The sequence below is a fragment of the Psychrobacter sp. UBA2769 genome (genome assembly GCF_002352555.1).
In the GTDB taxonomy this organism is placed as follows: domain Bacteria; phylum Pseudomonadota; class Gammaproteobacteria; order Pseudomonadales; family Moraxellaceae; genus Psychrobacter; species Psychrobacter maritimus.
The window spans coordinates 84582-142252 of record NZ_DEIR01000020.1; the positions used below are offsets into that span (position 1 = coordinate 84582).

A 57671-nucleotide genomic window follows, 5' to 3' on the forward strand; every position below is an offset into this window, starting at 1 on the left:
ACCGTCTTTATTCCAGATGGCGAACCCCATGTAATCATCTTCAGCCTCGCCAAGATCACCGGATAGCTGCTTACTTTTTAAGTGATATATTTTGGCAGCGCGTGACTGTTTCTTATGGTCATCATTACCATCGTCATCGTCGTCATCATGTTCCTCGTCAGCAGATACCCCGATTAAGTAACGGGCGACTTGCGTGATTTGGGTGTCATTCATCTCATTGATTTCATGCCACAGTCGCCAAGCGATAAAGCTGGAGGTGAGTAACCAAAGCAAAGGCAGTCCAATCAATAAGGACGTCAGTAGTCGTTGTTGGATACTTTTCATAGGCTCACAGGGCAAAAGGTGATGAAGGATTTTATGATTTTAAGTTTAAGCTTTTAAATCACTATAGATGATTGTAGGTGGGATTTAAATAATAACCCACCCCACGTTTGGTTAAAATAAAATCATTGCCAAGCTTTTTGCGTAAATGATGAATATGTACTTCAATGGCATTGCTTTCGATATCTTGTCGCCATCCATAAAGCTTGTCCTCTAAGCTTGCCCGACTGTGAATCTGCTTAGGATGCGTCAGCATTTGCTCTAGTATCGCCACCTCTTTAATCGTAAGCTCAATAAGATTGCCTTGATGGTAGAGTTGTTGGCTATGAGGCTGATAAGTCACGTTACCGTAGCGAATTTCAGGTTGGCTACGTCCTTGGCTGCGCCGCATCAGTGCTTGCAGACGAGCGATAACTTCATCCAAGGCAAAGGGTTTAATCAAATAGTCATCAGCCCCTGCATTGAGTCCAGCCACGCGATTGGCGATGGCATCGCGAGCAGTGATGATTAATACAGGGGTGTCTATCTGTTTGCCGCGCCAGTTTTTTAATACCGTCGCCTTGCGGCAAGCTTAAATCTAACAGAACCGCATCAAACATATTATCTTGTAATGCCAGCTCACCTTGCTTTGCATTATCGAACCAATCGACCATCATGCCATGACTTTTTAAACCCAGAATAATACCGTCGGCGATAGTACTATCGTCTTCTATGAGTAATATACGTGCCATATGCCATGCTCCATCATTTTGCTTATTCTGATTTAGAGGGTTCATCTACTATGGTTTTATTACCAGTAATCATGGCTTTAATCAGATTCTGTCGTTGCCAGTAACTCATGACAAGCGCCGCGATAACGTGTAGAGGAACCAATAGATACAAGCTATTTGCTAATAATTCATGCACCTCTTCAAGAAAATCTTCGTTACCCATCATTCCTGATTCCATCAGATAGCCTGTGATTCCAAGCCCTATAATCGCCGCCCATAATGATAGCATCATAATAGCGGCTAATGGATTATGACCAAGATGCTGCTTATCGGTACGACGGACGCTTAATGCTGATAAATGGCGCTTGATACGTAAAGGAGTAGGAAAGAAACTGCTAAATCGAGCATAGCGTGTGCCTACAAAGCCCCATAATAGACGTATGACAACTAACCCAACGACAGTATATCCAACGTATGCGTGCAGATCGCTACCGTCCTCTGTAAACAATAGGTTTGCAATAACACCAATAGCGACTGCCCAATGGGTGATTCTGACAAGGATATCCCAAACTCTTACTTGCTTCGTTTTAGACGGTTGTGAAAAGGGTTTACTTGCGTCGTTGGTTATACCGCTATGATTGTTTTGGCCCATCATTATACCCCGCTTAGTAGTCAGTTTATTTGCTGGCGATAACACGCTATTAAAATAAACGTGTCTATCGCGATGAGGCTAGATTTATTGTAAATAGCCTTTGTTAGCACTATTAAAACAAACCAACCTTAAGCTGAGCTTAGAGGGCAATAGAAACTTGAGTGATAAGAGATAGTAATAAAAGGGAGTATTTGATGGCGGGTATAAGGAGTAATAGTTTGCGTCGCCAGAATTTATTGACTTTAATTGAATGCGTTTTAAGAAACTATCTTAGTCTGGGAATTAATGAGTATTAGACCTTTTAAAAAATATGCTGGCAAGCGCGCAGGCTATCGTCAATGACAATAGCATCGACACTAAGGTATGACTGAAAAAATGGTCGCCAAAGAGCATTTTGTAAAGTCCCATTGTCCAGCCTAAAACTGTGACCGCTGCAAATATTCTATAGCGATACTTATGCAGAGTAGGTAAAAATGCTAATCCATATAAAGAAAACCCTGCACTTGCATGCGCGGCTGGGAAGCACTTGGCTGGCGTATTCGCAACCATATTTTGCCAAAGGTTAAGATAGGGCAGCTCACCACCAAACAGCGTCAAATGATTGGGGCAGCTAACATGGGTGACACCTTTTAATAAGGCAATGCTAGTGGGTACTAAGATAATAATAGTTAGTAGATAACAGATTTCCCGAGCTGATAGGGGAATCATCAATCTATGAGGTTTTACGATATTTAGTGACAGGTTTGCATCGACAGGTTGTCTGTATTTAATGATTAACACAATCAGCAAATAAATCGCCAATATAATTAACAAAGCTTTGGGTCCATCATAAAAAATAAAGGCATAAGGCTGAGCGCCTTTTTCTAAAAGCCAATGTCCATTTACGTAAAAGAGCTCATTAATACGCACATCTAACGCGCTATGCTCAAATGTTAGCGCTGCAATAATGGTTAAACACAGTAGCTTTAACCAGACCCAATTAGCTGAATAGGCTTTCAAAGTACCACACTCATTAACGCCATTGACCATAAGACAAATAACAGCAGTAACGCCAAAAATTGCGCCGCCGAACCGACATCTTTGGCTATTTTAGCCAATGGATGCTTTGCAGTTGACGTATGGTCAACACTGGCTTCAATACCGGTATTAATAAGCTCGACAATCAAAGATAAAAACGAGGCGATGACTAGCATCATCTTGATACTGGTGCCAAAAGGCATAAATATAATGACAGTGAATAAGATTAGATTGAGCCATAGCACTTGTCTAAACGCTGCTTCAAATTTATAAGCCGCTTTAAATCCATCTAAGGAATACCCTGCGGCGTTAACGATACGAGAAAGCCCTTTTTTACCTTTTGCATGACTGGCAAAGCTATCCGCTACAATGAAAGTATCAGGCATTTCTGAGTTTTTAGAATGGGAGTTTGTTTGATTGTTACTGATATGAATGGGGTTGACTTGGTTCATATTGGATTCTTAATAGTCTATTAAAATCAGTGCATACGGTAGATTTCGAACCATTTAAAAAGAGTAAATGGAACCAGTGAGCACTGAGTATAAAATAGGGCGTATTAAGAAAGCGTTAAGCTTTATAGACAACTATTGATAATAAATACTAAAGGTACTGCCGCCTGTAGTATTGGCTTGGTGGGTTAGCTTCCAGCCCATATGCGTCATAATGCGTTGCACAATACTTAGCCCTAAACCTGTGCCTTCAATCTTATCCGACTGCTTATCATTATGCGGTAACTCTAAACGCTCAAATCTCTCATATAGCAATGGCATCATGGCTTCAGGAATGCCAAGACCTGTATCGGTGACGGTGATTTTTTCAGCATCGATACTGATAATAACTTCCCCTTCGTCGGTGTATTGAAAGGCATTTTTTATCAAGTTTCCTAGTGCCATTTTTAGCAGTTCAGGTCGTACGTAGGCGAAATATTCTTGTTCAGCGACGACGGTGCACGTGACTGACTTGTAGCGTAATAAATACTTTAAACGCTCAGCTTCATTAACCGCAATATTGTTGATAGACGTTTGCGGTGTGTCCAGCTTTTCAGGTGCTCGAGAGAGTAATAGCAAAGCGGTGATAATCTCAGAGGTTTCTTTGGCGGTATTGCTAATGCGATTGGTGAATTCGCTCAAGTGACTGTCGTCGGCCAATTGCGATGCCAGTACTTCTGATGCGCCCATAATAATGGTCAAGGGCGTGCGCAATTCGTGGCTGACATCACCGGTAAATAATTGCTCACGCTTTAAGTACTGCTCAAGCTTTTGGTTTTTCTCATCAATGGCGCGTGCCAAAACGCCAACCTCGGATGGCAAATGAGTCAATTCGGTTAAATTTTGATGGTCGGTTTCTACGGCTTTTTTTAAGTCTAATAAAGGCTTGGTGATTTGCCTTGAGGACAGCTGAGAGAATATCGCAGCAATCAGTAAACTTAAAATAACAGCAACTTTTAATGCGTTGGCAAATATGTCTTCTAATTGCTCGAATATCGCCAAAACGGGATAGCTTTCCATCACCAACTCACTGTCTTCTAAATAGGTTAAAAGATAGCTGTGATTGTTTTTATGATAGAGGAAAAAATGCAAGTTGGTGTTGATACTGCCTGCTTCGGTATCTACGGTGACCGGCGTTTCTTGCACCGTATCAGTTGCCATGGCTTTTAGATTAGCAGGTGCATTATCATAGTCATAGATTTTGATACCGGGGTTGGCAATATAAACCGGCTGCTCACCTTCTTTTTCCTGACTGAGTGCCAATTGTTGAATCAAGCGTGCTTTGACCAGCTCTTGCTCGAGCTTCATTTCAGCATACATAAAAATACTGACGAAAGTGGCGCAAAGCAATAAGGCAAACAGAAAGTAGGAGATGCGAAATTTATTGGCGATGGAATCGATGCTAAACATTGTCTTTACTAACATGGTATGTACTTCTTAATGACAAGCAGTAGGTAAAACGAGATGAAAGAGTAGCAAGAGCACTCAGAATAGCGTTGAGTCGCTTAATCTTATCAATCTTACGATCGTCTTTTATTCTTTGTCCGGATCGATAATTTGATAACCAATCCCAGGCACAGTCACTATCATCGTTTTATCAAACGGCTTATCGACTTGTGCGCGTACGCTATGCACATGGGTTCGCAGCGCATCGCTACTTGGAATATCCTCACCCCATACTTTTTCTTCTAACTCGTTTTTGCTGACCACTCGCGGCGCCGCGCTCATCAGTATTTGTAATATCTTAAACCCAGTTGGTGTCAGTTTTATAGGTTTGCCCTCACGAACAATCGTGTGTACTTCCGTATTTAAAGACAGTTTGCCGACTGTGATACTGTGCTCAAAATGCCTGTCTTGATGGCGGCGTATCAGGGCTTTTATGCGTGATTCCAATTCAACCAATGAGAAGGGTTTGACCAAATAATCATCCGCGCCACTATCGAAGCCTGCTACTTTATCCGAAATAGTATCGCGAGCAGTCAGCATCAATACGGGCGTTTTATCATGCAGCTCCTCTCTGAGCTTTTTACACAGTTTGGTACCATCCATACCCGGTAGCATGACGTCCAATAAGATAACGTCATAACGGTTATTCGAGGCGAGCGTCAAACCACTAATCCCGTTATGAGCATTGTCCAGCTCAAAGCCCTTGGGCTCAAAAAAAGCGTAAATATTGGCGACAATATCAGGATTGTCTTCAATAACGAGTATCTTGTACATACATGTCTCGTGCATAAATGCCAACAGGGCGCTAATAAAATAGGTTTAAAAGTCTTAAAAAATCCTAAAAAGGTTTAATTGGCAGCCTTAAAAAAAGTCGGTGCGGCAGCTACCTCATCGGTCGTGATACCAAAAAAGCCAAGTAGGGTTGGGGTAATAAAATCATGAGATACGGGCTGCTCAATCATGTTAGCAAGGCTGCTTTTATTGCTGCTAGTGCTGTCGATGCCATTACTCGCAGGTGACCAGACAATCACTGGCACTTGCTTTTGAGCATTTGGCGCCATACTGTACGGCAAGCCATGCAAGTAGATATTGTTTTCACCCAAACTTTCTCCATGATCGCTGATGTATACCATCACCACATCATAATCCTGCTCATAAGCTTTTAGCGTATTGATAACGTTATTCAAAAAATAATCAGTATAACGAATCGCATTATCATAGCCATTGATAATCGACTGACCATCACATTTAGACAGCTCATTGGTCATACAGACGGGTTTAAAAACTTCAAAGGTTTTAGGATAGCGTTTGTAATACTCAGGACCGTGATTGCCCATTTGATGCAATACAATAAGCGTATCTTTTGGCACTGTATTCGAATTTACTGTATCGGGCTTTACTGGTGATGCCTCTGATTTTACCAGTTTATCAAAGCCATTGAGCATACCAATATCACGGCATTCGCCATCGCAATTAGGGTTAAGTTTAGGCGTTTTATAATCCTCAAAAGTCACCCTATCAGCGACGCCTTTAGAGCTAGAGTTGTTGTCGCGCCAAATAACGTTGACGCCTTGTTTATGCAAGGTATCAAGCACGTTTTCATTATAGTCCGCACTACTGGCATCGTAATCCTTTCTATTAGCATAGCTGAACATGCAAGGAACCGAATAAGCGGTAGAGGTGCCGCAAGAGGTCGCATGTTTAAAGCTATAAATATCTGGCTGGCTAGCCAGTAGCGGCATAGTCTCGCGCTCATAACCGTTTAAGCTAACATGGTCAGCGCGAACCGTTTCACCAACGACAAAGACCATCAATTTAGGTTTTGCCGTAGCTGTGCTATTGCTAACGACGGGCATGGTGCGTTTGGCATCTGTTGCATGCAGGATTAAGGTGTCAGGACGACGCAATTCATCGACGTAATCAATGCCAAGTTTGACCACAGAATAAATAGGGGTAATAGGGTTGGTATAACTACGCACCACTTTATGTTGGCGGAAAAAGGTGGCGTATTGGTCGCCAAAGGGTAGTAGGCAGATGGCTATTAATACGATAGAGAGTATCAAAGTAAGCGCTCGTTGCCATAATGCGCGGCGTAAAGGCGTACGCTTGATACGAATGTTAGCAATGATAATAGCTGGCAATACTCCTAATAAAAGAACGCGTACAAAAAAACTCGGTGCCATCAAGCCCATCGCTTCTGCTTGGTCGGTCTGCATGCTATTGACCAGCATACTATGATCAAATATCGTTCCATAGCCATCGGTAAAATAACCACATATTGCAGCTATTAATACCATCGCAATCAGCACTAACTTTGCGATTGGCCGATAACACAATAGTTGCAGCACTAGCCATATCAATCCAAACAGTAAGCCTGTGATAGAAATCATAAAGCCAATATTACTGCTAAAAGGATAAATGCTTAACACTTGCTGAAAAAAGCTCATATTGGCAGTAGCCACCAAATATAGCGCAACGATAATAATCAGATAATTAAGATGAATCTCACGATTAAAGTATCTGCTTATGATGCTTTTTTTGGCATCAGCTTTAGTGGCATTGGTGCTAAGTGCTTGAAGTGTCAACATACACAGACTTCTCAACAGAGTTATAGGGAATATATTCCTTACATTAACAACTAGCCTGTTAAGAAGACGTTAAGGTGACGGGTCAAATAATGGGTTGTTGATATTAAGAAAACAAAAAATGCCAAAACCTTTTACGCGATTTTTTATCATTTTTTTCATCTAAGTGTCATATCTGCTAGATACACTGCTGACCTATCCAAGATAAATAATTAAATTTTAATCATAAGCGATTAGGTGAGTGGATATGTTAGAGCTAAGACACGTTACAAAGAGATATGATGATAAGGTGATATTCGAGGATCTTTCACTCAAAATTAACACGGGTGAGATAGTTTCAATCTTAGGGCCATCCGGCTGTGGCAAGACTACTTTACTGCATATGATTTTGGGCTTAACTGACATTAGCGGCGGCCGCATTGCCTATAACGGCGAAGATATTACCCGCGTCTCTATGAGACAAAGAGGCTTTAATATCGTCTTTCAGGACTATGCCTTATTTCCCAATCTTAATGTCAAACAAAATATCGAATACGGTCTGCGTAACAATCCTAGTATCAGCACACAGCAAGAAGTCGATGAACTGATTGATTTACTCGATATTAAGGCGCACCTAAATAAGCGCATTCATCAACTATCAGGTGGTCAAAAACAACGTGTCGCGCTGGCTCGTACGCTGGTCATGAAACCCAAAATACTACTGTTAGATGAGCCTTTGTCGGCATTAGATGGGGTGATTAAGGAAACCGTCAAAGAGCGCATTCGTGAGATTGCCGTACGCTATCAGCTGACTACTTTAATTGTCACCCATGACCCAGAAGAGGCGATGACGTTATCTGATCGCATCCTACTGCTATCAGATGGCAAAGTGGCGCAATTCGCTGAACCCGCTGAAATCATACACAATCCTGCCAATGATTTCGTCACCAACTTCATTCTAAATCAGCTCAATATCAAACGTCGCAATATCTTAAGCTTATTTGCCGATGGTATATCTGAAGCTGATCCGCTAAGTAAATACACTCAAACCCAAAACTATGGACAGTATGAGGCTGATATTAGCCCCCGTCTTACTGATTCTAAAGCTATCGCTGTCCATGATAAGCAAAAGTCAAAAGATACGGTAAAAGGCTGATTTTGTAGAAGCTGATAGTGACTGAATCGGCAACTGAGAGACTGACTATAGCTGTCATTCAGTAAAAACCTGACCATTTGATTGTTTTGGACGTTTATGAAGCTTAGTAATCCACCCCAAGCAAAAGCCATTTGGCTATTTGTGACGATTTTATTCATCGCTTTTCTGTTTGTACCCTTAGGTAAGATGCTGGCGTTATCATTCAATGTCGGCGATGGCATTGGCTTAGATAACTATAAAAGTATCGCAAGTAGTGATAGCTTTAAACAGGTGATATTTAATAGTTTTTTTGTGGCAACGGTAAGTGCTCTGAGCGCCACCATGCTGGCTTTCATCTTAGCTTATACCGTGCATTGGACTAATTTACCGAAGGGCTTTAAAAAGGTTATTAAAGTTGCCGCCTTATTGCCCATGTTATTGCCAACAGTGACCTATGGCTTTGCCATTATTTATACCTTTGGCAAGCAAGGTTTATTGACGCAAATACTCGGCTTTCAGCTGTTTGAAAATATATACGGCTTTCAAGGAATGTGGCTTGGCTATACCATTTATACCTTACCCATCGCCTTTTTATTACTCAATAACACCTTTCAGTATTTAGACAAAAAATTCGTGATCGTCTCAGAATTAATGGGCGACTCGTCTCTGCGCCAGTTCGATATGACGGTCATTCGCCCGTTGATTGGTACTTTTGCGGCGGCAATGATTCAGTGTTTCTTTTTAGCCTTTACGGATTTTGGTATCCCAGCGTCCATTGGTGGGCAATATAAAGTCATCGCCATTGAGCTTTATACACAAATATTAGGCGCGTCTCCTTCGTTTGAAAAAGGGGCGGTGGTCGCACTGTTTATGCTCATTCCATCGATATTGAGTATTGCCATACTCTGGTATGTCGCGCGCTTTAATATCCGCTACGATTCGGTTGAAAATATCGATCTGCCTTCTTCGAAAATCAAAGATCGAGTATTAGCCGTATTATCGAGCGCTATCTTGTTCTGCTTACTGATGGTTTTTGCGGTGATATTTATCATTCCATGGATAAAGACATGGCCTTATCAAATGCAATTCAGCACGGAAACCGTCAGCAAGGTTTTAGAATCTGCCAATCTCATGCGCGTCTATAAAAACTCACTCATCGTAGCGGTATTGACGGCTATCTTCGGTACCTTAATCACTTACTTTTCAGCACTGTTGTGCGAGCGCTCAGGTTTATTCAAAATCGGTAAATTCAGTATCCAGAGTTCAGCTTTGGTCACCAACACCGTACCAGGGATGGTCGTGGGTATTGCCTATCTCATGATGTTTTCAGGCTCAGCAATTGCCAATACTATTTTTATTATCGTGATAAGCAACATCATTCACTACTTCGCCACCCCTTATCTGATGAGTAAAAACGCACTGGCTAAAATGAACTTAGGCTGGGAGACGACGGCGAGTTTATTGGGTGATTCATGGTTTACGACACTGCGGCGCATTGTGATTCCCAATTCATTTTTTACCTTAATTGAAGTCGCTTCGTTCTACTTTATCAGTGCCATGGTAACGATTAGCGCGGTTATCTTTATTTCTGGTGCCAAAACCATGGTGCTCACCACTAAAATCGTAGAGTTACAGCACTTTGCGCGCTTTGATGAGATTTTTATCTTATCGCTGATGATATTGCTGACTAATATCTGCGCCTTGATACTGTTTGCCATCATTCGTCACCTACATAGCAGACGACTCTACGGGACAACGAAAGCAACGGACGAAACGCTTATTGCGCCAACGACGGCTTAAGCATAGTTATAGGCAGTTCAAAATAAAAGGGATACGTTAAAAATTGCGTTCTGCTGGTATAAATTTTTCTTGCTTGCTGTGCGCTTTACACCCCAGAGGCTTCAAAAAATTCATCCCAGCAGTACTGTGTTCTTTTTAAATTGAAACGACTATAGCAATTAATAGCTAATCGCTATCGAACATATAAACAAACTTTAATCATTAAAACTCAATAAAATCTATAGGATAAAAAATGTTTTCATTTAAAACGTTAATGATAGGTCTCACGTGCGGAATTATTTTGACCGGTTGTAGCTCAGCTTCTTCAGAGGGAAATAGCGCAGAGGAGGTCATCATCTATAGCAATGCCGACGAAGAAGCGGTAGAAGTCATCCAAGCGGTATTAGATAAAGCTGGGTATGAAGGGCAATATATATTTCAGTCTTTTGGTACGGGTGAGCTTGGCGGGCGTTTATTGGCCGAAGGTAAGAATATAGAAGCAGATTTGGTCACCATGAGCTCATTTTATTTAGAGAGCGCGCAGACAAAACATTCGATGTTTAAGGATGTCAGCTTTGAGGTCAACCCGCAAATCGCAGTACCTAGTTACTATGCACCCATTCTAAGTTTTACTGGGGCGATTATTTTAAACACCAAAGAGATGGCTGCGCAAAATTTGCCTAGACCAACCAGTGCCAAAGATTTGGCAAAACCCATCTATAAAAATAAACTTGCCATGGTTGATCCCAATGGCTCATCGACCGGTTGGTTATTTGTGCAGAATATCACTGCTACGTATGGCATGGATGCCGAGGGGCAAACCATCATGAATCGTATTCGTGAAAACGCCGGACCAAATTTAGAATTATCAGGTTCAGGTCCATTGAAGAAAGTAATGGCAGGTGAAGTGCCTATTGGCTTTGGCATGCGTCATCAAGCAGTTGTTAATAAAGCAGAAGGATTGCCTATTGATTACATCGATCCTAGCGAAGGTAACTATACGCTGAGTGAGTCGGTGGCTGTCATCGATAAAGGCGATAAAACCAATCAAAATGCGATGAAAATGGCCGAAATCATCGTCAAAAATGCGCGACCGCAACTGTTAGAAATATATCCAAATATCATCTATGACGGTGAAACTGTTGCATCTGAGAATCAAATCAAAAATGTAAAAACCTATGCTGAGCCACTCACCTCTGAATTATTAGATAAGCATAGGGCATTTTTTCACGGTCAAAAGCTATAAGCGTTGCAACCAGCGCCAGCTAAATTGAGATATAGATATTAATGTTTCATTCTAAAAAATAAGGAACATCAAGGTGCCGTTAACAAGTAAATTGTCTGAGAAAAAATACGATGTGGTGATAGTCGGTGGTGGTATTGTCGGCCTTGCCAGCGCTTATGCCGCGGTTAAAAAAGGTCTGAGTGTGGCACTGGTCGAGCGTGAGTCACAAAATAAAGATGCCTCAGTGCGTAACTTCGGTTTTGTCACCGTGAGTGGGCAGCAAAGTGACGAGCATTGGCAGCGAGCCATGCATACGCGTAATGTTTGGGCAGATATTGCGCCAAAAGCAGGCATCGAGGTCGAGCATAGCGGCCTAGATATGCTTATTCAACGCCCAGAAGCGATGGATGTCGCTGAAGCTTTTTTACAAACAGAGATGGGCGCGTCTTGTCGATTGCTGACGCAAGCTGAAATAGCAGAAAATACCCCTTATCTTAAAAACGGTTTGGGGGTGTTATATAGTCCTCATGAGCTCAGAGTCGAATCAAAAACTGCCATTGGCAAACTGGCAAATTGGCTAAGTCGAGCGCATGGCGTAGATTTTTATAATAAAACCACTGTGCATTCCATCGAGCTACCTATGGTGAATACTAGTCGCGGTACGCTGCAAGCAGAGCATTGTGTGGTCTGTCCCGGTACAGATTTGCATAGCTTATATCCAGAGACTTTAGCGCAGTCTAAGGCCAAACTTTGCACGCTCAATATGATGCGTGTCATGCCAAAAAAAGCATTTAAGCTAAATGCAGCGGTGATGTCAGATTTAAGCTTTGCTCGTTATGATGGATTTGCCCAATTACCTGAAGCCCAAAGGTTAATCTCATTGCTGGATAATATTCAGTCAGCTGAGCGCAAAGCAGGTGTTCATCTGATTGTAGTGCAATCTGCTGATGGTTCTCTCATCATTGGTGATAGCCATGATTATAGCGATAAGGAGCTGCCGTTTAGAGATGTACGAATTGATGATTTAATCATTAACGAGTTTCATCAAGTGATGGATATTGGCGAGATTGATATCGTGCAGCATTGGTTAGGGGTTTATCCCAGCGGTGATAACGTAGTTTTTAAAGCCTCACCAGAAAAAGGCGTGGTTGTCGGCTCTGTCACTAGCGGCACTGGAGCATCGACAGGCTTTGCATTTGGTGAAGAGTTAATTAATTTAGTATTGGAGTCAAAATAATGAGTACAGATATTAATAGTATTAAAGAACCATTCAATCATATTAAATTATGCGTTTTTGATATGGCAGGCACGACTGTCAATGAAGACAATCTCGTTTATAAAACAGTACGTGATGCGATCAATCAAGCGCTTAACGATGACGATAAAGCGGATAAAGAAGTTGATTTAGATATCTGCTTAGAATTTGGTGCTGGAAAGGAAAAACGCCAAGCGATCAATGACATACTGAATGAATTGGACATCGCTGAGGCTGATATTAAGTCACTTACCGATACAGCCTTTACAATTTTTAAAACCAGTTTGGCAGAGGCTTATACAGCAGATACTTTGACTACCTTTGATGGCATGTTGGCTTTCTTTGATAAGCTAAAAGCCAGTGGTAGAACAGTGGTGTTAAATACGGGCTATGACGCAAAGACTGCCAATAAGATATTAACTATTTTAGGGTGGTCAGTAGGTCGCGAGATTGATGCACTAATTACAGCTGATGATGTGGTGAATGGTCGCCCTGCGCCAGATATGATTACGCTCGCGATGGATAAGTTTGGTATTGAAAATGCAAAACAAGTGTTAAAAGCAGGGGATAGTGGCATCGATATTGAAGAAGGGAAAAATGCCAATTGTGGCTTATGTATAGGCGTGTTGACCGGCGCGCAAACCAAAGCACAGCTTGAAAAGTCCTTGCCAGATATAGTATTGGATAAATTGACTGATTTGGCTCAGTTGATTTAAAAATCAATCTATAAGGCAAGTCTATAAAGTAATACTCTGCTGAAAGCCTTCTACGTTATGTAAAAATAGCGAAGAGGGCTTTTTATGGTTTTGACGAATGAATAATTGATAGGGTATCAGCCCTTGATTGATAGCTATAAAGAAAGGCTATTATGCCTGTTGGTCTAAGGTAATAACCGCCTGCTTTAACCACGTACCTGCCTTACCTAACGGTTTTTCTTTATGCCAAATCAGCTCAACCGCAACGGGCCAACTGTGCTTATCAAAATCCAGCTTTGGTGATACCAGAGAGCCATCCTTTAACGCATCAACGATAATATGCTCAGGCACCAACGCCCAACCAAGGTTACGTTGCACCAGCTCAATAATCACCCACTGACTCTCAACCCACCATACATCAGCGGCAACCCGTAGGCGTGATTTTTCTTTACTCTCGTTGCGCGTTGCAACAATGAGCTGACGATATCTTTTTAAGTCCTCCCAGCTGACCACTCGGTTCGCTATTTCATGTTCAGGCGCACAAACCATCTTAAGCGGAATCCAGCCTAAGGTATGAAAACTAATAGCCGATGGCAAATCCTCTTGGCTCCACATAATGCCTAGATCCGCGCGCTTTTCTAAAATCAAACGACTAACATCTTCCATGATGGGCAGCAGCAATTCTAACTCCACAGTAGGAAACAAGTTATCAAACTCATCGAGCAATCGCGCCAGCCACTCTGATGGATAGAGATCATCGACTGCCAGCACCAAACGGCTTTCGACACCTTCACTTAAGCTTTTGGCCACCCCAAAGAAATGCTCGCAGCGCTCCAATATTAAATAAGCTTCAGCTAGCAGCCGTTTACCTTCCTCCGTCAATTCAGGATAGCGACTATTTCGAGTAAATAACACATTGTCCAAGTCGATTTCTAAATTTGCCACCGCCGCACTAACCGATGATTGTGCTTTGCCAAGCCGCCGTCCTGCTGCCGAAAACGAGCCCGTCTCTACCGTTGCCACAAATGCTTGTAGTTGCTCTAAAGAAAAGTTCATGTATCGGTTTTTCCTATAGACAGTAACTTTGATCTATTAGTTTAACAGATACAATAGAGTCAACTAAGTACTATGAATGTATATTCTATAAGGATTAATCATGCGAACTCATAGAGATCGTATACGTCACGCTGTTGGATTTGAAATAATTGCATTAATACTATCCATTCCCATTATGAGCTTCTTTTTTGATTTTGACATAAAAGATATCGGTGTTATTGCCATCGTAGGCTCTATCATAGCGACTATATGGAACTACGGTTTCAATATTGTCTTTGATAAAGGCATGGTAAGGTTTAAGCGCAGCACATTTAAGACCCCAGCGATTCGAGTGCTTCATGTACTGCTATTTGAGGGTGGTCTGCTGCTTCTATATCTGCCCATGGTCTCATGGTATCTTGGCATTAGTTTATGGCAAGCCTTTATTATGGATGCGTCATTGGTTGGATTTTATTTGGCTTATACCTTCTCTTATAACTGGGCTTATGACAAGATTTTCCCGATACAGTATTTTAAATATGTAAAAAATAGCGCGGTTTCTATATAAGTCGAGCTAACAATAATTTAGGTTATGTCTGATATTAATAACTGTTATAAAGAATCGCTGTAAACACGTGCTGTAAATAAGTGCTAAAAAAGCTTTCAAACTATAAGATATATAGCTTGAAAGCTTTTTTGCTTTAAGGTTAAGCAAGTCTGTATATGACGCCTGTGCTTGGTATCGATTTTGAAATCCTAATCATTTTATTCAAAAAATATAGATTGCCTATCGGTGCCAAATAATTGTATTCACAATAAAGGCGGCGAGGTTAGATATTGAACAAAAGACAAGCATAAAAGATGTCATAACTGGTTACGATTCTTTAAAAACAGTCTTAGTGGATGGCGAAAAAAAGGCGTATAAGTATTATCGTTACTCCTTTCATGGAATTAGGCTATGCATCCAGCCCTACCGTATCGGCTGTTGAATAAGTTCACGATTGTTATTGGCGCCATTGGCGTTGGAATTGCCTTAGTCGATAGTGGTTTTACGCTCACGACATGGCTACAGCATATTTTTCATATTTTTTATTTAACGATTATTTTATTGGGTTTTGTGGCCACGGTAGGGCGTTATATACGCTCAAAGTCGCGATTGTCGGTTAATAAAGTTGCAGTTTTCGATTTACTAACCAGTGTCGCTATTGTTGTGCTATTGGCGGTGCATTTCTTTGAGCTGGCGCGCTCCGGATTATCGATGCCGGTAGATGGTTTTATTGCGATTAAGATTGCTGTTTTTGTCACTTTTATCCGTGAGATATCGGACAATAATTTCAGCCTTAATCGGGCTTTTTTAAACCCGGGTCAGTTTTTTATCTTAAGTTTTTTGTCCGTGGTATTGGTTGGAGCATTGCTGCTGATGATGCCCAATGCCACCACTGAGCCGATATCCTTTGTCGATGCGCTATTTACGGCCACCAGTGCGGTCTGTGTGACAGGGCTGATTGTGGTGGATACGGCGACCCGTTTTACCACTTTTGGGCAGCTGATTATCATCGGGCTGATTCAAATTGGTGGTTTGGGTATTCTGACCTTTGTGACCTACTTTAGCTATTTTTTTAAGGGCGGCGTCAGTTATGAGACACAGCTTAGTATCAGTGAAATGAACGTCTCACGAAGGATGGGCGATATGGTCACCACCCTTAAGTCCATTTTATATGTGACTTTTGGGGTTGAGGCACTGGCTGCGATTTTGATTTATATTAGTATCTATGATTTACCCGGGATGAGCTTTGCAGAAAGGCTGTTTTTTGCGATATTTCATGCCATCTCTGCTTTTTGTAATGCAGGGTTCTCGACCTTTAGCGCCGGCTTATACGATGAGTCACTGCGCTTTAACTATCCTTTACAGCTTATCATTAGTACCACTTTCTTATTTGGCGGCATGGGTTTTATCATTGTCGTCAATCTATTGCGCTTTCTGCGTCACCGTGCCCAAAGGGCGATTTTCCAAAATGATCCACGTTACGGCTATCAGCCGTGGCTACTGAGTATAAATAGCCGTATAACGTTAATTACCTCTGGCGCTTTATTATTAATTGGTCTGGTCGGGGTCATGCTGTTTGAATATAACGGCATCCTTGCTGAGCATCAGAGTTTTTACGCTAAGCTAATCACAGGGCTATTTACGGCGGCCACTCCGCGTACCGCAGGTTTTAATATTGCCGATATGGATGCGCTTGCGTTTCCGACTATTATGCTGACGATTTTTTTGATGTGGATTGGTGCTTCACCAAATTCTACCGGCGGCGGTATAAAAACCAGCACCTTTGCCATTGCAGTGTTAAACACCTTGAGCTTAGCCCGAGGTCAGACCAAGGTTGAAGTGTTTCAGCGCGAGATTGCTGACATCTCTATCCGCCGGGCGTTTTCCATTATGTGGCTGTCTTTATTTGTCATTGGCATGGGGGTCACCCTTATCAGCTACGATCAGCCCGAGCTTGATTTGATTAAAGTCATTTTCGAATGCTTTTCTGCCTATAGCACGGTTGGTTTGAGTTTAAATTTAACCACCGAGCTATCGACCTTTAATAAGCTGGTTGTCTCTGTGATTATGTTTGTCGGGCGGGTGGGGATGTTGACGATATTTATTGCCTTACTTAAAAACAGATATCAGCGTAACTATCGTTATCCGACTGAAGAGATTACTATCAATTAACTTAATGTTAATTAAAAAATGTTAATTAAAAAAATAATTTATAACTCATTAGGCATTAACTAAATACGTCGCAATTGCTCTTTTCGAATGGCATGAGTGACAAGGAATATTATGAAATACATCATTGCAGGTTTGGGCAGTTTTGGGTCTTCGTTAGGCATGGCGCTGACGAGCCAAGGTCATGAAGTCATCGCCATTGATAGCAGCATGCAAAAAGTTGAAGCGTATAAAGAAGCCATCACTCATACTATCTGCATGGATGCCACCGACGAATATACGGTCAATGGCTTGCCTATTATGGATACCGATATAGTGGTGGTGGCGATTGGGGAAAACGAAGGGGCCAACATTATGGCAACGGCGTTGTTTAAAACTTTAAAAGCCAAGCGCTTAATCAGTCGTAGTATCAACCCCTTACATGAAAAAGTGCTACAAGCGATTGGGGTTGACGATATTTTTCATCCTGAAAAAGAATCGGCGATGCGCTGGGCAAAACGGCTGTCATTGCGCTATTTCGTTGATTCTTTTGAATTGACTGACAACTTTAGTATTGTCGAGATTGCTATTCCTGCTCCTTTGATTGGCAAACAAATAGCGACATTACAGCTAGAAAATAAGTTTAATATCAAACTATTGAGTACCATGCGCTATGAGCATTATGAAGACAGCTTTGGCCGTCAGCGAAGCAAACCCAGTATTCAGGGACTAGCCACACCAGAGCAAGTGCTACAAGAAAATGATGTGCTAGTGGTATATGGCGCTAACAAACATATCAATACTTTTTTACGTAGTGTAGGGGTTAAAGTACACTAATCGCTAGGGATAACGTTATGAATAAGTGCTGCATATCCGTGCTATGTCTTGCCAGTCTCATGCTGTTCAGCGGCTGTGATGAGTCGAAACAAAACCCAAATATCATGTTTTCAGAGAAGCATCAAGACCCGATTCAAGAGCTTGAGAAGCGGTCTAAAAAAGTCGATCACAGCCAGTTTGGCTATAAACAAACCTTTTATGTGCCGATTTACTCAGATATTTATACCGATAGGGACAATCGTAAGGTTTTACTATCAGCAACTTTGAGCGTGCGCAATACCACCTTAAAAAAATCGCTCTATATTAATAAGATAGATTATTACAGTACCGATGGCGACCTTGTAAAGTCGTATTTAAAAGAGCCTATCGAGCTGCCCGCCATGGCGACGTTAAATTATATCGTCGAAAAAGAAGAGGATAAAGGGGGTTCTGGGGCAAAGTTTATCATTGAAGTCGAAGGGATAGATGAAACCGTCAAGCCCGTCATCGAGGCGGTGATGATTGGTAATTTTAGCAATAAAGGCTTTGCTTTTAGCACCCAGGGTACGCCGGTTTTGTAGAGGTGACTGTTTATGCTTTATTAATATGGATAATCCAAATTTAGGAGAGTTGCCATGTTAGATTTTATCCAAGGCTCATCTTTAGCAACTATTAAAACAGTACTATTTACTACTGTATTGCTCGGTACGGCGCAACTGCTGGCAGGCTGTGACTCGCAGCCTGAAAATTCAAATAAAAATGATAATGCCACGGCGCAAACGGATAATATAGATAAAAATACGGCTGAGAAAGATAATGCGTCTATCAATTCTAGTTCTATAAATCCTTCGCCTATAAGTCCTGCTAATGCGGATAAAGCACAGAATAACGAAGTAGAAAAATTATCTAATGATAAAACCGTCAATCCATCAGGCTACCAAAAGCTAAGCTTTGGGCAGATTATTACCCCTGAATTACTAAATGAGCTAGGACTGAGCAAAGAAAAAACTGACAACGAGCAATGCTATTACGTCAGTAATCTAGCACTCAACTATGTGGATAAAGAGTACGGTAAACGTGCCTCTGTGCTCTATCAAATCATCGATAATAAAGTTGCTCTTATTGCTATTCAGGATCCAAACATACCCTTTTATACAGACATCCATGTTGGTGATTCAGTGACAGAGGTGATGAAAGCGCATAACAACGAGCTGACTTATGAAGTCGATAAGTATGCGGTTGATGGTGACTACTATAGCCTGATTGCTAACGTTAACTTCGAGGTGCTAAAAGAGCCACAACTCGGAGGGTTGTTAAAAGCCGAAAACATCAAGCTGAATAATGAAGAAGACAAGTTGCCCATACAGATTGAATATCATATCAAGGGCGGTCAAAAGCTGAATGATTATAGAATTAACTCAACAGAGTGGACGGCAGACAAGCAAAGCTTGTTAAAGGGAGAGGTTGAAAGTATTGATATCGGGTTACCAGATGCTATCTATTTGGTCGAAGGTTGCTCTTAAGGCGTAAATATAAACAACGTAGCGCTTTATATGCTTAGATTAACATATCAAAAACAGCATGGTTTTTTAAAGATTATTATCTAAAAATTTGTCATCAAGTTGTCATGGAGTTTCAGTAGACTCAAACATAAATCGTATTTTGGTCGTTACAACGATAGCGCCGCGATATTTTTTATGCCAACTCAGCCTACTAAATCCAGCCTAACAAGGTGACTGAACATGACCTCATTGAATAACAAGCAAACGCTTGCGCACGAAGTTGTTGAAGACTCTAACCCGACTGATAATATCGACTTTCAAACCATTATTAATCGCCGTATGAATCGCCGCAGTATTCTAAAAGGTGGCACAGGATTGACGGCGGCGGCGTTTTTTGGCGCACTACCTTTGGTCGGCTGTAGCGACGATGATGATAGCAATTTACCTGTTAAACCCAGCGACGATAACAGTGCCGCTATTCCTGCGCAAGGTAACTTAAAGCGTCCTGAAACTTTGAAGTTTACAGCCGTACCGCATTCAAAAGCTGACACGATGAGCGTGGCAGCAGGTTATAAAGCCGAGATGATATTACCACTAGGCATGCCGCTGATATCTGGTATCGATGATTGGAAAGACAATCGTGAGCAGTCCGCTGAGTCGTTTGAGTGGCGTATGGGTGACAACCATGATGGCATGTGGTTTTTTGGTAAAAAGGGCGGCGCTTATGATGCCAAAGCGTCAGAAAATGGTCTGCTAGTCATGAATCATGAGTATGTAAACAGTAGTGAGCTGAGTCCGTTTGGCTATCATGTCATCCAAGATGACAACGCCGCGCCCATCTTTAAAAACCGTCGCCTTGCAAGCGACGTGCGCCGCGAGGTCAACTGTCATGGGGTCGCTGTGGTTGAGATGCGCCGCCGCGCTGATGGTATGGGTTATGAGATGGTACCCAATTCGAAATACAATCGCCGCATTACCAGTAGTACGACTGCCCAATTAACAGGTCCTGTTGCGGGATCTGATTTGGTTAAGACCAAGTTTGATCCGACAGGGTTTCAGACTCGTGGCATTAATAATAACTGCGGTGCAGGTCTATCACCTTGGGGCACTTATCTGACCACAGAAGAGAACTTTTTAGGGGTATTTGCCCGTGGACAAGATGCCAATCAATTGAGCGCTGGACACAACTACGGTCGTGAGCGCTACGGGGCGACAGAGAATTTCCCGGGCTGGGAGTATCTGTGGCATACACCTGATGCCAAAGATGCTGCTATCCCTGACGAGTTTTCACGTTGGGATATGACCGCCGTCGGTGCCAGCGCTGCCGATGACTACCGTCATGCATTCAATACCTTTGGCTATATCACCGAGATTGACCCTTTTGACCAACATTCTATACCGCAAAAACGCACGGCATTGGGTCGTTTTGCTCATGAAAACTGTGCCTATGCGCCTGTTGAACAAGGTAAACCCGTGGTCTTTTATATGGGCGACGATGCCCGCGGCGAATATATTTATAAGTTCGTCTCCAAGTCAATGTGGTCAAATGCTGATATCGGTGGCGGCTTAAAAGCGGGCAATAAATATTTGGACGATGGCACGCTATATGTTGCTATTTTTAATGAAGATGGCAGCGGGGCGTGGAAAGCACTTGTCCATGGTCAAAATGGACTGGATGCCTCTAATACTGTCTTGCCGTTTCATGAACAAGATGAGGTGTTGGTCTTTGCCCGTGCCGCTGCTGATGTCGTCGGCGCGACCAAGATGGATCGACCTGAATGGGTATCGGTCAGCCCGATAACGGGTGAGGTATATGTGACCTTGACCAATAATAAATATCGCGGCGTAAGTGATGATCAACCGCTCTCAGCGTCGAATCCACGCAGCTATCAAGTTGGCGGCAAAGCGCGTGGTAATGACAATGGTCATATCATTCGCTGGGCAGAAGCAGGTGGCGATCATGCGGCAACAAATTTTGAGTGGGATATTTATTTGTTTGCTTCGCCAAGTGATTTGTCAGCGGAGAACTTATCACAGCTAAATGACAATAACGATTTATCGTCGCCAGACGGACTGTATTTTGATCCACGCGGGGTGTTGTGGATTCAGACAGATGATGGCGCTTATACGAATACCAGCAGTTGTATGTTGCTTGCGGCGCTACCGGGCAAAGTCAGCGATGGTTCGCTTATGACTACTTCAGCAGGGCAGCAAACCCGAGTCGGCATGCCTGCCAGTAATGACAATATCAAACGCTTTTTCGTCGGTCCTGAGGGCTGCGAGGTGACTGGTATCACTATGACGCCAGACTTTAAAACCCTCTTTATTAATATTCAACATCCAAGCAACAGCTGGGGCGCCGTTGCAGGTGGCAGTACCCCGCGCTCAGCGACGGTCATGATTACGCGTGAAGATGGCGATGTGATATTGGCTGAGTCATTTGATACCGTAAGCAGTAGCACTTAACAGTAGTAGCACTTAAGAATCCTATTAATCTTCAACAAAAAAACCAATATGCTTGATGTCCTTTTCTCTGTTTATAGAGAATAAGGATGCAAGTATATTGGTTATTGCGTTTTTAAACGACGGTTTTAAGAATATATTATGCGTTCAGTTATTACTTTGCTTAGGTATGCCACTGACCTTGAACCATAATACCTGCAATAGGATTTAGCCCCATTTGATAAGCAAGGTCAGCAGGGCGGGCAATGTCCCATAATGCCAAATCAGCATCGTAACCCACTTCTATTTTACCTTTGTTGGCTAGACCTAACGCTTGTGCCGCATGAACGGTTGTCCCTGCCAATACTTCTTCAGGGGTTAAATAAAATAGGGTACAGCCCATATTCATCGCTAATAACAGTGATGTTAATGGTGAAGTACCAGGGTTGCAATCTGTTGAAACGGCAATCGGAACTTGGTGTTTACGCAATTCTTCAATCGGTGGCAACTTAGTATCACGTAGCGTATAAAAAGCACCTGGCAATAGCACAGCAACTGTGTTGCTTGCGGCCATTTTTTTAATATCGTTTTCTACTAAGTGCTCAAGATGGTCGCTTGATAATCCTTGGTATGCTGCTACCAAAGCACTAGCGCCTATGTTTGATAGCTGCTCGGAATGCAACTTAACTGGCAAGTCTAACGAACGAGCGACTTCAAAGACGCGCTTAATTTGCGCAGCAGTAAAGGCAATGTTTTCACAGAAACCATCGACCGCATCGACCAAGCCCTCATCATGCAAAATTGGCAACCACTGGCAAACTTGCTCAATATACTCATCCGCACAGTCTTTATACTCCGGCGGTAGGGCATGGGCGGCCAAATAAGTGGTGCTAACATGAATGTTGTGTTTGTCACCGAGTGCGCGGGCGACTTTTAGCATTTTGCGTTCAGTTTCTAGGTCCAGTCCATAGCCAGATTTGATTTCGACACTGGTCACGCCTTCTTTGATGAGCGCGAGCAGACGTTTTTCACTTTGCGCAAACAATTCTTCCTCATTCGCTGCGCGGGTGGCGCTAACGGTTGAGACAATGCCGCCACCTTGTGCAGCGATATCTTGATAACTGGCACCTTGCAATCGCGCTTCGAACTCGTTGCTGCGGTTACCGCCATAAACGATATGGGTATGACAATCGATGAGTCCAGGCGTGACCCAGTTGCCATCAACGTCTTTGATTTGATCGCTTTTATAATGAGTAAGATGCGGCTTTATTTGCTCATGCGTACCAACCCATGCAATTTTGCCGTCTTTGATACCGATAGCAGCGTTTTCTAACTGACCGTAAGGGGTGCTTTTTTCTTGGTTGTCGCTATAAATATCAAACCCGTATTGTTCTGAAAAGGTGGCGAGATTGGCATTGATAATGATGTAGTCAAATGATGTCAGGGTGGAATCGTTTATAGGCATTTGATCTGTAGAATTTATTGTATTAGTCATGATGTGCTCCTGCTTATTAGTATAGATTTAGTGCAACCATCCATAGTTCATTTACTTTAAAATAGACATTGTGTCGTTGGTAAAAACTCTTCTTACTGTGGTGCTGCTGACAGAGGATGTGCAAAATTTACTTCAGTAGCCTTGTATGGTTGGTTTATTTTAAAAATGTTATAGCGTGACTGGTACAAATTTTACTCGCTTGTTGTGCGCAAGCGAGACAAAAGCTTCGCAAAATTCATCCCAGTCACTTGTATAAATATTCATAACATTTTTATTCTATATCGATTTATTTATACTAAAAGTAAATGCTGCTCGATAATAGTCGCTAAGAGGCGAGCCGCGACTTTACAGCTGCGTCCATCAACATCAAAGGTCGGGTTAATCTCGGCAATATCAGCCATTCTTACTTTGTTTGACGCCATGATAAGTTTGACCGCGCGCTCAACGAATGCCAAGTTAATACCATAGGCGGCTGGCGCACTGACACCAGGAACGACGCTCGATGGCAAGCAATCCATATCAATGGTTAAGTAGACCACATCAACTTCATTGATAAAATTTTCTATTTGAGCAGCAATTTTTTTCCATTTTTTATTGGTGCAATCTTCGTCACTGATAATATGTACGCCTAACTGCTCAGCACGGTCGAAGAGCGCGGCAGTATTGGAAAACCGACTGACGCCGATACAGCAATAGTGATATGGCTGATCCTGTTCATCGAGGTGCTCGGCTATTTGGCGAAATGGCGTACCAGACGTGGCGACATCAGATTGGCGAATATCTAGATGAGCGTCAAAGTTAATCACCCCGATGCTAGGCATTGTGCTCGCATGGCTTTCAACATGGCTTTCAACATGGCTTTCAACATGGCTTTCAACATTATTTTTGACATCATTTTCAACATTACTTTCGATATTGTTAACGTCATTAGTGGGCTGATCGGTTTCTGATGACAGCGCCTGCCATAATCCTAAAAAACTGCCGTAAGCGATGGCATGACCACCACCAAGTCCAATGGGCAGCCCGCCTCGCTGAATAATATCACTTATCTTATCGGCATATTTTACTTGGGCTTTTTCAAGAGTGCGCTCGGCAAAATCATCATTATCATGACAATGGATATCACCAGCATCACCTAGTAGAGTTGGCAGTTGACCCTCATAGCGTTGTTGTAACTCAGCGATGACTGGCAGCGCCGCAAGTGCTTGGCGAATCAAGGGCGGCGCAGCTCGTGCACCCACGCGTCCTTGATTACGTCTGACACCTTGGTCACAAGCGAACCCGACCAGTCCAATGCGCTGACCGTTTTGCTGACTGGTGCTATCAAAGGCATAAGGCTGCGCTATTTGATACCAGTAGCGGGCGCGCGCAGACTCAAACGGCTCTGCACGTCCTGTCCACCGACTCATATCAGCTGCAGTATGGCTTACGGTTGTGCCAGTCCCAGACTTTGATATGCTCATCGCCAATCTCCTTTTGTATTTAGAGTGATACCTTTTATATAGACTCATACCAATCACTACGCAGTGACTGCCAGTGGCTTGTCAGAGTGCCATCTAATACCAGCTGCTTTGCTGCTTTGATATCAGGCGCTAGGTAGCGATCTTTATCATAAAAAGTGACTTGCTCGCGTAGTTTCTGATGCGCTGTCTGTAACGGCTCTGAGGTATCTAGTCCACGATGGAAGTCGATACCTTGACCAGCAGCCAATAGCTCAATGCCGATAATGGTGGCGGTATTTTGCGCCATCTCATATAAGCGGCGCGCACAATAGGTTGCCATCGATACGTGGTCTTCTTGGTTGGCAGAGGTTGGAATGCTATCAACGCTGCCAGGATGGGCGATAGATTTATTCTCTGAAGCGAGTGCTGCAGCGGTGACATGGGCAATCATAAAGCCAGAGTTCACCCCAGCATTATCAACTAAGAATGGTGGTAAGCCACCTGACAAAGTTGCATCAATCAATAAAGCCACACGGCGCTCAGACATAGAACCAATCTCAGCAATCGCCAAGGCTAAAATATCTGCAGCAAAGGCAACTGGCTCAGCATGGAAGTTACCACCCGAGATAGCCACTGGGCCATCATCGTTAGTGAAAATCAGCGGATTATCGGTTACCGCATTAGATTCAATTAATAAGGTTTTTCCTGCTTGGTTGATGATATCAAGGCAAGCACCCATGACTTGTGGCTGGCAACGTAAGCAATAAGGGTCTTGTACTCTATCGTCTTGCTCGCCATCATGGGAGGCGCGGATAGCACTGCCTTTAATCAGCTGACGATGCGCTTTGGCAATTTCAATTTGACCATGATGACCACGCACTTCATGAATACGCGCATCAAATGGGGCATCCGAGCCTTTGGCGGCATCAATAGACATGGAGCCGACGATGGTGGCTGTCTCAAGTAAATCTCGCGCTAAGAAATAACCGCGCAATGCCAGTGCGGTGGATACTTGGGTGCCGTTAATCAGGGCAAGACCTTCTTTGGCCGCTAGGGTAATGGGCTCAAGACCATGCTGCGCTAACGCATCAGCAGCAGGTACTTTTTTGCCAGCAACATAGACATCGCCTTCGCCCATCATGGCCAGCGTCATATGCGATAAAGGTGCTAAGTCACCAGAGGCGCCAACTGAACCTTTGGCCGGAATATTTGGCGTAATTTGATTATTAATTAAACCAAGTAAGCTATCGACCACAGCGCGTCGGACGCCAGAGACGCCTTGCGCTAAACTGGCAACTTTCATCACCATAATTAGCCTGACCACGTTGTCTGGCAGCGCCTCGCCAGTACCCACCGAGTGAGAAACGATAAGGTTACGCTGGAGTAGCTCAAGCTGATCATCACTGATACGGGTCTTTGCCAACAGACCAAAACCGGTATTGATACCATAAGCGCTCTTATCACGCGCAATGATGGTGCGTACATCTTCGTGTGAGGCATCTATCGCTTCATAAGCCCTGTCAGGTAGCGTCAATACAACAGGTCGCTCGTAAATATCGCGCAGCATTTCAAAGCTTAATTGACGTGGCTGTAGTATTATTTTTTTGATATCAGTCATAAGGGTAATCCTAACTTTAGGTGCTATATTAATTATATTATTGGTTGTCTATACACTATATATAGTGATGTTATTTGAGTTTTCTTAACTTATCCAGCCAAGAGACATCGCCAAATGTCCAAAAGCTGCTGCTAACAAGATACTAAGTGCCACACGCTGGAACCAAACGATGACCATTTTGCCAACAGAGATGGGAATTTCGGTCGCCAGTACACAAGGAATCATGGCAGAAAAGAACAGCACGCTACTAATAGAGATGACGCCGGCGACATAACGGGTCAACATATCCGCTTCACTGAGCAATAAGGCGGGCAAGAACATCTCAGCCAGTCCTGCTGACATACCTTTAGCAGCGACGAGTGGCTCTGGCAAACCGCCTAACCATGTAAATGGGTATAGTAGCAACCCTAGAGCGTCAAATACCGGCGTGTACTTGGCTAATAATAGTCCAGTGAGTCCAACGGCTATGATAGAAGGCACAATAGCCGCTGCCATGGTCAAACCATCACGAAAATTAGACCATAGAATTTGTTTAAAATCCGATGCACGGCGTGAGGTGGATAAACCCAGCTCATACGCCGCTTTTAGACGCGTGCCTCTTTTGTAGTCTAAATTTGGACGGTCCAGCTCATTATCAAAACGGCTAATCGGTGGAATACGGGCAGTAATAGCGGTGACAATAAAAGTAATCACCAACGTTGACCAAAAAAACAGATTCCAAAATTCCATCAGCCCCAGTGTTTTAGCAACAATCACCATAAATGCTGCCGATACTGTAGAGAAGCCAGTAGCGATAATGATAGCTTCACGCGCAGAATACTGCTTTTGTAGATAAACGCGATTGGTAATTAACAGTCCAATCGAATAACTACCAACGAAAGAAGCAACCGCATCAATGGCTGATGCGCCAGGTGTTCTCCAGATAGGCTTCATAATCGGTTGCATCAGCACACCAACCATCTCAAGCAAGCCAAAACCTACTAAAAATGCCAGAATCAACGCCCCAAGCGGGACAATCATGCCAACCGGTAGCGCCAGTTTTTCAAACAGAAACGGCAGCATATCCTTTTCCATCATAAAGGCGGGCGCGTTACCGCTGATATACATCACGGCTAATACCAGTCCCAGCACTTTAAAAACGGTTAGGATTTTATGGGTGATATTTTTGCGGCATGAGCCATCGATAAATGGCTTACTTACACCAAATATCATCAGCATAAACAGTAAGATAACAGATAAAGTATGTTGCTGATTGACCAGATAAGTTGCGCCGTGATCGAACAAAATTGTGCTCTTCTCACCAATGGTAAAAGGAACAAAAAACATCACCAGACCAATGGCACTAAATACAATAAGCTGTATCAGCGCCATAGGCTTTGATAGCAACTTCTCAGGCGGCGTCATATCATGTGTTGGAATGCCTAGTAGTAGGTCAGGTACTGGACTAGCTGGTGGCATAAGATCTTGGTTAGACATATTATCATCCTTGATAAAGTATTGATGATGTCCTTATGTCGATTGATATCGTGTAAGGACAAGGGCAAGTTATTTAATCATCGGTAGCTTTAAGCCATAATCTTTGGCAGTTTTAATCGCTAGCTCGTAGCCTGCATCTGCATGACGCATAACGCCAGAACCACAATCATTGACTAATACTCGTGCCAAGCGTTTGGCTGCGGCATCTGTGCCGTCAGCGACGATGACCATGCCAGAGTGCTGCGAGTAACCCATACCAACACCGCCGCCATGATGTAGTGACACCCAAGTGGCCCCGCCTGCGACATTGAGCATGCCATTTAATAATGCCCAGTCAGACACCGCATCTGAGCCATCTTTCATGCTTTCTGTTTCGCGGTTTGGACTGGCAACAGAGCCAGTATCCAAATGGTCACGACCGATAACGATAGGACCTTTTAATTCACCGCTTTTGACCATCTCGTTAAAGGCTAAGCCTGCTTTATCACGTTCACCAAGACCTAACCAGCAGATACGCGCTGGCAAGCCTTGAAACTGAATGCGTTCCCTCGCCATGTCCAACCAGCGATGAATATGCTGATTTTCAGGGAACAGCTCTTTGATTTTTTGATCAGTTTTATAAATATCTTCTGGATCACCTGATAATGCGACCCAGCGGAATGGCCCTTTACCTTGGCAAAACAGCGGACGAATATAAGCAGGGACAAAACCTGGGAAATTAAAAGCATCTTTAACTCCTTGATCAAACGCAACTTGGCGAATGTTATTACCATAATCAGTCGTTGGAATGTCCATTGCTTGCAAGTCCAGCATCGCCTGTACGTGTACGGCACAAGACGCGGCGGCAGCTTTGGTTAATGCGGCATGTTGGTCTGGATTTTCTTGTGCCGCTTTCCATTCTTCAACTGTCCAGCCACTTGGTAGATAGCCATTGATTAAGTCATGAGCGGAGGTTTGGTCAGTGACTAAGTCAGGTTTTATCTCGCCTGCGTTGGCACGCTTGACCATCTCAGGCAAGATGTCTGCCGCATTACCAAGTAGCGCGATTGAGACGGCTTCACCCGCGTCCGTATGTTGTTTAATCAGCTCATAAGCATGGTCAAGATTGTCGGCTTGTTTATCGACGTAACCCGTACGCAAACGGAAATCAATACTAGACTGCTGGCACTCGATGTTTAGAGAAGTCGCACCAGCAAAGGTTGCGGCTAGTGGTTGCGCGCCGCCCATACCGCCAAGACCAGCGGTCAAAATCCAACGTCCTGCCCAGCTACCGTCATAATGCTGACGACCAGCTTCAACAAAGGTCTCATAAGTGCCTTGGACGATGCCTTGGGTGCCAATATAAATCCAGCTACCTGCGGTCATCTGACCGTACATAAATAAGTCTTTGCGATCAAGCTCATTAAAATGCTTCCACGTTGCCCAGCGCGGGACAAGATTGGAGTTGGCAATTAATACGCGCGGCGCATTTTCATGAGTTTGAAAGACGCCAACAGGCTTCCCAGATTGCACTAATAGTGTCTCATCGTCTTCTAATTCTTTGAGTGACGCGAGGATTTGATCATAGCTTTCCCAGTTACGAGCTGCACGTCCGATACCGCCATACACAACCAAGCTTTTCGGGTTTTCAGCCACATCAGGGTGTAGGTTGTTTTGCAGCATGCGATAAGGCGCTTCGGTCAGCCAACTTTTGCAGTTTAATGTGCTGCCAGTAGGCGCAGCGATATTGCGACTCTCATCACGGCGGGTGAATTTATTATTGTTGCTTGTGGCGTTTTTGCTCAATCCATTATCGGTAGTCATGCTCAAATCCTTGTGATTGTTTATACAGTTTGCTAGTTGCCGTTTGTTGGCAGCATTATTTGGTGGTATTATTAATTTGTATATACAAATTATCAAAGATAATTTTTTCATGCAAGCGTTTTTTTATCAGTAGCTAAATTATTTATAAGTCTGCTTTATTCGATAGGCAGTGCTAATGGTGATGATGATAATAATTGTCATGATATTATGTCAGCACTTGCGTAATTGCAGTCGGTGGTTAAAGATAAGCATGACAAAGGGGAAGCGTGATATGACAAAAAAAGTTCCAGCCTATCAGCGGATTAAAAACGCAATCTTAGATAATATTCATTCTGGAAAATGGCAGGCGGGCGCAGCTATCTCCACCGAAATGGCGTTGGCGGAAGAGTTTGGCGTCTCGCGCATGACAGTAAACCGCGCCCTAAAAGAACTAAGCGAGGAGCGAGTATTAGAGCGTCGGCAAGGGTCGGGGACATTTGTCGCACAGCAGCAGTTTAATCATACCTTTGTAGAAGTGCGCAATATCGCTCAAGATTTAAAGTCGGCCAATCGCGATTATCAGGCACAAGTGTTGAGCAAACGCGCTATTACCGCGAGCATGTTAGACGATGAGATGCGTGGTAAGTTTGATATTGATGAAGCAACCTTTTCTTCTAGTGCAAATGAAACTGATAACAATACTAATAGCGCTGAAGCAGCGATTTTATATGAAGTAAAAATCATCCACTTTGCGGATGGCCAGCCGATACAGTTTGAAGAGCGCTGGGTCGATGCGACAAAAGTACCAGAATTTATTGAGCAAGATTTTAGTGTGGTAAATACCAGCGATTATCTGATTGCTAAAAGTCCGCTTGAGCGTGGTAGCTATACTATCCGAGCCTTAGCAGCGCCTGATGAGATTGCTGATGCACTACAGATTGCCCCGCAGTCACCGACGTTAGTATTGTGTCGTCAGACTTATTCGGCTGGTCAAGTATTGACCTTTGTGAAGATGTGGCATGCAGGCGATCGTTATCAGTTTTCTGGTGAGTTATAGCTTTTATTGAGGTTGTCCTATTGCTTTTTGCTCATTTCAGATAATAAGTCGAGTTGTATTTCTTGTATCTCAGCGAGCCTATCCCATTGATGCATTAACAGATGATCCAATTTTTCATGCAAGTGTTGGATTTCAAGCTCAGCTTTTAAGTTAATTTGATAGTCATTTTCTGAACGTAACCGGTCTTTGGTTTCTTGCCTGTTTTGGCTCATCATAATCACAGGTGCTTGAATGGCAGCGATACAGGATAATATTAAATTCAATAGAATAAACGGGTAGGGATCAGCAGGACGGGCGACCATCACCACAGTATTGACGATGATCCAAATGGCTAGAAAAATAGCAAAACAGATGAGAAATGACCAACTACCACCAAAGGTTGCAATTTTATCTGCCAATCGTTCACCGAAAGTCCATTTTTGCTCTAGAGTCTTATCAATATTTTTGGTGATGAGTTCATGCTGTTGCATGCTTTTAATCAATTCAGATTCAAGAACGGTCACCTCACCTTTTTCAGACGTTAGCGATGAGTGCACATACTGCATTCGATACTTAATTAAATCATTTTGGCAAATATAATCTGTAGGTAAGCATTCAGGGAAATCATGTAAAATGTCTTCTGTAATCGCCTGTCGTATGGTGCCTATAGGGGTAAGGGCTTTTATAGGATAATTTTGCCCACAGACAATACAGTGATAAACGCCACTTTTCTTATTCATCGCCATATTCCCTTTCATCGCTATATTCCTTTAATGAAGCTGTTTTTACAATAAAATCATTTTTTATAATAAAACTATTCACTAGGGTCTGCACCCGGCGGTAAGTCATGACGCAGCTGCGCGACATTGGCAGCAGTCACTTTATCTGTAAAACCATTTAAATCACTGTGTACATATTGAGTGACCGCTGCAATTTGCTCATCATTCATCATGCTATGAAATGAGGGCATACCGCGCAAGCCATTGATGACGACGCTAATAATGTAGTATTTAGACTGCATTTTGCTGTTGTTCGCGAGTGGCGGATAGTAACCCGCTCCTTGTGCGCCTTCGCCTTTAGATATATGACAGCCTGCGCAAGAGTCGTCGTAAAGTTTTTTGCCATCATTACTAAAAAACCCCGTTTTACCTTGTGCGCTGCCTTCAAATTTGGTCAGCCACTTTTGCAAATTTGTATCATCATTCATCTTTGCTATCGAGCTGACATCGACAATATTCATGGGCGGGCGAGTAAGTTCTTCTTTGGACATATAAACCGAGCCCCAAGCGCCATTATTACGGCTGGCCTGATTGTCAAAACTGTCATCAAAGACCATCTGTGTTGCTTGCAGGCTAGCAATGGTAGGAGCGCTGCTTTTAGTATGTTGACTACAGCCTGATATAAAAGCCGTGCCACTTATTATTAATATAACCGGCAAGTGAGACGACTTATATAAGTTTAAATGCTTTGATTTTACTTTTATCATGCCTGCTTACCTTAATTTTATACTGACTAAATACTGTCTGCTAACCAATGATTTTAAAAGTTGTTTATTAAACTAGCCTAGTTTTTTGGCTTTTTGATGTAAGCGTTTGGCGGCATCTAGACCCGAGAGTATGGCGCCTTCTTGCCAAGCAGGAATGTGCGAGCAGTGTTCGCCTGCTAATACAATTCGGTGGTCGATGGCACATAACGTATCGTAATATTGCTCGCGGCTTGACTCACTCCAAAGCCCATAGCAGCCAAGTGACCAAGGGATACGATGCCAAGCGACTGAAGTACCCGAGCGAAACTCTTTGGTATATTGCGGATGAATGCGTTTGCCATACTCTAACGCGGCATGAATGCGCTCTTTTGGCGTTAAGGAGTTAAACTTATAAGACGCTTCGCCAAAGCCATAAGCGCCAAGTAACACGCCCGACCCTGAGGTAAATAAATCTTGTGAAGGATAAGAGATTTGGGTAATCGGCAGATCAGTATAAGTGATGCCGCCATAAATCCATTCGTCCTCCTCCCAAAAGCGCCGTTTAAACTCAAGCCCGACTTTAAAGGAGCTATCGTAAGGGACAGTAGCCATCGCTTGCTTCATCGGCTCTGAGATATTGATATCAATTTGCGTCAATACTGACAGCGGAATCGTGCAAATGCACCAATCGGCGCGAATGCTTTTAGTGCTACCTTCAGAATTACTGCTTTTAGAGTTAACGATAATTATTATCCAGCACACCCCAACCTTTAAGACCTTCTAATAGCTTTTCTTTATCCTCTTGAGTAACGGTATCATCTAAGCGGCCTTTATTGACGGCTTTGGATAATAGCTCAGACACATAGCCGCGAATATCGCTTTGCACTTCACCCAAGCGCTGCGGTGCGCCATTAAAATGATTGGTACGGTGCAAATAAGCGCGGTCATTGGTTTGGATAAATGGTTGCAGGGCGACATTAAACTTTTTGCAATAATGAAACACCGCATAGTGATGCACGGGCAATCGCCAAGGTCCACCGTTGAAGTAATTGCCTTTTTTAAAGTCGCAAGTGACTTCTTCGCCGCCAAGCTCGGTATATTTATCGCCGCTATTTAGCGTCCAGCTGCGTCCGCCACCACAATTTTGGTATTCAAGTACCGTCACTTTATAACCTGCTTTACGTAACTCGTAAGCTACTGTAAGCCCGCCCAATCCTGCACCAAGGATAACGATGCTAGCGCCAGCAGGTGCGCCTTTCAGCTCTATCTCTTGTTTAAAGCTCGACTCGGAGGCGAAACCTAATGCAATCATCGCTTGATACATAGCGGTTGCGCCAGCGGTTTTACCTATCATGGCGAGCAGTTGTCGCCGTGTCGGGGAGGACAGCAAGTCTTTCATTTAATCATCCTTATCGGGCTTATCATAAGTAGTAACGCAATGAGAAATTCAGGAGGTTTGGGTCTCTATAGGTTTAGCTTTTCTCTTTGATTATGCGTTTAACCTCTGCAGCAGTGACTTCGCTACTAGGTAAACCGCCGAAATTGACGCGTACGTAATTGGCAATACTGGCTATCTGTGCATGGCTTAAGTCTTTCTTAAAACCGGGCATTTTGGGCGCCGTGTTAAAAGCGCCTTTTGCGCCAAAAGCAATCACGCCAATAAGCGCGTCAGGCTTAGCACGGCGAATGCTACTTAAGCCAACGATGGATGCATAACAGGCATCAGGCTGCGCATAACCGTCAACGCCATGACAGCTAGCGCAGTGAGTGAGATATAAAGATTTTGGCGAATCGCTACTATTAATAGAGCTGGTGCTTACGCTACTAGTAGCAAGGGTCGCATTGGCTTTTGCCTCGGCCAGATAGTCTTTTTGCTCAAGTAAGTTATAAGTAATAGAAGGGCTGATAGGATTTGGCAGCTTTGCAACGTTGACGGGTATCAAATAATCATCCGTCTTAATAGCGGGTACGACTTTTAGATAATTGGCCATTGCGCTCAAATTTGCATCTGTAAGATAACGCGTACTATGAGCAACCGCTTCTGCCATAGGACCACCTGCATAAGCCCGTTTATCGAGCTTGCCAGTACGCAAATAGATGACGATGTCGCGCTCACTCCAACGCCCTATGCCAAGTCTCATTGTCAGGAGTAATATTTGGCGTAAACCATTTACCTGTTGCTATCTCAAGGAGCAAGCCCCCAGTTTGGCCATCGTTTTCCATGCACTGACGGAAGGCGGCATCCTGCTAGCGTTAACGATGAAAAGCGGCAAACCACTGGAAACAATAGCAGAGCAAATCTCTTCATTATTTATAAAATAATTTACTGAGAAATACTCACTTAGCGTAACAAAAATTGATTCTTTTAATAATCATAGAGAGTTTTAATGTCTAGCCTTGCAATGGAACAAAGTCAAACCGGTATCAAACCAATCGCCTTTTTAATCGCAGGGTTCGTCGGATTATTTAGCGAAACAGCTTTAAATATGGCGCTCCATTTTTGCTTTTCTCACTGTTATATGGACTGCTTTTTGTGCAGAACGTTACGACTTTGACGAAACCTAAAATAGATGTGCTTTCAATCTTGTTATCGACGATTGGCTTTGGTGGCATTGTATATGGCTTTAGTGTCGGAAGACGCAAAGGCTGGGGCAGTCCAGTTGTCATTAGCACCCTGATAATTGGTATCATGTCCCTTATCATATTTTCATCAAGACAGTTTAAACTCGATAAGCCCATGTTAGATTTGCGCACTCTAACATATCCCATGTTTACCTTAGCCTTATTGAGGTCTCGGCCACATTCATGATTATTTTATCAAGTATGATTCTTTTACCTTTATATCTACAAATTGGTCTTGGGTTAACGGCGCTTACGGCCGGTCTCATACTGATGTCAGGGGGCGCATTAAATGGTATTTTTTCTCCAGTCGCAGGGCGTGTTTATGATATGTATAGTCCAAAATGGCTACTGACACCGGGCTTTATTATTATAATTGTCATGCTGTGGCTGCTATCGAATGTAACTACCAAAACCTCTATTCCTATGGCCATATTTTTGCATTCAGGTCTTATGGTTGGTGTGATATTCGTCATGATGCCAGTGCAAACCTATGGTCTAAATGCGCTACCAAAAAACCTATATGCAGAAGTTCTCAGCAAGCAATGAATTTAATCCTTATCTTATGAGCACTTCGCAAATTATGATGTTTATTGAAACACTAGCAAAACTTCAAGAACAACGAGCCTCTGAAGAGAAATAAATCTAATAAAATCTGCTCAAAATAAAAACAAGAGATTCGTAGCTATGGGTGACTGGGATAAATTTAACAGTAAATAAGGATTTTCTAAAACTACGTCCGTTGTACATTAATAACATTGCTCTAACATATCGTTTGTAGACTAATGACGATTTACCCTCTAAGATTTTATTATTTGCCAGCAGGAAGCCAGCATGTCTAACTTAACATTAACGATTAATCAGCAGGATTATGAGTTTGATAATCTTGACCCGCGAACGACACTACTTGATGTTTGTCGTCACCATCTACATATCAATGGACCCAAAAAAGGCTGCGATCATGGGCAATGCGGCGCATGCACCATGCTTATTAATGGGCGACGAATCAATTCTTGTTTGACATTGGCGGTCATGCACGATGGCGATGAGATTACAACCATTGAAGGTATTGGACTACCTGAATCGCTATCAGAGTTGCAACAAGCTTTTAAAGACCATGATGCCTTTCAGTGTGGCTATTGTACGCCTGGGCAAATTTGTTCAGCAACGGCATTGATAGAAGAAATCAAACAACAGTGGCCAAGTCATGTGACGACTGATTTACAACATCCTAATGGTCTACTTGTTCAAGAGATTGCTGAGCGTATGAGCGGCAATATCTGTCGCTGTTCGGCATATCCCAATATCATCAAAGCGATATCACAGGTACTCGAAAATGCACTTAACAATCAAGTGTCAAAAGCCTCTTTAATAACCGACTCTCCAGTAAGCAGCGATGCGCGTAATAATAGGGCAGCCGATTTAACGGTCAGTGGTATTTGGTCACCGCCGCCAAGCGAGGCACAGATTAGTAATCAGTCCATAGTAAAGCTGACTGCCCATGCCTATGTTCCCGATGCTGCCAATGCTCAAGGAGAACGTTCATGAAACGCTTTGAATATATCCGTTCCCTTGAACCGCAACAAGCCGTGATGTTTGCTACGCCAAGTGAAGCGTCTTTTATTGCTGGCGGCACCAATATACTCGATTTAATGAAGTTTGAGATTGAAACTCCCCGTAAGCTGGTTGATATCACGCGCTTAAAATTGAAACAAGTAGAGACCACCGCTGAGGGTGGTTTGCGTATTGGTGCTTTAGTCACCAACAGCGACTTGGCCGCGCATCTCGCAGTCACTTCAGGTTATCCGGTATTATCTCGCGCCATGTTGGCAGGGGCATCGGGACAACTGCGAAATAAAGCCACTACCGGCGGAAATCTATTACAGCGTACCCGATGCTATTACTTTTACCAACCAGATAGTCCCTGCAATAAACGCAATCCCGGTTCTGGCTGTCCAGCTATCAATGGTGAGAATCGACTGCTTGCCATCTTAGGGACGAGTGACGACTGTATTGCACAGCACCCATCAGATATGGCGGTAGCAATGCGCTTACTTGATGCCATTATTGAGACGCTTAAAGCAGATGGCACCACGCGGCAGATTCCGATTAAAGACTTCTATTGCTTGCCAAAAGATACGCCACACATTGAAACCGTTTTAGAGACGGGGGAGCTAATTACTCATATTGTTCTCCCAGCGCCTATTAAAGGGATGCATACTTACGACAAAGTGCGAGATCGTGCCTCTTATGCCTTTGCGTTAGTGTCGTGCGCTGCTGTAATTAATGTTAATAATCAAGGCAAATTAGATACCGTACGTTTAGCATTTGGTGGTATTGGAACTATGCCTTGGCGTAATGAAGCGGTTGAAGCCTTGCTTACGGGTACAGACGGCAACCTTGACGTTATTTCGCAAGCGGCAGATTTATTATTAAAAGACGCCAAAGGCTATGGTCAAAACGATTTTAAAATACCGTTAACGCGGCGATTGTTAAAACAAGTCATTCAGCGCGCATTGACGGCTAAGGGAGTATAATCATGTCATTATTGGACTCAGTACTGCCATCAGAACCCACCAAAAAATTGACTATGGATCATCCAGTTGATTCTCTGTTTGATGAAACTGCCAGTCAATTGATTGGTAAGCCTATCAACCGTGTAGACGGTTCCTTAAAAGTCAGTGGACAAGCGCCTTATAGCGCAGAATTTTATATTGAAGGGCAGGTTTACGGCGTCTTAGTGGGTGCAACTATTGCTAAAGGCAAGGTAAAGCACATTGATAGCCGGGCAGTGGAAGTGCTTCCTGGTATTATTAAAGTGGTCACTGACCCCAAGCATTTTTTGCGTAACGCTCAGCAAGGCGGAAAGAAAAAAGCTCCTACTCAGGGCGCTGCCGAGATTTTTTATCATGGTCAGCCAATAGCTGCCGTGATTGCTGAAACTTTTGAAGCGGCTACTGAAGGCGCAAAAGCCCTCAAGGTGACTTATAAAGACGAGACAGAAGAGGCCGTCATAGATTTTGAGGCAGCGTTAGAAAACGCCCATTCAGTCAATGAAGCGGAAGGCTCTGATAAAAATCACAAACAGGGACATCCGGAGCAAGGACTTCAAGAGTCTGAGGTTTCGTTTGATCAGGTTTATCATACGCCAAGCCAAAGTAATTCTCCTATGGAGCCACATGCTACCTTGGCTTATTGGGAAGATGACAAGTTAATCATGTATACCTCCAACCAGATGTTGTCATCTTGCAAACAACAAGTAGCAGATGCCTTAGAGTTGGATCCAGATAATGTACAGCTGATAGCGCGTTATGTTGGCGGCGGCTTCGGCAGTAAACTTGGTATTGCCCCTGAATCAATTGCCGCAGCAATTTCCGCAAAAGAGCTCAAGCGTCCGGTATTGATTGTGATGACTCGTCCGCAAGTCATGGAAACTACCACCAGACGCTCAGATACGCGTCAACGTATCGGCATTGGCTGCGATAAAAACGGTATTATTAATACCTTTATCCATAATACCCTCACTAGTAATTTACCCGGCGAGAGCTTCTTTGAGCCCACAGCGTTGTCTACGCATTACTTATACCGCGGCGAAAATCGTCAGGTCGACTATCAGATGGTTGATGTCAATAAAGTCCTATCAGGTTCTATGCGCGCGCCTGGCGAGGCAGTCGGATTAATTGCTGTTGAATGTGCGATGGACGAGTTGGCCATTCAGTTAGATATCGATCCGATAGAGCTGCGCCGCCGTAATGAGCCGCAACAAGATCCCAGTAAAGAGATACCTTTTTCAACTCGGCAACTGATTGCCTGTATGGAAAAAGGGGCTGAGCAGTTTGGTTGGGAGAAGCGCAATACCGTGCCTACCAGTCGCTTAGAAGGAGATTGGTGGATGGGTATTGGTATGGCCGCCGCTGCTCGTGGTAATCAGTTAAAACTCTCTCAAGCACGAGCAACCCTACAAGTTGATGACTCAAAAAAGCTTGGGATCAAAGCTATTATTGAGACGGATATGACCGATATTGGTACGGGCTCTTATACCGTATTTACCCAAGTTGCTGCTGACCTTTTGGGTCTACCGGTCGACCATGTTGAGATGAAGCTTGGCGATACCAGTCTGCCGCCAGCCGTTGGTTCTGGCGGTAGTATGGGGGCAGCAAGCTCAGGAAGCAGTATTTATCTGGCTTGCCAGCAATTGCGCGAAATGTTGGCAGATAAAGTCGGCCTATATTCTGACACCATCCAATTGCATGATGGGCAGATTAGCAAAATAGGTGAGCATAAAGTCACAGTAACAGAGACTATTATCGAATCTGGTAAAAACTCTGCTACCGAGCTTATAGATAAATTAACAGAAAAGACGAGCGTATCTATCCCTGAAGCTGTATTGGAGCTCTTGCCAGAAACACAGAAAGCTAAACAAAGTAGCTATGATTTTAGTAGCCATAAAAGCTATTCATTAGCCAATATTGTTGCGCAATATGACGACCAAAAGCTCAGTGCTAAAGGCGAGATTAAACCGGGTAAAAATGAAAAAACCCATCGTCAATCTTCATTCGGTGCTAACTTTGCGGAAGTCGCTGTGCACCGAGTGACGGGTGAGATTCGAGTCAAGCGTATGACAGGTGTGTTCGCCGCTGGGCGTATTCTTAATCACAAAACTGCCACTTCACAGTGCTATGGCGGCATGGTGTTTGGGATAGGTTCGGCGTTGATGGAAGAAGTTATCCATGACAAGCATGACGGGCGCTTGTGTAATCATGACCTTTCTGAATACCACATTCCTGTCAATGCTGATGTACCGCAACTAGAAGTTATTTTGCTAGAAGAAGACGACCGTTATACAAATCCGATGCACATCAAAGGCATTGGCGAAACAGCAATTTCAGGCGCTGCGGCAGCCATTGCCAATGCCATCTATAACGCCGTTGGTATTCGTATTCGCGATTTCCCAATTACCTTAGATAAACTTATTGACCAACTGCCAGATTGATTTTTATCAAATACTGTCTTACTTTGCTTCGCTGAAAAACCCGATTAAATAACGGGTTTTTTAAGTCTATATTTTAAGTTGATAAGAGGCATTATGAATCAAATCGCTGATATCCTAGAGCTTGCCACACAAGCGATACAAAAAAAAATCGATGCCGTATTAGCCACCGTGGTGCGTACAGAAGGCTCGGCGTATCGGCAATCGGGTGCGATGATGCTGATATGCGCTGATGGACGTTCGGTTGGGATGATTAGTGGTGGCTGCCTTGAGCCGCATATTATCAAACGTGCCTTTTGGTTAACCCGGCATGGCGCGAGTGTGCAGGTCTACCAGACAGGCGATGACATTGGGTATCATAAAAATAGCGATTCTGATTCGACTGTTGTAAAAGACGTTAGTGTTAAAGATGAGGATATGTCTGAAGATGATTTTTTAGAGGGCGAGATTAATTTTGGCTTGGGTTGTAATGGACGAGTGCATGTGCTGTTTGAGCGTTTAGCGACAGCAATACCGCTACTCGATTTAATTCGTCAGGTTCGTCATACTCAGCAACCGGTAACGATTGCCACTCTTATGAGGTCGGATAATAGCGAAAACGGAGCGCTCGACCTGCAAGTTGGTAGCCGTATTTATTTAGATACGTATTTAAAAACAGGCAATCTGACGGATATATATTTGAACCACAACGTGGCAGGCGACGCGGATACTGTTATAAATAATGTGTTGTTAAAGGCGATTAAAAAATTATCAAAGCATCAGTTTCATAAAAAAGATGCTGGATACAATGCTGAATACATCGAGCTGTCAGACGATTTAGAGTTACAAGCTACAGCTAATCGTCAGTATGAAAGCGGGGCAGAATTAGTGTTAAAAACCGGTCACACGGAGTGGTTATTGCAGCGGATTTGCCCACAAATACGATTACTGATTTGCGGGGCAGGCAATGATGTTATACCGCTGGTGACAATGGCAAAGCTGCAAGATTGGCATGTCACCGTCATAGACAGTCGACCGCAATATGCGACGCGTCTGCGCTTTAGTCAAGCAGATAGTGTGCTATGTTTACCCTTGGATGATACCGACACGTTACTTAAGCTCAGTGCTGGCGCCGCCGTTGCTGTGATGTCTCATAGTCTGACCCAAGACCGCGCTCGACTTGCCGTGCTACTAAAACATTCTGCTCACTATCATTATCTTGGGCAATTAGGGCCTCGCTATCGTACTGAACGTTTAATCAAAGAAATTAGTGAGACAAGTGCTAACCCGCATATTTTAGCGGATGGTATTGATAAATTGCATTATCCTATCGGCTATAAATTGGGCGGAGATGGACCAGAAGCATTGGCACTGAGTATCATGGCGCAAATGAGTGCGGTAATGCATAATCAATCCCCTCAAACCATGAGCCCTAGCAGCCAAGAACAGCATAGCAAAACTGATGTGCAAACACCGGCATAGTCATAAACATCGCTAAGACAAGAGAGGAGATAGATGCTTATTACAAATAGTCGTAATTTTAGTCATAGCCATAGCCATGCCGTTATTCTCTTAGCAAGCGGACTGAGTCGACGCCTAGGTCAACCAAAGCAGTTATTAAATAAGAATAATGAGTCGCTAATTTGCTATATGACCCGCCTTGCTATGCTGACTCAGCCTAGCCTTATAGTGATCGTGGTTCCTCAAAACCAGTCAGCGATTTTAGATTCGATTGCTGATTTAACCGATCAGCTAAATAGCCTCCAATCATTGATTAAAATAGTAACGAATTCATCACCCGAAAAAGGGCTAGGCGAGAGTTTATCCATTGGTATACAAGCCTTAGCTACGTTTGATGGTTTATCTGTCAATTCGGTACTAATCATGGGCATTGATCAAGTGTTATTGGATAGCGAACATTTGAGCAAGCTGTTGGCAGGTAAACACACTGTCGTTGCTAGTAGTTATAGCCGTTTAGATGACCATCATTCTAAGATTGCCAATGAAGCCGATATTATTGGTCTACCTATTGTCATTGATTACGAGCGTCTTAAAAACTGGCAATCGGCTCTGATAGGTGATAAAGGATTGCGGCATTTGATTAGAGCGCTGCCATCCAATCAAATCAGTACCGTTGATAATCCTAAAGTAAGCCACGATATTGATACGCCCGCACAACTTGCCTATGCTAAGCAAAAACATTGGGTTGATTAATAGGGTTAAATTCTGTCACTTGCCGCAATCGCGTTTGTGTAATAACCAGTAGCCAATGACTGGATTAGTAACCGAAGTTCCCGCAGCATTTCTAACCAATTTAGAACAAAACAATCTACATTGAGATACGCAATATAAGATGGTCCTGACTTATGATTGAGTGTAAACATACTTCAATAACAAGGATTAGAAATCATGTCAAACCAGCCTACTGATAACGATAACATCAAGAATGCTCTAGAGTCGCTTGAAAATACAACGGAAGCGCCTTCAAATAATGAAGTGACGGGTGTTGAGGTTTTAAAAGGCGATAAAGTAATGTATGAAGATGGCGATTTTGAAGATTACAATGCCGAAAAACAGATTGAGTCTGATAAAGAGGGTAAATCTGTTAAAGAAGATGAATCTAACGAAAAAGATGAATCTAATGAAAAAGATGAATCTAGCGAAGATGATAAGTCTGAAAAGAATGATAAGTATGGTGCGACGATAGCTAATATTTACCAATGGGCGTCTAAGCTCAAAGATGATTTTACCTCTGAAGCTTCTAACATGACGCATGAAGTTTCTGAAAAAGCGCTTGCTATGATGCTCAATAGGCTTGTAGACGGTGTAGAGGCTGAGCTAAAAGCCTTTGATAAGAAGGTAGAGGACTCTAAAGAGTCAGTGCCTAATGCAGCAGAGGAACGTAGTAAAATTTCCGATAAAAAAGATAAATACCAGAGTATGCTTGATCAACTACGAAACTAATTGGCACCAAAAAAAATAAGTTGCTGTAACATCAGCTTATAGACATAAAAAAGCCTTGTATGCTTTACGCTACAAGGTTTTTTTGTGAACCGCGCCGACTATATCGGAGGCTGATTTACTTGAGTCAGGCAGTGATGCTTGACAGATTATAGGTCCTGCTCTGTGTATATTTAGACTTCTTTAAAGCTGTACATCTTAACTGGCAATTTTACGAACCAATAAAGTAAGTTTGTCGTTGCCATTATCAACAGTCGCTTCCTTATCATAGGCAACTGTCGTTTTATGTTCAGTAAGATTGTCACCAGCTTTAACAGTCGTAATTACTTTAGCAGTATGCTCATTAGATGGCTTTACTGTCAGGTTATACTCAAAATCAGTACCAATGGCGATCGATGCCATCTCCTCAGCATTTACCAGCATCACGGGTGACGCAATTAACTCACCATCTTTAAATACAGAAGTAGAAACCTTATAAGCATCGGCGGCAAAGCTTGATCCTGACGCCAACACAGCAGCTAATAACAGACCTATTTTTACTTGCATTCTAATGTCCTTGTTCATAATAAACTTAAAAGACAGCGATGGTGATTCTTAGCTATTTCTTTGAGTGAATATTGAGCAATGTTTGTAGCCAGCTAAAAGCGGACTGTATTTCATGCATTCTATGACAAAAGCGTTATACATTGAAAGTGATATATTAACTCTTTAGCGTATTTAAAAATCTCGAGGCATGTACACCACGAATTACACTGTGACTGTTTCAATGAGCAAAGCCGTTGATACTATTAGCCTACAGCTTGATATTTAAGTCTTCACTAGGGAGTTAAGTATATTCATGATCTACACTCCAAATGCCATAGTATGAAGGTGTTTACTACCTAGCCATCAGCAATTCTACAGCAACCTCAAAACAAACCCCAATTTTGACAACCTCACCTGAGTAAAGCACAAAATACAAAGAAGGTTTTGAAGACTATATTATGTATACCTCTGGCAATCTTTTACCCCAGTATTAAAATTGAGTTGCTAATAATATTTAGAGGCTAAATTTATATTCCCGTGTTAATAAAGTAATCGACGTCTAGGATATTATAATCCGGCCTGCGAATGAGTTAATGAAAACATCAGAACTAATAGCCCTCAAATCATTGTTAATACAACTCGGATTTTTGAAGGTGAATAGCATATTATTCTAGGTTTTGCGCATCTTCCTGCTTCTCAATTTTATGCTGATCTTCTGTACGCTCTACTTTCCAGTAGCTAGATATATATAAATGCGTTTTAGCTATGGACCGGTTGAATTTAAAATAGTCACGCAGTACACGCATACTATGGAATTCACAAGCAGCCCAAACAGCAGGTTGCCCTTCAAGCCAAGTAATGGTTTTAACATACTCAAGTAAAGGGCTGCTTGCGGAGTTTGGAGTAGGGTTTATAACCCAGTAAATGTCAACGTTCTTAGGTTTTTTAAGATTTTGTCGATCTGCCTCGCTGCTGATCTCAAGGATGGCATAGCCGCGTGCATCGTCAGGTAATTGTGCAAGATTGACAGCAATCGCAGGTAGTGCAGTCATGTCACCTATTAATAAAAACCAATCTGCCTCATTATTAATCAGCTTCTTTGGTCCTGGTCCGCCTACCAATATTTGCTCACCCACTTGGGCGTTACGTGCCCACATTGATGCAGGGCCTTCAGCGTCGTGCAAGGCAAAATCGATATCTATTTCACCCTCACGTTGACCACTTATAGTATAGGTGCGCATTAGTGGTCGAGTCCCATGGCCTTGAGGAAATATGAGTTTGATATAAGCGCTTTCTTGATCTGTTGGAAAGTCAATCAAGCCAGCACCGCCAAGCGTGACGCGGCACATATGTGGCGTGATGTATTTGGTACAAGTAACATCCAGTATTCTTGGAACGGGTTTTGCCATTTTATAAAGTACCTTATTTTGTAGCGGTAAAGACAGTTGCCAATTAAGTCAGGATTGATACTGTCATCTTTGATTTCAGAAATAATAAAATATTAAGGAGCAGGCTGAATGTCTATTTTAAATTCCCATGAGGTCGCAGTCGTCGCTGAGCTATCAGGGTAATTTATTTTATCCAAACGCACGCGTGCATAGCTATTGCCTTCAGCAGATCTAATGAGCGCGCCTTGTGCGCTGTCAACTGGTTTGGCATTTAGTTGATGCGTCATGCCATTGTAGGTATACCAGCCAAAGTCTAGGTTCGGGAAATTACCCGTATAAGCAGGATTGAGATCCGAGCCTTTACTATCAATGACCCAGCTTCTGGCACTCAGCGGTTTATCATATACAGCGGTTTTGGTAAGGTCGGCTAAAGTAGTCGCGCTACCATCGCTGGTAAATTGACTGGTAATCGGTTTACCTTGCGCATCATAATATCCGGCTGGCGTGGCGGCGAGGTAACCACCAACTTTGCCTTTGTTAGTGCCAATAGCAGAATCGCCACCATTTAAAACCACATCATTACGCTTAAAGCCGATCTGCCAGGTGCTGTTTTTATCGCTACTACTTTTTCCTGTAGCTAAATCAAAATAGACCCAATTATCATTGTTTGAGGCATCGATAGTTTTAGTCTGTATCTTATTTGGTAGCGCGGTATCAATCCAGCGCAGAGTAGGGTAACCAGAGGCACCAGTATCATTATAATAATTGGTAATCTGCATGGCATAAATAGGCTGCTGTACGCTGCTGTCTGTCATGGCGCTGCTATTATCTGTGGTAACAAGATAGACGCGATTGTTCGGGTAGAGCTGATGGTTGCCTTTTAAATTGTATTCAAACCAAGGCTGTGCATCAAATATACCGCCACTACGGTCTTCATTGTAGTGCATGGTAATATCACGTTTGGTATCAGGGTCTTGAGTTGCATTGCTATAACGGCTCAAATCTGACCAGTCGATCAAACCAAAAACGCCGCCCAAACCTGCGCCAGAATCACCGCTATTTGACCAAAGCTTAACCGAACGCGCTTGGTTATCAAACTTAATATCCCATTTATCTTCAGCACACGAGCTTTCAGCTTTGATGTCAAAATCATAACAGGTTACGGCCTCAGGCGCTAGATTGTTGACTTGCCAAGTGGCCGTTTCGCTAAAGCTGGCAGTGCTAACAGGCGGCGTGTTACCGCCATTATCGCCATTTCCGGTATTGCCACTATTCGAGCCATCACTGCCGCCACCGCAACCGGTCATGCTGAGGGCTAACAGGCTGCTACTGAAAAGTAATGCCAATTTGGTCGGCTTGGTGTTAACTAATGGGATAATTGGGGTCATATCAGCTTCCTTGGTGGTTGTCGTTTTATATAAAAGGTGAAAAACAGCACTACAAATACAACTGCTTTAGGATGATTGCGAATCAAAGGCTTACCAATGGTAACTGGCGCCAAGTAACCACTCACGATTATCAATGGGGCGATAGTCACCGGTATCAGTGACATCACGCTGCACATCAAAGATATTATTAATCGCCGCGTACAAGCTCAAGTTTGCAGTTGCGTCATAATTGAGCTTGCTATCGAGCGTCCACCAAGACGGCGAATACGCCTGCTCGCTGGTATTAATCAGCTGTTTGGATTCATAGTTAAGGCGCGGGATCAGCTGTAGCTTGTCGTTGATACGATAATCAAGCGCTAGCATCGCTTTGTGACTGGGCTTATAGGTCAGCTCGGTATCGGTGACATTGTTATGCGTCTTGAGGTAAGCGTAGCTGGCTTGTAGTTTCGCGCGCTCGTCCACTTGCCAGTCAATACCAATATCGCCGCCATAAGTTTTGGCGCTATCAACGTTCATATATTTATAAATGGCGATGTTACCGTCGAAGGTAGCGTTGTCCTCGTCGGTTTGGATCAGATCGTTCACTTCATTATAAAAACCATTAACCGTCAAATTAACACTATCGCTCAGCTGACCTTGATAGCCGATTTGGTAACTGGTTGAGGTTTCAGGCTGCAAGTCGGGATTACCCATGACTTTATAACCCAAATTGCTGTGGTCAAAGACGTAGTAGCGTTCTTTTAGGTTGGGCACGCGATAACCACCGCCGATACTACTGCGAAAGACATGGTCGCGACCGCTCGCATCCAAATGGTTGTATTTGAGTGATACTTTTGGCGCCGTATGACCACCAAAGTCTTCATCGTTTTGATAGCGAATACCACTCAACACTTCCCAGTTATCGCCGATCAGCCAATCATCTTGTAGATACAGCTCACCGACATCACGGCTGACGTCATCGCTGATAAGCTCGCTGACTTGGTTTTTCGTTTGGCTCAACTTGTCTTGCTGAACCTGACCGCCGACTTGGATAAGATGAATGTGCTTATCGGATAGTAATAGCTCAGGTAAGTCGAGCTGCGCTTGCGCCAGCGTGGTACTGATGTCTGTATCACGGGCGCTGGTGATAGTTTGCTGTGTTTTAGTATTGGATTCGCTTTGATATTCTTCATGCAGGGCTTGTGCGGACAACCGATAAGTTTTGCTGCGATTATCCACATGCGGCGTGATATCAGCGCGCGCACCAACACTAAAGCGCTGCTTAGTAATGTGCTCATCTCGTTGCTGTGCCAAATAGCGCGGCGCCACATAATAATTAAAACGACTAACATCGTCTTCTTTATAGTGGTTGGCCTCTAACCAATATTGAGCGTTTTTGACCATTCGGCTATCGTTGTTACTATCGTCATTGTCTGATATGCCTTTACCGTCCGGGTGGTAGCTAAATCGGGCACTGACTTGTGATTGCTCGCTGGCATCTTTTAATCTGGGCCATGCTTCATGGTCTAAGCTCAAACCATTATTATCCAGATACGAGCCTGATAGACGCGCATGAAAGCGCTGATTTTTATCTAATGCCCCTTCCACGCTGGCTTCTACATAGCGTTTGTTAGCATCTAACTTTTTACCAGATGGATTTTGCCGACCATTGCTGGCAATCTCGGTGGTGATATGTCCTGTTGCCGCGCCAATGGGTTTAGTGATGATATTGATAACGCCGCCCATCGCCGCGCTGCCAAACTGCGCTGACGCCGCTCCCTGAACCACTTCTATTTGTTCAATATCCATATTCATATATTGATTTAAGTTTACCGTCGAGCCAGTGCTGGCGGTGATGGGTAAACCATCAATCAACACCAATACTTGATCACCGGTAAAGCCTTGCATACTAACTTCGTAACCTGTTTTACCATGGACTTCGCGTAAGTAAACATTGGGCAACAAGGCTAGCGCTTCTTTTAAAGTATGAGCATGGTTGTCATCTAGCTGCTGGCGGCTGAGTACTTGCAGGGCAACTGGCGCATCGCTCAATGCACGCTCAGAGCGTGTGGCCGTTACCACGATAGGATCTAAACGTGTGCTCGGCATGGCAGCATCGCTTGTAATATCAGCATTAGACTCTGCAAGAGGCGGCGCTGCTTGGACGGAAACTGACGTGAATGCAAACAATGCTAATGCAACACTTATGGCTAATGGGCTACGACGCAGTAGTGAGGGATAGGTGTTTAGTCCCGTATGAGTCAACGATAAATCAAACGCTAAAATTGACATAAATAAAACAGCCATTGTAAAAAGAGAAAGTAAGAAAGTAAGAAAGTAAGAAAGTAAGAAAGTAAGAAAGTAAGAAAGTAAGAAAGTAGTGTTACTTAAAGATCTTTTGCTACAAAAAGAGCAATCTAAAGCGACCGTGTCATAGTTTTAATTGTTAAAGACTTTGTTACCTGATTCACTATTGTCAGTAACAAAGCTCAGACATCATATTTCAAAAGATAATAATTATCAATATGCAAATGATAATTATTTCTATTTACAAAGTGAAAAAATGTTGCCATAATAATTTCCGTTCAATATCACCTAGCAGGAATAATAAACGGCAGTTATGAAAAAGACGTGATGACTAATACGTTATAAAAAAGCAGTCTCTTGATCACGTTTTGACAAGCACTGATTTTTCAAACGTCTGTCATATACGTTATCCCTGCTATTCTTAATACATTCATATTTAAGCTGACAACGCCAAGGTGATTGGTTTTTTTATCATCGACTATTTTATGGAGCGCACTATGAGTCACCCGTTATCGTTAAGCAAAAAAAATACTGAGCTGTGGCAACAATACCAAGCATTAAAAGTAAAAATACCGATGCTGTTTCCCACAGAAGGGGCGACTGCGCTAGGTGTCAGCGAGTTTGAGCTGATGCTTGCATCTCCTTATAGTCAGTATATTGGAGATCAGTGCAAAGCTGTTTTAAAGCAGTTTGAGACGTTTGGTGACATGGAAAGCATCGTTAGAAACGAGCTGGCCGTGCATGAAAAAACGGCGCCGTATCACAATCTTAAGCTTGGCGAAAAAATGGGCTTGGCACTCAATGTTGGTGGTCTAGATTTGCGATTCTTTATGTGGCAATGGCAGCATATGCTGGCGGTAACGGATACCAGCCGCGCCGATAAGCCATCTTATAGTATTCAGTTTTATAACGCCCAAGGTGCTGCTATCGACAAAGTGTATCTACGAGAGTTGAGTGATGAGAATATCAGCCGTTGGCAAGCGATGATTCAGGAGCAGCAGCAAACGGTCAGTAATGATACGCTGACGTTAGAAGCACAAGAGCCGCTAAATGACTGGCGTTACAAGGCATTAAGTGAAGAGGAGCGTGCGCAGCTACAACAAGGCTGGCAGGCAATGACAGACGTGCATCAATTTCACTCATTATTAAAAAATCTCGATATCGATCGTGCTAGTAGCTACCATCAAGCACCAGAGCCGATGACGCAGCAGCTTGATATTAGCGCTGTCGAAGCGGTATTTGCGCAAGCGCGTGATGCCAAATGCCCAATCATGATATTTGTCGGTAATAGCGGGATCGTACAGATTCAGACAGGCACCGTACAGACTCTCAAGCGCATAGGCGATTGGTTTAATATTTTGGACAAAGACCATAATGACTTTACGCTGCATTTAAAAGATAAAGCATTGGCGCAAGTATGGAGCGTTAAGCGTCCCACCAAAGACGGTATTGTGACTTGTATCGAAGGTTTTGATGATCACGGCGTCAGTATCTTTAGTGTGTTTGGTCAGCGTATTGAAGGCACGCCTGAGCTTGAAGCATGGCAGCAGATCGTTGCTAAGGTTACCGAAGCCCATTCGTATGCGGACATGCTGCATGAAAAAACAGAGCATGAAAAGACAGCAACACAGGTACTAACGACTGACGACATGGCATAAATTTAACGTTGGATATGAATAATGATGACTGGCACTAGAGGCGCCTATCGTTTATATAAGCTTTTACGTGACAGTCGTTTTAATCATAAATAATTTGTCAATCGACAACCATTATAAGTAATCCTTCAAAATGATGACCAAGGAACCGTTATGTTCTCTCAGCTATTAAAACAACACACAAAAAACTTAAAATTCGAAAAACTATCAACGATACATATATCTTTTAGCAGAAGTGCCATAAATATAGCCACCATTATTGGCGCATTTGCCGTGCCTTCGCTTTCTGCCCAAGCTTATGAACGTATCGTCGCGATGAGCCCCGATGTGGCAGATGTGGTTGTGGCGCTAGGAGCGACTAATAAGTTGGTTGGTAAAGATGCGACCAATAATAATCCAGCGCTAAAGAATGTACCAGCCGTGGGTATGCATCGTAATATCACCGCCGAGTCGGTGTTGGCGGTAAAGCCAGATTTGGTGCTCGGCAGTTATATGGTACAGCCTGCCAGTATTTATCAGCGTCTAAATGGACTAAAAGTCAAAGCCGTCAATGTCGCACCCAAAGAAGAAGTCAGCACCTTTGCCAATAGTATTAAATCTATCGGCAGTTACGTTGATAAAAAATTTGAAGGGTCACAGCTTGCTAAGCGTTGGAATGCAGGAATGAGCCCAATGGCAAAAACCGGTAAGCGCTATTTATTAAGTTACGATGGTCGTATCGTTGCAGGTAAGGGCACGGTAGGCGATGAGTTGATTCGGCGTGCTGGTGGAATCAATGCGGCAAACGTATCGGGGTTAAAACCTATGTCACGCGAAGGCTGGCTGGCTGCTAAGCCCGATGTCATTATCATTGCTGATCATAATCAGGCAGTGGTTGGCGGTGTCAGTCAATTTAGTAAACGTCCTGAGGTTGCGGCAAGTGCGGCTGGTAAAAATGCTGGCGTCCACTTTTGGCCAGCAGATGACTTTTTACGTTATGGCCTGAATTCACCGCAAGTCTTAAAAAAGCTGAACGCTGTAGCAAAATAGCTTAAGCAATATATAGCATAATCTCTTTTATATTCAATAAAACGATATCTCACATGGCAAATACGATTTCCGCTTCTATCCCTATACAAACTGGAAAATACAGACATAGCATCTATTATGTTGCCGCTACTGTCGCATCTGTGCTGCTAATTTGGTTGGCGCTTGGTATTGGCTTTGGCGAATGGTCAAGCCCTAGCCATCTTGACGATACTATCTGGCAGCTACGCTATCCGCGCGTAGTGACGGCATTGTTGGTTGGCATGGCGTTGTCAGTTAGTGGTGCAGCATTACAGGCTTTATTTGAAAATCCTTTAGCGGATCCAAGTTTAATCGGTACATCAGGTGGCGCAGCGCTTGGTGTTGTTTTGGTTCTGGCATTGGGATTTGGTGGCATTGGGATACCGCTTGCAGCGTTTACTGGAAGCGTATTGGTGTGCTTGTTTATTCTCGCTTGTCATCGGTTTTTGGGTGGTGGGCAGATGGGCTTGCTGATATTGGGATTTGTCATCAGCGCTTTTTGTGCGGCGGTGGTCAGCCTGATTTTATTTATGTCTGATGACATGGTGCTGCGCTCGGCGACCATTTGGCTGTCAGGTAGTATGGCGGAAGCGGGCTTTGTGCCGCTGCGTTATTCGATGGTCTCTATGATTTTAGGGCTGGCAATTTTATTACCATTAGGTCGGCAGTTAGATGGATTGATGTTAGGTGAGGCAGCCGCTAAATCCTTGGGTATCAAGGTAGGTATGGTTCGTTGTTTGGTCGTGATTGCCTCGGCATTACTGACAGGGGCAGCGGTGTCTTTAGCAGGCGTCATAGGTTTTATTGGCATGATGGTGCCAAATCTGCTGGCTATTTTGTTTGGTGGCGGACGCATGCGCCTCATGATTTGGTCTGGTTGGCTTGGGGCGATATTATTACTGGTCATTGATGGCACGGCGCGGCATGTCGCTTATCCAGTGGATGTTCCCGTTGGCATCGTTTTAGCGTTGCTTGGCGGTCCATTCTTTATTTGGCTGTTTGTGCGTAGTAGCCGCCGTTAATCAAAGAGAGTGTTTATGTTTCATTCATTTTTTACGGCTACATCAAAGACATCGCTAGCGAATCGAGACAGTCGTATAAATAGTAGTAATATCAAGAGTAGTAATGCAGGCGAGTTGTTGTCGATGCAAGATATTCATATCTCGCACGGTCATAAAACATTGTTAACAATAGACAAGCTAACAGTGCCAAGCCAAAAGCTGGTCGCCTTTATCGGACCAAACGGCGCAGGTAAAAGTACGTTGCTGCACACGGTTTTGGGTCAACACACAGGAACCGCGCTTAAAACAGATGGCCACATTACGATTTACGGTCAGCCGATCAGCGAGGTCATGAATCATGGACATATCGCTTGGGTTGGACAACATGAGCGTTTTGAGCTGCCGTTAACGGTACTGGATTATGCGCTATTGGGCGTTTCACCTAATCTTGCATGGTATCAGCGCCCAAATAGCCATCATGTTGAGCGCGCACAAAATTTACTACAGGATTTTGAATTATTAAGTTTGGTCAGTGCTCGCGTGCAAACCTTATCAGGCGGTGAAAAGCAGCGCTTGGCTATCGCACGAGCGCTGATGCAAGATACTAAAATCATGATGTTCGATGAGCCGACCAATCATCTTGATATTCGCCATCAGCGTTTTTTGCTTAAATATTTGCATAATTTGGTGCGACAGCAGCGCAAAAGTATCGTGGTTGTCCTCCATGATTTGACCCATGCGCATCGCTATACTGATGAGGTGGTCTTGTTAAATGGTGGACGAGTTATCGCCCAAGGAACACCCAACCAAGTAATGACTAGTGAGCAGTTAAGTGACGTTTATAATGTCAATATCAAGGCGCATCAAACTGAGGATGGCTTGGTATTTATATAGGTCTTATAATGAGAGCAGAATCAGTTGTTTTTCTATAAAACCTTTATTAATGAATATCTTTATTTAGCTGAGGTTGGTATCTGCCTTTTTGCAAGCGATGGCCAAATTTTAACTATAGCAATAGGGAGATGATGTGATGATACTCTCACATTAACTTAATTTAGAGAATCTGCACATAAAAAGCGCCATCTTATATACAGTTGTTGCAAGTAAAAGAACCGCTCTAACCACTGTACAGTAAGCCTTCCTTTGATTATTTATTGTGTTTTATTTCTGCAAGACAGACTGTGTATCTTAACCATAATTAATGCTATCTTTCTTTGGATAAGAAAGTAAATAGTTTGACAGTCATATACTTTTAGTTTATAAGAGATAAATAGTATGAGTTTTTCCTATAGTTAATTTTCTATAGGTACTTTTTAGTATTCAATATTTAAAGCAATAAAGCTTTTACACATACCAAGGGCAGAGTCTTCTACCCTGATTTTCTACAGTAATTTATCAGCAGTATTCGTATCACAGCTTCTAGGCAGTTAATGCCCACATAATATTGACATTCATTGACGGCTAATAAGCCAGTATTGTCAACCTGACCTCACCCGCGCACGTGAATATTTTGCTCATTTTGCTATCTGTAAGCTAATACCCTGCCTTTCAGGATGATTGGCTAACGATTCAGCTATATGTGTCGCGCTGGGCCTATAAAAGGTGTTCGACGGAATGACGACTTTATCTCATAAATCTACAGTACAACAGCCTCCTACAGACTCAGGACACCAATTTGATGCCAACCGTCATTGGGCGGCATTTTTGACCTTAGGATTTGGTGCTCATACTGAAGCTGAGACTAGCATTACCCGCATGAATATAGCCCGCCATTATGGTCCCTTGCGTGTGCAAAGACCGTTCTATCCTGAAGGCCGCGATGGTTGCTGTCACGTCTATCTGCTGCATCCGCCTGGTGGTATAGCGAGTGGCGATGCACTCAATATAGATGTCACTGTGTCGGCAAACGCCCATACTTTGTTAACGACGCCTGCTGCCAATAAGCTTTATAAAGCCGACAGTAATGGCGTTGCTTGGAACCAGCATACCCACCTAAAAATCGCTAATGACGCTACTTTAGAATGGCTGCCGCAGGAAACGCTCGCTTTTAACGGCTCTCGCGGCGAGCAGACCATCATCATTGATTTAGAAGACAACGCCAAGTGCTTGGGGTGGGAGATTCTTGGTCTTGGCCGTCCTGCCAGCAAGCTACCTTTCGTCAGTGGCCGTCTCGAACAGCGCTTTCATCTCACCCGTAATGGTCGCCCGTTATGGATAGAACGCCAATGTATAGACCCCGAGCATCCAAGATTTGCTGGCATGTGGGGGCAGGGCGGTGCCACCGTACATGCGACGCTATGGGCGGTTGGACTGGACGATCCGCTAGAGGCCATCACTGCACTACGTGAGCATATACCCGCTGCCAATCATTGGGCAGTTACCTATCGTCGCGGCGTATTGCTGCTACGCTATTTAGGCATTGAGCGTAACGAAGCTTGGGATATATTTCAGCAAGCGCGAGAAGTACTGCGTCCGCGATTGACCGGACACAAAGCCATCACCCCACGAATTTGGTTGACTTGACGATTGGTGACTGAGCTTTTGCTTAAGTGCTGACAAACGCTTTTATCTTTCTATTTATTAATAATTGATAATTAACAACTAATAACTAGCAACTAATAACTAGCAACTACTAGCAACTAATAATTAATTAATAACATAAGCCTTTTAATGGCATAGGCTTTCTATAAAACGATAACGATAACCATAATATAATTAAGGAGTCAGCGATGGAATTAACACCAAGAGATAAAGATAAGTTGCTATTGTTTACGGCAGGGCTACTTGCTGAGCGCCGCAAGGCTAAAGGCCTCAAACTGAATTATCCTGAATCAATAGCGCTGATCAGTTGCGCCATTATGGAAGGCGCACGTGAAGGCCGTACTGTGGCAGAGATGATGAGTGCGGGACGCGAAATCCTTACCCGAGATGACGTCATGGATGGCATCGCTGAGATGATTGAAAGCCTACAAGTTGAGGCAACCTTTCCCGACGGCACGAAGCTTGTGACCGTTCATAACCCTATTGTCTGAGGAGACTTGCTATGATTCCTGGTGAATATCAGCTAAAGAGCGATGACATTGAGTTATGTGTCGATCGTGAACCTATCACTATCAACGTCGCAAATACGGGTGACCGTCCTATCCAAGTTGGCTCTCACTATCACTTTGCCGAGACCAACGCGGCCTTAGACTTTGACCGTAAAAAAGCTTATGGGCACCGCTTAGCGATTGCGGCAGGCATGGCGATACGTTTTGAGCCGGGTCAACACCGTGATGTCCCCTTGATTCCTTTTTCAGGCTTACGCCATATTTATGGTTTCCGTGGTGAGGTAATGGGTCCCTTAGATCAAGGTCAGGATCATGGTCAGAATCAAAACTCAGACTCAGGAGCGAACTCATGAAAATTACTCGCCAAGCTTATGCAGATATGTATGGTCCAACGACCGGCGATAGAATTCGTTTAGGCGATACTGAGCTGTGGATCGAGATAGAAAAAGACTACACGCATTATGGTGAAGAGGTCATGTTCGGTGGTGGCAAGGTGATTCGTGATGGTATGGGTCAAAGTCAGCGCTGCGACGATACCGTGATGGATACTGTCATTACCAATGCCGTCATTATCGACTGGTGGGGTATCGTGAAAGCCGATGTGGGTCTAAAAAATGGCCGCATCGCTGCTATCGGAAAAGCCGGTAACCCTGATACCCAGCCTGATGTCGATATCGTCATTGGCCCTGGTACCGAAATTATAGCGGGTGAAGGTCAAATTTTGACGGCGGGCGGTGTGGACACTCACGTGCATTATATTTGTCCGCAGCAGGTTGACGAAGCATTAATGAGTGGCTTGACGACTATGATTGGCGGTGGTACGGGGCCAGCGACGGGCTCAATCGCAACTACCCATACGCCCGGCCCTTGGCATCTAGGCAAAATGATGCAAGCCGTAGATGACTTGCCCATTAATATTGGTTTTCTTGGTAAAGGTAGTGCCAGTACTCCAGAAGCGCTGATACAACAAGTAGAAGCTGGGGCGATGAGTCTAAAAATCCATGAAGATTGGGGCGCGACCCCAGCTTCTATCAGTAATGCACTAGATGTGGCAGACCGCTACGATATACAGATTGCTATTCATGCCGATAGCTTAAATGAGTCTGGTTTTGTAGAAGACACGATAGCAGCATTCAAAGACCGCTGTATTCATACTTACCATACTGAAGGTGCTGGTGGTGGTCATGCGCCTGATATCATCGTGGCTTGTAGTTTGCCCAACGTATTGCCATCGTCTACTAATCCGACACGTCCTTATACGATTAATACCGTCGATGAGCATCTCGATATGTTGATGGAGTGCCATAATCTAGACCCCAGTATTCCAGAAGACGTTGCCTTTGCCGATTCGCGTATCCGCCGTGAGACTATTGCTGCTGAAGACATCCTGCATGATATGGGTGTGATTTCGATGATCTCGTCGGACTCGCAAGCGATGGGTCGTATTGGTGAAGTGGTATGTCGCACTTGGCAAACTGCGCACAAAATGCGTCTGCAACGTGGTCTGTTACCAGAAGATGAAGAACGCGGTACGGATAACTTTCGCGTGAAGCGTTACATTGCCAAATACACTATCAATCCGGCCATCACTCACGGTGTCGGTCATGAAGTCGGCTCTGTCGAAATTGATAAACTGGCGGATTTGGTGTTGTGGAAGCCAGCCTTCTTTGGGGTTAAACCCTCGATTATCATCAAAGGTGGCATGATAGCAGGCGCTGCGATGGGCGATCCCAATGCCGCTATTTCTACCCCGCAACCTGTGCATTATCGCCGTATGTTTGGGGCGCTTGGCCGTGCCGCTGCTGCCACTCGAATCACTTTTGTCAGTCAAGCAGCAATGAATACCGGACTAGAAGAAAGGCTTGGTCTAAAGAGCAGGCTGGTGGCGTGTAAAAACGTCCGTCAAATGCGCAAGAGCGATATGAAGCTCAATGACGCTTGCCCAGAGCTGACAGTAGATCCACAAACTTATGAAGTTCGCGCAGATGGCGTGTTATTAACTTGTGAGCCATCGTCTGAATTACCATTAGCCCAACGTTACCATTTGTTTTAAAGCGCTTGTAAGGATATCAATATGCTTGAATTAATAAAGAGAATCGACGGCAGCACTCAGGCCGATATACACGACACCCTGACTTTACCTTATGAGCTACGTATACGTGGCCGTCTAAAGGCGGTGACCGATAGCGGCCTTGATGTTGGCTTGTTCCTTAATCGTGGTCCGGTACTGCGTCATGGTGATTTACTACGAGCGAGCAGCGGTGAGATCATCCAAGTATGTGCCGCTGATGAGCCAGTCACTACTGCTTATGTTGAAGGTGGTTTAGCATTGGGACGACTTGGCTATCACTTAGGTAACCGTCATGTATCGCTCGCCCTTGGGAGTGATAAAGATGGGCGTCATTGGGTGCGGTTCCCGCCAGATCATGTATTAGAAGAGTTGGCGGTTCTGTTGGGCGCAACCTTGAGTCATCACCAAGCGCCATTCGATCCCGAATCTGGTGCTTATGCGCAAGCTGGCCGTGAACACTCTCATGCCCATGAGCACGCACACGAACATGCAAATGATCACTCTCACGAACACAATCATGCCCATGGACATTCCCATCATGACGACCATAACCATGCACACTGACGCGCAGCCAAAGGCAACCAGCGATTTGGCGCTGCTGGGGCTGATGCAACTGATTA

Annotated in this window: 51 protein-coding genes and 2 pseudogenes (2 of these 53 cut by a window edge); 30 read left to right on the plus strand and 23 right to left on the minus strand. The window is 43.6% G+C overall.

The annotated features are described in order from the left end of the window. From B3Q63_RS09485 to B3Q63_RS09525, 9 genes and pseudogenes are all read right to left on the minus strand, one after another. Positions 1-324, minus strand: the 5' portion of a protein-coding gene (locus tag B3Q63_RS09485) for an ATP-binding protein (RefSeq protein WP_296176035.1). The gene continues 1131 nt to the left of window position 1, outside the view; only the first 324 of its 1455 coding nucleotides appear in the window; the start codon lies at positions 322-324; its stop codon lies off the left edge, out of view. A 61-nt stretch (positions 325-385) separates the two neighbouring features. Next, on the minus strand, positions 386-712 hold the full coding sequence (locus B3Q63_RS09490) for a winged helix-turn-helix domain-containing protein (RefSeq protein WP_414706344.1): 327 nt from the start codon (positions 710-712) through the stop codon (positions 386-388). A 69-nt stretch (positions 713-781) separates the two neighbouring features. Further along, positions 782-1097, minus strand: a pseudogene (locus B3Q63_RS09495) (response regulator); the annotation flags it as partial. After that, positions 1075-1683 carry a cytochrome b/b6 domain-containing protein gene (locus tag B3Q63_RS09500; protein WP_296176038.1) on the minus strand — a complete coding sequence of 203 codons (609 nt, stop codon included), beginning with the start codon at positions 1681-1683 and terminating at the stop codon, positions 1075-1077. The gene B3Q63_RS09500 and the pseudogene B3Q63_RS09495, both read right to left, overlap by 23 nt. 282 nt (positions 1684-1965) lie before the next feature. Next, on the minus strand, positions 1966-2682 hold the full coding sequence (locus B3Q63_RS09505; protein ID WP_296176040.1) for a PAP2 family lipid A phosphatase: 717 nt from the start codon (positions 2680-2682) through the stop codon (positions 1966-1968). Then, the gene (locus B3Q63_RS09510) at positions 2679-3086 is read right to left on the minus strand and encodes a diacylglycerol kinase (protein ID WP_296176275.1); all 408 of its coding nucleotides are present in this window, start codon (positions 3084-3086) and stop codon (positions 2679-2681) included. Before B3Q63_RS09510 ends, B3Q63_RS09505 begins: the two co-directional genes overlap by 4 nt. 198 nt (positions 3087-3284) lie before the next feature. After that, positions 3285-4598 (minus strand): sensor histidine kinase, encoded by a 1314-nt coding sequence (locus B3Q63_RS09515; protein ID WP_296176277.1) that lies wholly within the window; start codon positions 4596-4598, stop codon positions 3285-3287. A 123-nt stretch (positions 4599-4721) separates the two neighbouring features. After that, on the minus strand, positions 4722-5408 hold the full coding sequence (locus tag B3Q63_RS09520; protein WP_192529286.1) for a response regulator transcription factor: 687 nt from the start codon (positions 5406-5408) through the stop codon (positions 4722-4724). Between the two features lie 74 nt (positions 5409-5482). After that, positions 5483-7222 (minus strand): phosphoethanolamine transferase, encoded by a 1740-nt coding sequence (locus B3Q63_RS09525; RefSeq protein WP_296176047.1) that lies wholly within the window; start codon positions 7220-7222, stop codon positions 5483-5485. 244 nt (positions 7223-7466) lie between these two features. Here B3Q63_RS09525 and B3Q63_RS09530 point away from each other — a divergent pair, with 244 nt between their 5' ends. From B3Q63_RS09530 to B3Q63_RS09550, 5 genes are all read left to right on the plus strand, one after another. Next, positions 7467-8354 carry an ABC transporter ATP-binding protein gene (locus tag B3Q63_RS09530; RefSeq protein ID WP_296176049.1) on the plus strand — a complete coding sequence of 296 codons (888 nt, stop codon included), beginning with the start codon at positions 7467-7469 and terminating at the stop codon, positions 8352-8354. A gap of 96 nt (positions 8355-8450) precedes the next feature. Continuing rightward, a complete protein-coding gene (locus tag B3Q63_RS09535; RefSeq protein WP_296176050.1) occupies positions 8451-10133 on the plus strand; it encodes an ABC transporter permease subunit in 1683 nt (560 codons plus the stop codon). Between the two features lie 232 nt (positions 10134-10365). After that, positions 10366-11358, plus strand: a complete 993-nt coding sequence (locus tag B3Q63_RS09540; protein ID WP_296176051.1) for an ABC transporter substrate-binding protein — start codon at positions 10366-10368, stop codon at positions 11356-11358. 73 nt (positions 11359-11431) lie between these two features. Further along, a complete protein-coding gene (locus tag B3Q63_RS09545) occupies positions 11432-12574 on the plus strand; it encodes a TIGR03364 family FAD-dependent oxidoreductase (protein ID WP_296176053.1) in 1143 nt (380 codons plus the stop codon). Continuing rightward, positions 12574-13308 (plus strand): HAD family hydrolase, encoded by a 735-nt coding sequence (locus B3Q63_RS09550; RefSeq protein WP_296176055.1) that lies wholly within the window; start codon positions 12574-12576, stop codon positions 13306-13308. Before B3Q63_RS09545 ends, B3Q63_RS09550 begins: the two co-directional genes overlap by 1 nt. Positions 13309-13458: 150 nt before the next feature. Here the strand turns inward: B3Q63_RS09550 and B3Q63_RS09555 are convergent, their stop codons facing one another. Continuing rightward, on the minus strand, positions 13459-14343 hold the full coding sequence (locus tag B3Q63_RS09555) for a LysR family transcriptional regulator (protein ID WP_068035765.1): 885 nt from the start codon (positions 14341-14343) through the stop codon (positions 13459-13461). Between the two features lie 100 nt (positions 14344-14443). Here B3Q63_RS09555 and B3Q63_RS09560 point away from each other — a divergent pair, with 100 nt between their 5' ends. The 6 genes from B3Q63_RS09560 (at position 14444) to B3Q63_RS09585 (ending at position 21801) form a co-directional block, all read left to right on the plus strand. Next, entirely contained in the window at positions 14444-14890 is a 447-nt protein-coding gene (locus B3Q63_RS09560) for a PACE efflux transporter (RefSeq protein ID WP_296176059.1), read from the plus strand. Positions 14891-15280: 390 nt separating this feature from the next. Next, the gene (locus B3Q63_RS09565) at positions 15281-17041 is read left to right on the plus strand and encodes a TrkH family potassium uptake protein (protein ID WP_296176060.1); all 1761 of its coding nucleotides are present in this window, start codon (positions 15281-15283) and stop codon (positions 17039-17041) included. Between the two features lie 111 nt (positions 17042-17152). Beyond that, the gene (locus tag B3Q63_RS09570; protein ID WP_201626046.1) at positions 17153-17854 is read left to right on the plus strand and encodes a potassium channel family protein; all 702 of its coding nucleotides are present in this window, start codon (positions 17153-17155) and stop codon (positions 17852-17854) included. Positions 17855-17871: 17 nt separating this feature from the next. After that, a complete protein-coding gene (locus B3Q63_RS09575; RefSeq protein WP_296176063.1) occupies positions 17872-18414 on the plus strand; it encodes a DUF3124 domain-containing protein in 543 nt (180 codons plus the stop codon). Positions 18415-18468: 54 nt separating this feature from the next. Next, positions 18469-19356, plus strand: coding sequence for a hypothetical protein (locus B3Q63_RS09580; protein WP_296176065.1), 888 nt, complete (start codon positions 18469-18471; stop codon positions 19354-19356). Between the two features lie 219 nt (positions 19357-19575). Further along, complete coding sequence (locus tag B3Q63_RS09585) at positions 19576-21801, plus strand: PhoX family protein (RefSeq protein ID WP_296176067.1); 2226 nt, start codon at positions 19576-19578, stop codon at positions 21799-21801. Positions 21802-21961: 160 nt separating this feature from the next. Here the strand turns inward: B3Q63_RS09585 and hutI are convergent, their stop codons facing one another. The 5 genes from hutI to hutU form a co-directional block, all read right to left on the minus strand. Then, positions 21962-23272 (minus strand): imidazolonepropionase, encoded by a 1311-nt coding sequence (gene hutI / locus B3Q63_RS09590; RefSeq protein WP_296176069.1) that lies wholly within the window; start codon positions 23270-23272, stop codon positions 21962-21964. Between the two features lie 290 nt (positions 23273-23562). Beyond that, positions 23563-24735, minus strand: a complete 1173-nt coding sequence (locus B3Q63_RS09595) for a formimidoylglutamase (RefSeq protein ID WP_296176071.1) — start codon at positions 24733-24735, stop codon at positions 23563-23565. A 34-nt stretch (positions 24736-24769) separates the two neighbouring features. Then, positions 24770-26332 carry a histidine ammonia-lyase gene (gene hutH, locus B3Q63_RS09600; protein ID WP_296176073.1) on the minus strand — a complete coding sequence of 521 codons (1563 nt, stop codon included), beginning with the start codon at positions 26330-26332 and terminating at the stop codon, positions 24770-24772. 84 nt (positions 26333-26416) lie between these two features. Next, on the minus strand, positions 26417-27808 hold the full coding sequence (locus B3Q63_RS09605; RefSeq protein ID WP_296176075.1) for a YjiH family protein: 1392 nt from the start codon (positions 27806-27808) through the stop codon (positions 26417-26419). 69 nt (positions 27809-27877) lie between these two features. Then, the gene (gene hutU / locus B3Q63_RS09610; RefSeq protein ID WP_296176077.1) at positions 27878-29611 is read right to left on the minus strand and encodes a urocanate hydratase; all 1734 of its coding nucleotides are present in this window, start codon (positions 29609-29611) and stop codon (positions 27878-27880) included. 271 nt (positions 29612-29882) lie between these two features. Here hutU and B3Q63_RS09615 point away from each other — a divergent pair, with 271 nt between their 5' ends. Continuing rightward, positions 29883-30647, plus strand: coding sequence for a UTRA domain-containing protein (locus B3Q63_RS09615; RefSeq protein ID WP_296176079.1), 765 nt, complete (start codon positions 29883-29885; stop codon positions 30645-30647). Between the two features lie 17 nt (positions 30648-30664). Here B3Q63_RS09615 and B3Q63_RS09620 read toward each other — a convergent pair whose 3' ends face one another. The 4 genes and pseudogenes from B3Q63_RS09620 to B3Q63_RS09635 form a co-directional block, all read right to left on the minus strand. Further along, positions 30665-31366 carry a DUF1003 domain-containing protein gene (locus tag B3Q63_RS09620; RefSeq protein ID WP_296176279.1) on the minus strand — a complete coding sequence of 234 codons (702 nt, stop codon included), beginning with the start codon at positions 31364-31366 and terminating at the stop codon, positions 30665-30667. A gap of 74 nt (positions 31367-31440) precedes the next feature. Next, positions 31441-32112 carry a c-type cytochrome gene (locus tag B3Q63_RS09625; protein WP_296176081.1) on the minus strand — a complete coding sequence of 224 codons (672 nt, stop codon included), beginning with the start codon at positions 32110-32112 and terminating at the stop codon, positions 31441-31443. Positions 32113-32184: 72 nt separating this feature from the next. After that, positions 32185-33490, minus strand: a pseudogene (locus B3Q63_RS09630) (flavin monoamine oxidase family protein). Positions 33491-33563: 73 nt separating this feature from the next. Further along, a complete protein-coding gene (locus B3Q63_RS09635; RefSeq protein ID WP_296176083.1) occupies positions 33564-34232 on the minus strand; it encodes a c-type cytochrome in 669 nt (222 codons plus the stop codon). Between B3Q63_RS09635 and B3Q63_RS13105 the strand changes: the two genes are divergently transcribed. From B3Q63_RS13105 to B3Q63_RS09670, 8 genes are all read left to right on the plus strand, one after another. Next, entirely contained in the window at positions 34219-34413 is a 195-nt protein-coding gene (locus tag B3Q63_RS13105; RefSeq protein ID WP_414706343.1) for a hypothetical protein, read from the plus strand. The genes B3Q63_RS09635 and B3Q63_RS13105 overlap by 14 nt on opposite strands. Positions 34414-34896: 483 nt before the next feature. Next, entirely contained in the window at positions 34897-35259 is a 363-nt protein-coding gene (locus B3Q63_RS09640) for an MFS transporter (RefSeq protein WP_296176086.1), read from the plus strand. Between the two features lie 285 nt (positions 35260-35544). After that, positions 35545-36258 carry a 2Fe-2S iron-sulfur cluster-binding protein gene (locus B3Q63_RS09645; RefSeq protein WP_296176088.1) on the plus strand — a complete coding sequence of 238 codons (714 nt, stop codon included), beginning with the start codon at positions 35545-35547 and terminating at the stop codon, positions 36256-36258. Beyond that, positions 36255-37247, plus strand: coding sequence for an FAD binding domain-containing protein (locus tag B3Q63_RS09650; RefSeq protein ID WP_296176089.1), 993 nt, complete (start codon positions 36255-36257; stop codon positions 37245-37247). The genes B3Q63_RS09645 and B3Q63_RS09650 overlap by 4 nt, the downstream gene beginning before the upstream one ends. 2 nt (positions 37248-37249) lie before the next feature. After that, the gene (locus B3Q63_RS09655) at positions 37250-39703 is read left to right on the plus strand and encodes a xanthine dehydrogenase family protein molybdopterin-binding subunit (RefSeq protein WP_296176091.1); all 2454 of its coding nucleotides are present in this window, start codon (positions 37250-37252) and stop codon (positions 39701-39703) included. A gap of 93 nt (positions 39704-39796) precedes the next feature. Beyond that, positions 39797-41161: an XdhC family protein gene (locus B3Q63_RS09660; protein ID WP_296176093.1), complete on the plus strand. Its 1365-nt coding sequence runs from the start codon at positions 39797-39799 to the stop codon at positions 41159-41161. Positions 41162-41194: 33 nt separating this feature from the next. Continuing rightward, positions 41195-41893, plus strand: a complete 699-nt coding sequence (locus B3Q63_RS09665) for a nucleotidyltransferase family protein (RefSeq protein ID WP_296176096.1) — start codon at positions 41195-41197, stop codon at positions 41891-41893. 195 nt (positions 41894-42088) lie between these two features. After that, complete coding sequence (locus tag B3Q63_RS09670; protein ID WP_296176098.1) at positions 42089-42643, plus strand: hypothetical protein; 555 nt, start codon at positions 42089-42091, stop codon at positions 42641-42643. A 195-nt stretch (positions 42644-42838) separates the two neighbouring features. Here B3Q63_RS09670 and B3Q63_RS09675 read toward each other — a convergent pair whose 3' ends face one another. The 4 genes from B3Q63_RS09675 to B3Q63_RS09690 form a co-directional block, all read right to left on the minus strand. Then, a complete protein-coding gene (locus tag B3Q63_RS09675) occupies positions 42839-43186 on the minus strand; it encodes a hypothetical protein (protein WP_296176100.1) in 348 nt (115 codons plus the stop codon). Positions 43187-43830: 644 nt separating this feature from the next. Continuing rightward, positions 43831-44574 (minus strand): siderophore-interacting protein, encoded by a 744-nt coding sequence (locus B3Q63_RS09680; protein ID WP_296176102.1) that lies wholly within the window; start codon positions 44572-44574, stop codon positions 43831-43833. A 92-nt stretch (positions 44575-44666) separates the two neighbouring features. Then, positions 44667-45941 (minus strand): HmuY family protein, encoded by a 1275-nt coding sequence (locus tag B3Q63_RS09685; RefSeq protein ID WP_296176103.1) that lies wholly within the window; start codon positions 45939-45941, stop codon positions 44667-44669. Between the two features lie 90 nt (positions 45942-46031). Continuing rightward, positions 46032-48212, minus strand: coding sequence for a TonB-dependent receptor plug domain-containing protein (locus B3Q63_RS09690; protein WP_296176105.1), 2181 nt, complete (start codon positions 48210-48212; stop codon positions 46032-46034). Positions 48213-48724: 512 nt separating this feature from the next. Here B3Q63_RS09690 and B3Q63_RS09695 point away from each other — a divergent pair. The 10 genes from B3Q63_RS09695 to B3Q63_RS09740 form a co-directional block, all read left to right on the plus strand. Further along, the gene (locus B3Q63_RS09695) at positions 48725-49885 is read left to right on the plus strand and encodes a ChuX/HutX family heme-like substrate-binding protein (protein WP_296176107.1); all 1161 of its coding nucleotides are present in this window, start codon (positions 48725-48727) and stop codon (positions 49883-49885) included. Positions 49886-50155: 270 nt separating this feature from the next. Next, entirely contained in the window at positions 50156-50911 is a 756-nt protein-coding gene (locus B3Q63_RS09700; RefSeq protein WP_296176108.1) for a heme/hemin ABC transporter substrate-binding protein, read from the plus strand. A 53-nt stretch (positions 50912-50964) separates the two neighbouring features. Beyond that, positions 50965-51951: a FecCD family ABC transporter permease gene (locus B3Q63_RS09705; protein WP_296176110.1), complete on the plus strand. Its 987-nt coding sequence runs from the start codon at positions 50965-50967 to the stop codon at positions 51949-51951. A 15-nt stretch (positions 51952-51966) separates the two neighbouring features. Further along, positions 51967-52824, plus strand: coding sequence for an ABC transporter ATP-binding protein (locus B3Q63_RS09710; RefSeq protein ID WP_296176112.1), 858 nt, complete (start codon positions 51967-51969; stop codon positions 52822-52824). Positions 52825-53544: 720 nt separating this feature from the next. Next, a complete protein-coding gene (locus B3Q63_RS09715; RefSeq protein WP_296176115.1) occupies positions 53545-54453 on the plus strand; it encodes an urease accessory protein UreD in 909 nt (302 codons plus the stop codon). Positions 54454-54659: 206 nt separating this feature from the next. Continuing rightward, on the plus strand, positions 54660-54962 hold the full coding sequence (gene ureA / locus B3Q63_RS09720) for an urease subunit gamma (RefSeq protein WP_201562860.1): 303 nt from the start codon (positions 54660-54662) through the stop codon (positions 54960-54962). Between the two features lie 11 nt (positions 54963-54973). Next, a complete protein-coding gene (locus B3Q63_RS09725; RefSeq protein WP_296176117.1) occupies positions 54974-55333 on the plus strand; it encodes an urease subunit beta in 360 nt (119 codons plus the stop codon). After that, positions 55330-57033, plus strand: coding sequence for an urease subunit alpha (gene ureC / locus B3Q63_RS09730; RefSeq protein WP_201543560.1), 1704 nt, complete (start codon positions 55330-55332; stop codon positions 57031-57033). Before B3Q63_RS09725 ends, ureC begins: the two co-directional genes overlap by 4 nt. 21 nt (positions 57034-57054) lie before the next feature. Then, the gene (ureE, locus tag B3Q63_RS09735; protein WP_296176122.1) at positions 57055-57615 is read left to right on the plus strand and encodes an urease accessory protein UreE; all 561 of its coding nucleotides are present in this window, start codon (positions 57055-57057) and stop codon (positions 57613-57615) included. Beyond that, positions 57590-57671, plus strand: the start of a protein-coding gene (locus B3Q63_RS09740; protein WP_296176124.1) for an urease accessory protein UreF. 641 nt of this gene lie beyond the right edge of the window; 82 of the gene's 723 nt are visible here — the first part of the coding sequence; its start codon is at positions 57590-57592; the stop codon falls past the right edge of the window. The genes ureE and B3Q63_RS09740 overlap by 26 nt, the downstream gene beginning before the upstream one ends.

Excerpts from the sequence above, each read along its gene's own strand:
- B3Q63_RS13105 (WP_414706343.1), top strand. The coding sequence starts at position 34,219 with ATGCCAAGTCTCATTGTCAGGAGTAATATTTGGCGTAAACCATTTACC.
- B3Q63_RS09580 (WP_296176065.1), top strand. The coding sequence starts at position 18,469 with ATGTTAGATTTTATCCAAGGCTCATCTTTAGCAACTATTAAAACAGTA.
- B3Q63_RS09510 (WP_296176275.1), bottom strand. The coding sequence starts at position 3,086 with ATGCCTGATACTTTCATTGTAGCGGATAGCTTTGCCAGTCATGCAAAA.
- ureC (WP_201543560.1), top strand. The coding sequence starts at position 55,330 with ATGAAAATTACTCGCCAAGCTTATGCAGATATGTATGGTCCAACGACC.
- B3Q63_RS09605 (WP_296176075.1), bottom strand. The coding sequence starts at position 27,808 with ATGTCTAACCAAGATCTTATGCCACCAGCTAGTCCAGTACCTGACCTA.
- B3Q63_RS09680 (WP_296176102.1), bottom strand. The coding sequence starts at position 44,574 with ATGGCAAAACCCGTTCCAAGAATACTGGATGTTACTTGTACCAAATAC.
- B3Q63_RS09670 (WP_296176098.1), top strand. The coding sequence starts at position 42,089 with ATGTCAAACCAGCCTACTGATAACGATAACATCAAGAATGCTCTAGAG.
- B3Q63_RS09540 (WP_296176051.1), top strand. The coding sequence starts at position 10,366 with ATGTTTTCATTTAAAACGTTAATGATAGGTCTCACGTGCGGAATTATT.
- B3Q63_RS09530 (WP_296176049.1), top strand. The coding sequence starts at position 7,467 with ATGTTAGAGCTAAGACACGTTACAAAGAGATATGATGATAAGGTGATA.
- ureE (WP_296176122.1), top strand. The coding sequence starts at position 57,055 with ATGCTTGAATTAATAAAGAGAATCGACGGCAGCACTCAGGCCGATATA.
- hutU (WP_296176077.1), bottom strand. The coding sequence starts at position 29,611 with ATGACTACCGATAATGGATTGAGCAAAAACGCCACAAGCAACAATAAT.
- B3Q63_RS09650 (WP_296176089.1), top strand. The coding sequence starts at position 36,255 with ATGAAACGCTTTGAATATATCCGTTCCCTTGAACCGCAACAAGCCGTG.
- B3Q63_RS09665 (WP_296176096.1), top strand. The coding sequence starts at position 41,195 with ATGCTTATTACAAATAGTCGTAATTTTAGTCATAGCCATAGCCATGCC.
- B3Q63_RS09525 (WP_296176047.1), bottom strand. The coding sequence starts at position 7,222 with ATGTTGACACTTCAAGCACTTAGCACCAATGCCACTAAAGCTGATGCC.
- B3Q63_RS09515 (WP_296176277.1), bottom strand. The coding sequence starts at position 4,598 with ATGTTTAGCATCGATTCCATCGCCAATAAATTTCGCATCTCCTACTTT.
- B3Q63_RS09715 (WP_296176115.1), top strand. The coding sequence starts at position 53,545 with ATGACGACTTTATCTCATAAATCTACAGTACAACAGCCTCCTACAGAC.
- B3Q63_RS09695 (WP_296176107.1), top strand. The coding sequence starts at position 48,725 with ATGAGTCACCCGTTATCGTTAAGCAAAAAAAATACTGAGCTGTGGCAA.
- ureA (WP_201562860.1), top strand. The coding sequence starts at position 54,660 with ATGGAATTAACACCAAGAGATAAAGATAAGTTGCTATTGTTTACGGCA.
- B3Q63_RS09690 (WP_296176105.1), bottom strand. The coding sequence starts at position 48,212 with ATGTCAATTTTAGCGTTTGATTTATCGTTGACTCATACGGGACTAAAC.
- B3Q63_RS09660 (WP_296176093.1), top strand. The coding sequence starts at position 39,797 with ATGAATCAAATCGCTGATATCCTAGAGCTTGCCACACAAGCGATACAA.
- B3Q63_RS09645 (WP_296176088.1), top strand. The coding sequence starts at position 35,545 with ATGTCTAACTTAACATTAACGATTAATCAGCAGGATTATGAGTTTGAT.
- B3Q63_RS09675 (WP_296176100.1), bottom strand. The coding sequence starts at position 43,186 with ATGCAAGTAAAAATAGGTCTGTTATTAGCTGCTGTGTTGGCGTCAGGA.
- B3Q63_RS09565 (WP_296176060.1), top strand. The coding sequence starts at position 15,281 with ATGCATCCAGCCCTACCGTATCGGCTGTTGAATAAGTTCACGATTGTT.
- hutH (WP_296176073.1), bottom strand. The coding sequence starts at position 26,332 with ATGACTGATATCAAAAAAATAATACTACAGCCACGTCAATTAAGCTTT.
- B3Q63_RS09635 (WP_296176083.1), bottom strand. The coding sequence starts at position 34,232 with ATGAGACTTGGCATAGGGCGTTGGAGTGAGCGCGACATCGTCATCTAT.
- B3Q63_RS09615 (WP_296176079.1), top strand. The coding sequence starts at position 29,883 with ATGACAAAAAAAGTTCCAGCCTATCAGCGGATTAAAAACGCAATCTTA.
- B3Q63_RS09595 (WP_296176071.1), bottom strand. The coding sequence starts at position 24,735 with ATGAGCATATCAAAGTCTGGGACTGGCACAACCGTAAGCCATACTGCA.
- B3Q63_RS09655 (WP_296176091.1), top strand. The coding sequence starts at position 37,250 with ATGTCATTATTGGACTCAGTACTGCCATCAGAACCCACCAAAAAATTG.
- B3Q63_RS09490 (WP_414706344.1), bottom strand. The coding sequence starts at position 712 with ATGCGGCGCAGCCAAGGACGTAGCCAACCTGAAATTCGCTACGGTAAC.
- B3Q63_RS09620 (WP_296176279.1), bottom strand. The coding sequence starts at position 31,366 with ATGAATAAGAAAAGTGGCGTTTATCACTGTATTGTCTGTGGGCAAAAT.
- B3Q63_RS09500 (WP_296176038.1), bottom strand. The coding sequence starts at position 1,683 with ATGGGCCAAAACAATCATAGCGGTATAACCAACGACGCAAGTAAACCC.
- B3Q63_RS09640 (WP_296176086.1), top strand. The coding sequence starts at position 34,897 with ATGATTATTTTATCAAGTATGATTCTTTTACCTTTATATCTACAAATT.
- B3Q63_RS09685 (WP_296176103.1), bottom strand. The coding sequence starts at position 45,941 with ATGACCCCAATTATCCCATTAGTTAACACCAAGCCGACCAAATTGGCA.
- B3Q63_RS09560 (WP_296176059.1), top strand. The coding sequence starts at position 14,444 with ATGCGAACTCATAGAGATCGTATACGTCACGCTGTTGGATTTGAAATA.
- B3Q63_RS09585 (WP_296176067.1), top strand. The coding sequence starts at position 19,576 with ATGACCTCATTGAATAACAAGCAAACGCTTGCGCACGAAGTTGTTGAA.
- B3Q63_RS09705 (WP_296176110.1), top strand. The coding sequence starts at position 50,965 with ATGGCAAATACGATTTCCGCTTCTATCCCTATACAAACTGGAAAATAC.
- B3Q63_RS09550 (WP_296176055.1), top strand. The coding sequence starts at position 12,574 with ATGAGTACAGATATTAATAGTATTAAAGAACCATTCAATCATATTAAA.
- B3Q63_RS09535 (WP_296176050.1), top strand. The coding sequence starts at position 8,451 with ATGAAGCTTAGTAATCCACCCCAAGCAAAAGCCATTTGGCTATTTGTG.
- B3Q63_RS09555 (WP_068035765.1), bottom strand. The coding sequence starts at position 14,343 with ATGAACTTTTCTTTAGAGCAACTACAAGCATTTGTGGCAACGGTAGAG.
- B3Q63_RS09570 (WP_201626046.1), top strand. The coding sequence starts at position 17,153 with ATGAAATACATCATTGCAGGTTTGGGCAGTTTTGGGTCTTCGTTAGGC.
- B3Q63_RS09575 (WP_296176063.1), top strand. The coding sequence starts at position 17,872 with ATGAATAAGTGCTGCATATCCGTGCTATGTCTTGCCAGTCTCATGCTG.
- B3Q63_RS09710 (WP_296176112.1), top strand. The coding sequence starts at position 51,967 with ATGTTTCATTCATTTTTTACGGCTACATCAAAGACATCGCTAGCGAAT.
- hutI (WP_296176069.1), bottom strand. The coding sequence starts at position 23,272 with ATGACTAATACAATAAATTCTACAGATCAAATGCCTATAAACGATTCC.
- B3Q63_RS09725 (WP_296176117.1), top strand. The coding sequence starts at position 54,974 with ATGATTCCTGGTGAATATCAGCTAAAGAGCGATGACATTGAGTTATGT.
- B3Q63_RS09625 (WP_296176081.1), bottom strand. The coding sequence starts at position 32,112 with ATGATAAAAGTAAAATCAAAGCATTTAAACTTATATAAGTCGTCTCAC.
- B3Q63_RS09520 (WP_192529286.1), bottom strand. The coding sequence starts at position 5,408 with ATGTACAAGATACTCGTTATTGAAGACAATCCTGATATTGTCGCCAAT.